We start from the raw sequence: 53,795 nt of genomic DNA, 5'->3' as shown, positions 1-53,795 counted from the left end.
GCCGGCGGTCGGTTCGTCGAGGAACAGGATGCGCGGTTCGTGGCTGAGAGCCTTGGCGATCATCACCCGGCGTTTCATGCCGCCCGAGAGCGCCATGATCTTGCTGTCCTTCTTGTCCCAGAGGGAGAGGTCGCGCAGGACCTTTTCAAGATAGGCCGGGTTTGGCGGCTTGCCGAACAGGCCGCGGCTGAATTTCACCGTGTCCCAGACGCTCTCGAAGGCGTCGGTGGACAGCTCCTGGGGGACCAATCCGATCTTGGATCGCGCGGCGCGATAGTCGGAGATGATGTCGTGACCGTCGGCCAGCACCTTCCCGGCGGTGGGATTCACGATCCCGCAGACGATGCTGATCAGGGTGGTCTTGCCCGCCCCATTGGGTCCGAGCAGGGCGAAGATCTCGCCGGGGCGGATCTCAAGGTCCACGCTCTTGAGGGCCTGGAAGCCCCCGGCATAGCTCTTGGATAGGCCGGATACCGAAATTATGGGCTGCACGCGGGCTCCTTCAGGCGTGTTCGCCAGATAGGGGCCGGCGAGGTCTCAAACTAGACCACAGGACGAATAGGCGAGCACCGATCCGACATTCGCTGGGGACGAAGTTCTGGCCTGGCCGGCGCGCCCGCATCGCGAGCGCGCCCGTTCGCGATCTAGGCCGGGACGGTGGCCGTCTTCATGGTCATCGGCTTCATGCCGAGGTCGGCCATCAGGGCTGCGTCGGTGTCCTTGTCCGGGTTTGAGGTGGTCAGCAGCTTGCCGCCGATGAACATCGAGTTGGCGCCGGCCATGAAGCACAGCGCCTGCAGCTCGCGGCTCATGTGCTCGCGGCCAGCCGAGAGGCGCACCACGGTCTTGGGGCATACGATGCGGGCGACAGCGATCATGCGAACGAACTCAAAACCGTCGACGGCCTCCGAGTCGCCCAGCGGCGTGCCGGGGATCGGCATCAGGTCGTTGATCGGCAGGCTGTCCGGATGGGCGGGCAGGGTGGCCAGGGCGTGCAGCAGGCCGGCGCGGTCGGTCCGCGTCTCGCCCATGCCGACGATGCCGCCGCAGCAGGTCGACATGCCGACTTCGCGAACCGCTTCCAGGGTGTCGAGCCGGTCCTGGTAGGTGCGGGTGGTGACCACCTTGTCGTAATAGTCCGGGCCGGTGTCGAGGTTGTGGTTGTAGTAGTCGAGGCCGGCGTCCTTGAGCGCCTGGGCCTGCGGCTTGGTCAGCATGCCCAGGGTGGCGCAGGTCTCCAGGCCCAGGGCCTTCACGCCCGAGATCATGGCGGCGACCTTGGGTACGTCGCGATCCTTCAGGTCGCGCCAGGCGGCGCCCATGCAGAAGCGCTGCGCCCCGCCGGCCTTGGCGTCCATGGCCGCTGCGATGACGGTGGTGGCGTCCATCAGCTTGCTGGCCGGCACCCCGGTCTCGAAGTGCTGGGATTGGCTGCAATAGCCGCAATTCTCCGCGCAGCCGCCGGTCTTGACCGACAGCAGTTGCGAAAGCTGCACCTCGGTCGGGTCGAACCAGGCGCGGTGGGTTTCCGCGGCCCGGAACACCAGTTCGGTGAAGGGAAGCTCGAACAAGGCTTCGACCTCAGCTAGCGTCCAGTCATGACGCGGCTGTGCGGGATCGACAGGACGGAAACCTTGGGCGATTGGAGCGTTCATGGGGAGCCTCCTCAAACAAGCGACACCAGTATGGGCGATCTGCCCTCGGGTGAGGCAAGCCGCGCGTAGCCGGGAGCGTGTAGCGCATGAGCGCGGGTGAAGACGAGATCGAGTTGAAGTTCCTGTGTGAGCCGGCGGACCTTGCTGCCGTGCTGGCCGCGGCGCCGGTGGGCGAAACCTATGAAAAGACGCTGGTTTCGACCTATTTCGACACCCCGCAGGGCGACCTGCGCCAAGCGCGAATTTCGCTGCGCATCCGCGAAGGCGGGGCCAAGCGCGTGCAGACTCTCAAGCGAGGCGACGGTTTTGCGCGCGAAGAGCACGAAAAGCCGATCGAGGGCGAGGGCCTGGATTTGACGCTGGGCGCGTTGAAGGACGCCTTGCCGGCGGCCAAGCGCGCGACGTTGTCCCCGATTTTCACGGTCCGCGTCGTCCGGCGCCAACGCACGTTCGAGTATGGCGGCGCGACCATCGAGATGGCGGTGGACGAGGGCGAGGTTCAGGCCGGCGAACGCACCCGGCGGATCAGCGAAGTCGAGCTGGAACTGAAGGCCGGCGACTGCGATCCGATGTTCGACCTGGCCCGGGAGCTTTCGAAGACCGCGCCGCTCTACCTGTCGTTCGACGGCAAGGCCTCGCAGGGGCAGGGCCTGATCGACGGCACGGACCGTTCGCCCCGCCGTAACGACAAGGCGCCGCTGGCGCGTGGCCTTACCGCGGCGGGGGCCTTCCAGGCGATCGCGCGCAACACGCTCGTGCAGATCGCCGCCAACGGGGTGGTCTTGCGTGAGGCTGACAGCGTCGAGGCGATTCATCAATTACGCGTGGCCGTCCGCCGCCTGCGCAGCACGATCTCCACCTTCAAGAACCTGGTCGACGATGATCGCACCGACGACATCACCGCCGAACTGAAGTGGCTCGCCGGCGCCTGTGACGACGCCCGCGATTTCGATGTCTTCGCGGCCGACGCCGCCGCGCTAGATGATCCCGCCCTCGATCTCGCGCCGCTGCTGACCGCGATCGAGGCGGCCCGCGCGCGGGGTCACGCCAAGGCGTGCGCCGCCGTGGCCTCGGGGCGGTTCCGCGAACTGGTGCTGGAAACCACCGCGTGGGTGGAGACCGGCGCTTGGCTCACCCAGGGCGGCAAGGCGTCGGCAAAGCGCCGCGACATGCCGGCCGAACGGTTCGCAGCCAAGGCGCTTGAGCGTCGCCGCAAGGCTCTGCTGAAGCGCGGCGCCGACCTCCAGGCTCAGGACGACGCAGGTCGACATGAGGCCCGCATCGCGGCCAAGAAACTCCGCTACGCGGCCGAGGCTTTCGCCGCCCTCTTCGACGCGGCGGCCGCCAAAGCCTTTATCAAGGGGTTGAAGCGCCTTCAGGACCAACTGGGCCTGATGAACGACGCGGCGGTGGCCGCGGCCCTGGTGGAGCGACTGAAGCTTAAGGGCAAGGCGCAGGCCGCGGCCGGGCAATTGCTGGCTCTGCGAGAGGCCGAACGCCCAAAGACCGCCAAGGCGGCGGTCAAGGCGATGGCGCAAGTGGCGGCCGCACCGGTCTTCTGGGGTGGTTAGTCATATAAAGAAATCTTTATGTGTTTGTTGCTCCGGCGTCGCTCCGACGCTATAGAGCCGTCAAACCACACTCTCCGACAGGACCGCCCGATGACCGACTATGTCGTGAAAGACATCACCCTGGCTGATTTCGGCCGCAAGGAAATCGCCATCGCCGAAACCGAGATGCCGGGCCTGATGGCCGTGCGCGCCGAGTTCGGCAAGGACCAGCCGCTGAAGGGCGCCCGCATCGCCGGCTCCCTGCACATGACCATCCAGACCGCGGTGCTGATCCAGACCCTGGAAGCCCTGGGCGCTGACGTGCGCTGGGCCTCCTGCAACATCTTCTCGACCCAGGACCACGCCGCCGCGGCCATCGCCGCCAACGGCACGCCGGTCTTCGCGATCAAGGGTGAGAACCTGGTCGAGTACTGGGAATACGCTCACAAGATCTTCGAGTGGTCCGACGGCGGCTACCCGAACCTGATCCTGGACGACGGCGGCGACGCCACCCTGCTCTGCGTGCTGGGCCCGAAGGCCGAGAAGGACCCGTCGGTCCTGAACAACCCGCAGAACGAGGAAGAAGAAGCGCTCTACGCCGTGATGAAGCGCTACCTGAAGGAAAAGCCGGGCTTCTATTCGGCCATTCGCGACGCCATCGGCGGCGTGTCGGAAGAGACCACGACGGGCGTCCACCGCCTGTACCAGATGTCCGAGCGCGGCGAGCTGCCGTTCCCGGCCATCAACGTCAATGACAGCGTCACCAAGTCGAAGTTCGACAACCTCTACGGCTGCCGTGAAAGCCTGGTCGACGCCATCCGTCGCGGCACCGATGTCATGCTCTCGGGCAAGGTCGCGGTCGTGCTTGGCTACGGCGACGTGGGCAAGGGCTCGGCCGCTTCGCTCCGCAACGGCGGCGCGCGCGTCATCGTCACCGAAATCGACCCGATCTGCGCCCTGCAAGCGGCGATGGAAGGCTATGAGGTCCAGACGATGGAAGACGTCGCCGACAAGGGCGACATCTACGTCACCGCGACCGGCAACAAGGACGTCCTCACCGTCGACCATATGCGGCGGATGAAGAACAACGCCATCGTCTGCAACATCGGCCACTTCGACTCCGAAATTCAGGTCGCCGGCCTGAAGAACTTCAAGTGGGACGAGATCAAGCCGCAGGTCCACCACGTGGAATTCCCGGACGGCAAGAAGATCATCCTGCTGTCGGAAGGCCGCCTCGTGAATCTGGGCAACGCCACGGGTCACCCGAGCTTCGTGATGAGCGCCAGCTTCACCAACCAGACGCTGGCCCAGATCGAACTGTGGACCAACAAGGCCAGCTACGAGACCAAGGTCTACACCCTGCCCAAGCACCTCGACGAGAAGGTCGCTTTCCTTCACCTCGAAAAGCTCGGCGCCAAGCTGACCACGCTGTCCAAGGACCAAGCCGACTACATCGGCGTTCCGGAAGCTGGCCCGTTCAAGCCGGACCACTACCGCTACTAGAACTAGTTTCCTCCGGTCGCTCGCGCGGCCGGAGGATGCCTGCTTGTGGCCCATGAGGCCGCTCGGTTAATCAGAGCTGGCATGCCGCTCGCGCTCATAATCTCCAGCCATGTCGCCGCCAGTCACGTGGGCGGAACGGCCCAGGCGAGCGCCCTCTCCATTTTCGAGATCGACAGCATGGTTTTGCCGACCGTGCTCTATGGCCGCCATCCTGGCTGGGGCGCGCCCGGCGGCGCGCGCGTAGCCCACGAGACGCTTGAGGGCATGCTGGGCGGGATCGAGGCCAACGGGCTGCTCGCCCAGATCGACCTCATACTGACCGGCTATTTCGCCTCGCCCGAACAGGTGAGGGTCGCGGCTATGGCCATCGATACGGCGCGCGGCGCGCGGACTGGACCGCAGCCCGTGGTGATCGTTGATCCGACCCTCGGTGACGGCGGCAGGCTCTACGTGCCGGCCGACGTGGCCAAGGCGGTGATCGAGGAACTGGTCCCGCGCGCCGATATCCTCGCCCCAAATGTCTGGGAACTGTCGTACCTGACCGGCGCCGAAATCGGCGCCCCGTCGGACGCGCTGGCCGCCGCCCGCAGCCTGGGCAGGCCGGTGCTGGCGTCCTCGATCGATCTCGGCGAGGACATCGCCGTGATCTACGCCGACGAGATTGACGCCTGGATAGCCGTCCATCCCCGCGCGCCCTCGGCGCCAAAGGGGACCGGAGATCTGCTCACCGCCCTGTTCGGCGCGGCGCTGCTCGATGGGCTCAGCGGCGCTGATGCGCTTGCCCGCGGGGTCAGCGGGGTAGCCGAGAGCGTCTTGGCTGCGCAAATCTCTTCCGCCGCCGAACTGCCGATCATCGGCATGGGCCAAAGACTGACGACCCTCTCCCCCCGTGTGCGTTTGGAGCGATTGGCATGACCACCGACATCGAGATTCACGGCTTCTGCCCCGACCGGTTCTCGGGCGTTCGCGCCGCCTTCGCAGACAACTTCGCCACCGGCCAGGAGCTGGGGGCGCGGTTCGCCCTGGTGGAGGCCGGGGAATTGGTGATCGATCTCTGGGCCGGTTTCGCCGACCGCGCCCGCACCATGCCGTTCGACGACAAGACCCTGACGCCGGTCTTTTCGACCACCAAGGCCATCGCCGCCCTGCTGATCGCCGGCTTGGTCGATCAGGGAAAGCTCGCCTACGATCAACCGGTTTCGCAGGTCTGGCCGGAATTCGGGGCTGCCGGCAAGGAAGCGATCACGGTCGAGCAGGTGATGAGCCATCAGGAAGGCCTGTCGGGTTTTCCTGATGAGATGGAGCCTGCGCTGTGGTTCGACTGGGACGCCATCTGCGCCAAACTTGCCGCCATGACCCCGCTGTGGCCCCCGGGAACCGCCAGCGGCTATCACCCGATCACCTTCGGCTACCTGGCCGGCGAGATCTTTCGCCGGGTCGATGGGCGGACCATGGGCACGGCGCTGCGCCAGGACTTGGCGGTCCCGTTCGACCTCGACCTGTGGATCGGCCTACCCGACGCCGAGCATGGCCGCGTCGCCGATCTGCAGCGACCGAACGGCCTGCCGAATTTCGGTGAGATAAACGCGGCGACCAAGGCCGCCTTCCTGACCCCCTGGTCCTCGCCGGCCGGGCGCGGTCAGGCCGAGTGGCGGCGGATGGAAATACCCTCGGCCAATGGTCACGCCACCGCGCCGGCGCTGGCGCGGCTGATCGGGGCGCTGGCTAATGACGGCTGGCTGGACGGCGGCGAAATCCTCTCGCCCTCGCTGATCGCCGAGGCCTCACGTGAGCGCATCCACGGTCAGGACCTGGTGCTGCCCTTCGTGATGAGCTGGGGCGCCGGCTTCATGCGCAATAGCGCGGTGAAGGTCTGGGGGCCGGGAGAGCAGACCTTCGGCCACTCCGGCTGGGGTGGTTCGTGCGTGTTCGCCGATCCGGAGACCAAGCTGGCCGGCGCCTATGTGATGAACAAGCAGTCCACCGACCTGATCGGCGACGCCCGCGCCAAGCGGCTGATCGAAGCGGCCTACGCGGGGCTCTAACCCCCTCAGTCGGCTTCGCCGCCAGCTCCCCCAGCGGGGGAGCATCTAAGGGAACGGAGATCCTCTCCCGCTGGGGGAGTTGGATCGGCTAGGCCGTCGCCGTCCGCAGCGCACGGCTGCGGCGCCACGCGCCGTAGGCGAAGATCGCCGCGCCGCACCAGATGAAGCCGAACGACACGCCGCGGAGCGGGGTGAAGGTCTCGCCCTGAAGCACGCCCATGACGAAGGTCATGCTTGGGGCGATGAACTGCAGGAAGCCCATGGCCGAAAATGGAATGCGGCGAGCGGCCCAGGAGAACAGCATCAGCGGGATGGCGGTCATCGGGCCGCAGGCGACCAACCAGATCGCCGATGACAGGCTGGCGGTGAAGTGTCCGGCGCCAGTGTTCTGGAGCCAGGCGATCAGGAAGATGCCCGGTATGCCCAGGATCAGGCACTCGATCAGCAGGCCGGTCTGGGCGTCGGCCGCGACCCGTTTGCGGATCACCCCATAGGCGCAGAAGGTGATGGCGAGCGTCAGGGAAATGATCGGCAGGTGGCCGAGGGCGATGGCCTGGATGGTCACGCCGACGGCGGCCAGAGCGATGGCGCCCTTGCCGATGGCGTCGAGCCGTTCGCGGAAGATCAGCGCGCCGGCGGCCATCGCCATCAGCGGGTTGATGAAGTAGCCGAGGCTGGTCTCCAGCACCCTGCCGTTGTTCACCGCCCAGATGAACACCAGCCAGTTGACCGCGATGATCGCCGCCGACAGGGCCAGCCAGGCCATCACGCGGGGCTGGCGCAGCACCTGGAGCAGTTGCGGGGTCTGGCGCGCGAGGACCACGAACAGGAAGGCGGTCGGGACCGCCCACAGCGTGCGGTGGGCCAGGATCTCCCAGGCGCCGATGCCCATCCGGCCCATGATCTGGAAGGCCAGCGGCACGATGCCCCAGATCACGTAGCAGAGCATGCCCGCGCCCAGGGCGGCGTTGTTGGCGGACGGATCTTTGGCCAAGGCGGATCCTTCGGGCACGAGCGTGGACGCCCCTAACTATGGCCCTGCGAGAAACCCGCAAGGCCTAGTCGGCGGCGCCCTGGCGGTAATCGGACGAGGAATTCTCACCCGACCGCCCGTCTGATCACCCGGCGATGGCCTTGGTCTTCAGCAAGCCGCGTTCGTGCAGCAGTTCGGCGATCTGCACCGCGTTCAGCGCCGCGCCCTTACGCAGGTTGTCGGCCACGACCCACATGTTCAGGCCGTTCTCGACAGTCGGGTCCTTGCGGATGCGGCTGACGAAGACCGGGAACTCGCCCTGGGCTTCCTTCGGGGTCATGTAGCCCTTGTCGTTGCGCTGATCGATGACCAGCAGGCCGGGGCTCTCGCGCAGCAGGTCGCGGGCTTCGTCCTCGTCGATCGGGTCGTGGAACTCGACGTTCACCGCTTCGGAGTGGCCGACCATGACCGGCACCCGCACGCAGGTGACTGTGAGCGCGATGGCCGGGTCGATCATCTTGTGGACTTCGTTCCACATCTTGGCTTCTTCATCGGTGTAGCCGTCGTCGCCAAAGGCCCCGATGAAGGGGATGACGTTGAAGGCGATCTGCTTGGGGAACTTCTTGGGCTCGGGCGCGCCCAGGACGAAGACGCCCTTGGTCTGGTCCCAAAGCTCGTCCATGCCTTCCTTGCCCGCGCCGGAAACCGACTGGTAGGTCGAGACCACGACCCGCTTGATACGCGCGCGGTCGTGCAGCGGCTTCAGCGCCACGACCAACTGGGCGGTGGAGCAGTTCGGATTGGCGATGATGTTCTTCTTGCCGGCATAGGCCACGTCGTCCGGATTCACCTCCGGCACGATCAGCGGCACGTCGGGGTCCATCCGCCAGGCCGACGAGTTGTCGATGACGATGGGACCGGCCGCGCCGATCTTCTCGGCCCAGGTCTTGGAGAACGAGCCGGACACGCTCATCAGCACGACGTCGACGGTGGAGAAGTCGAATTGCTCGACGTCTTCGCACTTGATGATCTTCTCACCGAAGGACACTTCGACGCCGATGGATTTGCGGCTGGCGATGGCGTGCATCTTGTCCACGGGGAAGTTCACTTCCTCGAGGATGTTCAGCATTTCGCGGCCCACATTACCCGTGGCGCCGACCACGGCCACACGATAGCCCATGGCGGTCTCCTTTTAAGTCTTCAAGCGGTGCGTTCCCTTACGCCGCCTAGGTCATGGGCGCAACGAGCGCCGATCTTTCAAACGCCTTGGCCGCCACGTCTCTTGACGCCCGAGGTCATGGACATCGGCTGGGCCCGGCGGCTGAATGGGCGCCAACAGGAGGAGACATCTATGGCCAACGAAACTGGCATGCCTTTCGCCAACCTGATGGGGGTGGAGATCGTCGATCGCAGCAAGGCGCGGGTGAGCGGGCGGCTAGTGGTTCGCGAGGATCTCTGTACCGCCGGCGGCATCCTGCATGGCGGGGCGTTCATGGCCTTCGCCGATGCGCTGGGGGCGGTGGGCGGTTTCCTCAACTTGCCGGTCGGCGCCCGGACAACGACCCTGGAGTCCAAGACCAACTTCCTTGGCTCGGCGAAGGTCGGCACGACGGTCGAGGGCGAGGCCATTCCGCTGCACATCGGTCGCCGCTCCAGCGTCTGGCAGACCCGCATAACCAACGCCGACGGCAAGCTGCTGGCCCTGGTGCTCCAGACCCAGATGACCGTCGAACCGTGATCTGTTCACTTTTCATTCCTCCCGTCGTTCTATGGCCCTTGGGTTGAGCGATCGGGGGGATTGCGTGCATTCGTTTAGAGCGGCGATGGCCAACAAGGCCTAGGCCTAGGCCTAGGCCCGAACGTCTCTGGCTAGCCGACGCCGATGTCGTCAGGTTTGACCAGGTTTCGCAGCGTCTCGCCACGCAGGTAGAGGCCCAGGTTCTCCAGGAACAGGGCGTCGCCACGCTCGCCGGTCAGCTCGCCGCGGTTCGAGGCATGGGGCGTCACCCGGACCTTGGGATGGTCCCAGAACCAACTGTCGGTGGGCAACGGCTCGGTCTTGAAGACGTCGAGCACGGCGTGTGCCGGCTTGTCAGCGTCCAGCGCCGCGCGCAGGGCGTCCTCATCCACCAGGCCGCCGCGACCGATATTGATCAGGATCGAGCCGGGTTTCATGGCCTCAAAGAACTTGGCGTCGGCGAGGTCGCGGGTGTCGTCGTTCAGGGCGCAGGCCAGCACCACCACATCGGCCTCCGGCAACCTTTGCGGCAGGTCGGCGATGGTCGAGACGGCGTCCGCCAGCCCCTCGGCCGAATTCGACCGCCGCACCGCCTCGACATGCGCGCCGAACGCCTTGGCGCGCGTCGCGATCTCGCGGCCGATATTGCCAAAGCCGATTATCAGCCAGCGGGTCTGGCCAACCTCGCGGAAGTTTACGCGCTTCCAGGCGTGGGCCGCCTGATGCTCGGCCTGTTCGGCGATAGGATGCAGCAGGTTGAGGGCGTGGATAGTGACGTACTCGGCGATAGCGGGAGCCTGGGCGCTGGAATTGGTGACCAGCAAACCCTCGCGGGCCAGAGGCTTGAACATCGGGTTCTCGACGCCGGCGAACACCGTCTGCACCCAGCGGGCGTAGGGGGACGCGGCCAGCCTTCCGAAGTAGTCCTTCGTCTGGGCGCCAAAGGCATCGAGCGTCAGCCACCAGATGTCCGGCGCCAGGCTCGCCGTGTCGAAAGGCCGGCCATTGAGCGTCAGGCTACCGTCCGGCTCCAACACCACGACCTCCAGGTCTGGAGCCATGGCGGCGAGGCGGCCGGAGATGCGGTCGAAGGGCGCGCGAAACAGGAAGGCTTGCATGGTCTGACCTTAGCGACGCATCGGCTTGCGGCAATGCCGCTGTTCATTGACAGCTCATTGTCAATATGACGCTATGTTGTCATGAGTAACAAGGTTGAAGCCCTGGATCGTCTTCAGCGCGCCTGCGACAAGGCGGCCGGAGCGCTGTCCGACGCGGGTGACGACTTGGTGGCCGACCTGGGCCTAAGCACGGCTCGGATGCAGCTTCTTGACGATCTGGCCGCTAATGGGCCTCGCACCGTCTCCCAGGTGGCCCGCTCACTCGGCCTCAGCCGGCAAGCGGTGCAGCGCGTCGCCGATGATCTCGTACAGCGCGGCCTGGCCGCCTACCAACCCAACCCCGATCATGCCCGCGCTCAGCTTCTCGACATGACTGCAGGGGGCCGGGCTGCGCACGCGGAGGCCGCGCGGCGTAAGGCTTTGTGGCTCGCGTCATTGGGCCAGGGCCTGACGCCGGCTTGGATCGACATGGCCAGTGAATTGATGACCTTGCTGGCGCGCCGGGCGGCCCAGAAGGCGCAGATTCCAGATGCATGACCCTGTCAACTATGTGGAAAATGGTCGCCCCGGAGGCCGCCATGCTCACCAAGGACCCAATCGCCGCAGTCCGGCGCTTCAACCGTTTCTACACGCGGCGGATTGGCGCCCTGGATGAAGCGCATCTTGGATCGCCCTACGGCCTGGCCGAGATGCGGGTGCTCTACGAGGTGGCGCAAACGCCGGATGGGATCAGCCCCAAGGCGCTGGCGGCGAACACCGGGCTGGACGCCGGATATCTCAGCCGCATCCTCAAGAGGTTCGAAACCGAGGGCCTGACGGTGCGGGCGGCGTCCCGGCATGACGGGCGCAGCGTCTCGGTATGGCTGAGTTCAGACGGTATCCACGCCTATAATGAGATGCGGCAGGTCGCTGAGGGAGCGGTCGCCGAAATGATCGCGCCGCTTACTGGTGTCGAGCGCGTGCGGCTGACAGAGGCGATGGGGCAGATCGAGACCTTACTGGCCGCGGCGGCGGGTGAAAGCGCGGCGCCCAGTGACCTGGTCCTTCGCCCTCATCGTCCCGGCGACATCGGCTGGGTCGTGCATCGGCACGGCGTGCTCTACGCCCGCGAGTTTGGTTGGGACGAGAGGTTCGAGGCACTGGTCGCGCGGATCGCCGCCGACTTCGTCGATAATCTGGACCCGGCGCGCGAGCGTTGCTGGATCGCTGAACGGGACGGCGACATCCTGGGCTCGATCTTCCTGGTCCAGGGCGAAGCTGTGGGTCAGGCCAAGCTGCGGTTGCTGCTCATCGAGCCGGCCGCTCGTGGCCTTGGGCTCGGCAAACGGCTGGTCTCCGAGTGCGTCGAGTTCGCTCGGAGCGCCGGCTACAGCGAAGTCATCCTGTGGACCCAGAGCATGCTGATCGCCGCCCGCGCGATTTATGCGGGCGCCGGTTTCGAGTTGGTCGAGAGCCATCCCGACGAAAGTCTGGCGCCGGGCCTGGTGAGCGAGACATGGCGGCTGGCGCTCTAGCCACGCTTTCTCGGGTGACACCGGCGGGGGCGATGTGGAATGTGGCCGCGTCCTGACAGCCGCCGAGTGTTTCCATGCGACAGCCCAACTTCATCATCATCCTGGCCGACGACCTGGGCTATGGCGACCTCGGTTGCGACGGGGGCAAGGTGATCCGTACCCCGAACCTCGACCGCATGGCCGAGGAAGGCGTGCGGCTGACGGACTTTTACGCCTCGGCTAATGTGTGCACGCCCTCGCGAGCCGGGTTGCTGACCGGCCAGTATGCGATCCGCAACGGCCTCGCCCATGAGGTGATCCAGCCGGCCGACACCACCGGACTGCCGGTAGAGGCCCTGACCATTCCAAAGGCGCTGGGCGAAGACTACGCCAGCGCCCTGATCGGGAAGTGGCACCTGGGTCATGTCGCGCCGCATTGGCCGCCCACGGAGTATGGCTTCGACCACTTCTACGGTCTGCCCTACAGCCACGACATGAAGCCGCTGGCGCTCTACGACACCGGCCAGACGCCGATGAGCGAGGAAAAGGCCGACTTCACCAAGCTGACCCAACAGTTCTTCGAGCGCACCGCGACCTTCGTCGAGGAGAACCGCGACAAGCCGTTCTTCGTGCTGTTGGCGCTGACCGCCCCGCACATCCCGCTCAAGCCCAACCCGGACGATCTGACGGGCTCTGCGGGCGGCGACTATGGCGAGGTGGTCGAGGAGATCGACCTCAACGTCGGGCGGCTGCTGGCGCGATTGAAGGAACTGGGCCTGGACGAAGACACCATGGTCGCCTTCACGTCCGACAACGGTCCGTGGTTCGAAGGTTCGTCAGGGCCATTCCGCGACCGCAAGGGCGGCTCGGCCTGGGACGGCGGCTTCCGCGTGCCGTTCATCGCCCGCCAGCCGGGAACCTTGCCGGCTGGTCAGGTCAATTCAGCGATCACAAGCAATCTCGATCTGTTGCCGACCCTGCTGGCCATGGCCGGCAAGCCGCAGGTCTCCGACCGCGAGCTCGACGGTCGTGATATCTCGGCTGTGCTGAAAGATGGGGCCGAGTCGCCGAACGACGAGATCGTGGTGTTCGACAACGCCAAGGTCGCGGCTGTCCGAACGTCGCGGTGGAAGTATGTGGCGCGGTCCTACTACCGGACCTACGACGTCCCGCTGGATCGCTATCCGCTGCTATTCGACATGGATATCGACCCGGGCGAGAACTACAGCGTCGCGCGCAATTTCCCGGACGCCGCCGCGGATATGCGCGCGCGGCTGGAGAAGGCGAGGGCCAAGTACGAGCCGATGGCTGCCGCATTCCCCCCGCACGTGGCGCCGGCTTCGGCGGCCGACCACCCCGACTAGGGGAAGGGGCTTATTTGCGGCGCTGCTTGCGAGCTGCGTAGCGGGCGTCGCGGGCGGCCTTTTGGGCGGCGCGCGTCTCCAACTCGCGGGTCTCGTTGTCGAACGCTTCGACCTCGGCGCGGAGCGCGTCGGCCTCGGCCGCGATGCGGCGCTTTTCAGTGCGTTCGGCCTCGCGCTTGGCGCGAAGCTCAGCGAGCTCGGCGGCCTTGATGGCGGCGCGGTCGGGAACGACAGGGGCGGTGACGGTCGGCTTGACTTTCATCTTCGCCAGGAGGGCCTTCTTGGCCTCCAGCGAGGTCGCCGCGCGGTCGTTGAAGCTATTTTTCTTAAGGTCTCTCATGCCGGCGTCCCCATGTCGCATCCGCCGGAAAAAAGCAACAGAATCTCGGTGCGCCGGTTCGCCGCGCACGCATCCCTGTGGCGCCCGTGCACGTAACCTTCTGGTCTGCGGAGATCCCCGCGCCGACTGAAAGAAGACCGATGGACGCTGTTTCTCGCCGAGCCATGATGGCGATGGGATTAGTCCTGCTCGCCCCCGCTCAAGTTCTCGCCGCGCCGACAAGCCGCAGGCTCACCTTCGCGGTGTTTCGCAATGGAGCCAGGATCGGCGAGCACCGCATGAGCATCGTCGGTCAGGCGGACGGCGTGACCGCCAGCTCAGACGTTTCGATGCTGGTGAAGGTCGGGCCTGTGCCGGTCTACCGCTATACGCACCGCGCCGTGGAGCAATGGCGGGCGGGCCGGTTCGCCAGCCTTGAGACATCTACAAACGGGGGCGGCAAGATCCAGCGGGTGTCGGCCCGCCGAACGGACGCCGGCGTCGTGATCGACACCGGCAAGAGCCGCATCACCGCGCCATCCGGCGCCGCGCCCCTGACCCATTGGAACGCCGCCGTCCTCGATGGCCCGCTGTTCAATCCTCAAGACGGAAAGATGCTGTCGATCACCGCCCGCCGCGCTGGGCGGGAGGCGGTGAAGCTTGCCGACGGCCGCAGCATCCAGTCTACGCGGTGGAGCCTGCGTGGGGATACGCAGATCGACAACTGGTACGACGGCGCCGACACCTGGGCGGCTTTGCGGGGAAAGCTGCCCGACGGTTCGATGATGGAGTACCGGCGGCTCTAGAGAGCCGCCAGGACGGCGTCGCCCATCTGGACGGTGGAAAGCGCGCCGCCCAGGTCGCGAGTGCGGGCGCCGGCTTCCAGGGCCTTTACGACGGCGGCGTAGAGCTGGTCGGCGGCCTCGGCTCGGCCGAGCGACCAGCGCAGGGCCATCTCGAACGACAGGATCGCCGCCAGCGGGTTAGCCAGGTTCTGGCCGGCGATGTCCGGGGCCGAGCCGTGGATCGGCTCATAGAGGCCAGGCTTGCCCGGCAGGCAGAGCGCGGCGGACGGCATCATGCCGAGCGAGCCGGTCAACTGGGCCGCTGCGTCCGATAGGATATCGCCGAACAGATTATCGGTGACCATCACGTCGAACTGCTTGGGGTTCTTGACGATCTGCATGGCGGCGTTGTCGGCCAGGATATGCTCGAGCTGCACGTCGCTGAACTCGCGCTTGTGCAGATCGGTCACGACCTCGCGCCACAGCAGGCCGGAATCCATCACATTGGACTTCTCGGCCGAGTGGACCTTGTTGCGGCGGCCGCGGGCCAGTTCGAAGGCCACGCGGGCGACGCGTTCGATTTCCATGGTCGTATAGACCTGGGTGTCGACGGCGCGCTTGCCGCCCTCGGGCAGCTCCTCGATGAAGCGCGGCGATCCGAAATAGATGCCGCCGGTCAGTTCCCGGACGATCATCATGTCCAGGCCTTCGACCAGTTCGCGCTTGAGCGACGAGGCGTCCGCCAGGGCGTTGAAGCAGAGGGCTGGGCGCAGGTTGGCGAACACCTCCATGCCGGCGCGTAGGTTCAGCAGACCGGCCTCTGGGCGCTTGTCGCGCGGCGCGCCGGCCCATTGCGGGCCGCCCACGGCGCCCATCAGGACCGCCTTGGAGGCCTTGGCGGTCGCCAGGGCTTCGTCGGTCAGCGGAACGCCGTGCGCATCGTAGCTGCAGCCGCCGAACAGTCGCTCTTCGATGGCGAGGTCCGGGGTGAGAGCCTCGGCCACGCGGCGGACCTGCGCGGTGACTTCCGGGCCGATACCGTCGCCGGGCAGAAGAAGCAGGTCGGTCATGTGGGAGCCCCCGTTCAGGTCACGCGCCGCGAATGGCGTTCGGAGGCGATCTCGTAGGCGAAGACCGGGCGATGGAAAACCCCCAAGGCGAAGCGTGCCGACGGTTTCGCAGGCGCCATGCCGGCCGGGTGTTGAAATAGTGGGCGATAGGGCGCGCCCTCGGGGCCGTCCCTAGGGTAAAACCCGCGCACGCCTTGGTTTTGCCCCATCGAACCGCGAGATCATCCGGCTGTAAGGTTCACTTAGCTGGAAGACGCGTGCCCGAAGGATCGTCTGGATTCGACCGGTCGGTCCTTGGGGGGCCGAACCGCCGCCATCTGATCGCTGCGCTCCCGCTCGCCCTAGTCGGCGCGGCGGCTCCGGCACACGCGGCGCGAAGCCGGGGCTTTGGCGAGGCCGATGTTCAGGCCCTGGCCGGCGCCTTGTCGCGGCGGCCGTTCAGTCCTCCGTCCCGAGATCTCCCCGCGGCCCTCTCGAAGCTGGACTACGACGCCTACCGGGACATTCGTTTTGATCCGTCCAAGGCGCTGTGGAAGCCCGAGGGCCTGCCTTTTCAGCTTCAGTTCTTCCATCGTGGCGGATTGTTTCGCGAGCAGGTCGACCTATACGAACTGCGCCAAGGCCAGCCCACGCCGATCGCCTATTCGACCGAGCAGTTCAATTTCAAGCGCGGCGCGCCGACCGGCCTGTCGCCGCAACTCGGTTTCGCCGGCTTCCGTATCCACGCCCCGATCAACAAGGCGACGTACTTCGACGAGGTCGCGGTGTTCCTGGGGGCGTCCTACTTCCGCGCCGTGGCCAAGGACATGCTCTATGGCCTGTCGGCTCGCGGCCTGGCGATCGGAACCGGCGGACAGGAAGAGTTCCCGATCTTTCGCTCGTTCTGGATCGAACGGCCCTCGCCGGGCGCGCGCAGCCTGACCATCTTCGCCTTGCTGGACAGCGCCAGTTGCGCCGGCGCGTTCAAGTTCGTCGTGACGCCAGGAGCGACGACGATTTTCGACGTCAGCGCCAAGGTGTTTCCGCGCCGCGCGATCGCTAATGTCGGGATCGCGCCGCTGACCAGCATGTTCCTGTTCGCAGGCGACTCCACGCGGCGCTTTGACGACTTCCGGCCCCGGGTGCACGACTCCGACGGCCTGTCGGTGAGCAACGGTCGCGGCGAGCAGCTTTGGCGGCCGCTGGTCAATCCGCGCATGGTCCAGACGAGCGCCTTTCAGGACAAGAACCCGCGCAGCTTCGGCCTCATCCAACGTGAGCGCAGGCTGGGCGCCTATCAGGACCTGGAGGCGCGCTATGATCTGCGGCCCAGCCTCTGGGTGGAGCCGAAGGGCGCCTGGGGACCTGGCCAGGTGCGGCTGGTCGAACTGCCGGCCGCAACCGAGTACGAAGACAACATCGCCGCCTTCTGGACGCCCACCGCGCCGCTGCGCGCCGGTCGGCCGGCCAGTTTCGCCTACCGGCTTCATTGGGGTGCGGAGCCGCCAGCGGCCGGCGTCGCCCGCGTCGTACAGACAAGATCGGGCGCTGCAGCCAATCCGTCCCGCCGGCGTTTCGTCGTCGACTTCGACATGCCGGTGGGCGTTCCGGCCGACGGGGTCAGCGTCAGCATCACCGCCTCTCGGGGCGAAATCCTGGAGAAACATCTGCTTCCTAATCCCGCGACGCGCGGCCTAAGGCTCAGCTTCGAGCTCGATCCAGGCCAGGCCCGGGAAATCGATCTGCGCGCCCAGTTGGCGCGGTCCGGAAAGCCCTGCTCGGAGGTTTGGCTATACCGATGGACCGCGTGACCGCCCGCCCCGCCGCCGCGACAGCCTGGAAGCCCAAGCTGGGACCTGCCTTGCGCAGCCTGCCGCCGCGCAGACCCTTGGCGATGCCCATCCAGAGCCTGGAAAAGGACGAGATGGGGCAGGCCTGCGTGCCCTTCCTCGACAGCCGCGCCTGGCGGCGGACCGCGGTGGTCGGCGCGACCTTAGTTTCCACCTTGGGCGCCAGCGCGGTGATGGCGCGGCTGCTCGAGCCGATGGGTTTCTCGGTTGCGGACGGGGCGATGCTGACCCTGTTTGTGCTGCTGTTCGCCTGGGTCGCCTTTGCCTTTGTCAGCGCGATCGCAGGCTTCGTCCTGATGTGGCGGGCCCGCGACCTGGAGCCGTGGCGGCCCCAACCGATCATCTTCAGCCGCACGGCGCTGCTGATGCCGACCTACAACGAAGACCCCGGCCGGATCCTGTCGGGTGTCCAGGCGATCTACGAAGAGCTGGCGGGCATGGGCGTCTCCGAGCTCTATGACATCTTTGTCCTGTCCGACACTCGTGACGGCGCCATCGCGCAGGCCGAGGCTACCGGGGTGCTGCGCCTGCGTCTCAAGCTGGAAGCGCCGGACCGGATCTTCTATCGCCGCCGCGCCGTCAATCTCGACCGGAAGGCGGGCAATGTGGCCGACTGGGTCGCTAATTTCGGCGCCGGCTACGAGTCGATGATCGTGCTGGACGCCGACAGTCTGATGACCGGCGACACCATCGTTCGACTGACGGCGGCGATGGAGCGCGATCGCAAGGTTGGCTTGATCCAGACGTTGCCGTCGATCATCGGGGCCTCGACCTTGTTCGCCCGCCTCCAGCAGTTCGCCGCTCGGGTCTACGGGCCGGTGATCGCCCAGGGCCAGGCCTGGTGGTCGGGCGCCGAAGGGAATTATTGGGGCCACAACGCCATTATCCGCACGCGCGCCTTCGCCGCCTGCGCGGGCCTGCCGCACATCAAGTCAGGCAAGCCGTTCGGTGGCCACATCATGAGCCATGACTTCGTCGAGGCCGCACTGCTGCGGCGCGGCGGCTGGGCCGTTCGGATGGCGCCGGACCTGACCGGCAGCTACGAAGAAGCCCCGCCCTCGCTGATCGATATGGCGGTGCGCGACCGCCGCTGGTGCCAGGGCAACCTGCAACACAGCGCTGTGCTGGGCGCCAAGGGGCTGCACTGGGTCAGTCGTCTGCATCTGGCCCGCGGTGTGCTGGCCTATCTCACCGCGCCGCTTTGGCTGGCCTTCCTGGTCCTTGGCGGGGTGGTCTGGTTCCAGCAACGCGGCGCGGGTCACGCCCTTGAGGCTTCGATGGCCGGCGCGCTGTTCGCCGCCACCATGGCGCTGTTGCTGATTCCCAAGCTGTTGGGCGCCGTTCTGGTCGCTCGCGACCGTGCGGCGCGGGAAGCATGCGGCGGGGTCCTGGGCCTGGCCCTTAGCGTCGTCGGCGAGGTCGCGTTGTCTGCGTTGATGGCGCCGATCTTCATGCTGATGCACAGCCGCGCGGTGGTCGATGTGCTGCGTGGACGTCACTCGGGTTGGGCGGCGCAACAACGCGACGAGGGACGGCTGAAATTCAAGCGGGCCTGGAGCCGCCACTGGTTGCACACCTTGCTCGGCCTAGGCTGGGGCGGTGCGGCGCTGGCGCTTGATCCAGTGCTGCTGGCCTGGACCAGTCCGGTGACGGTGGGCCTGGTCCTTGCCATTCCACTCTCGATGGCGACCGCGCGGGCCGACGCCGGCGCGGCAAGCCGCAGGCTTGGCCTGTTCATGACGCCGGAAGAGACCGCAGGTCCGGACGTCGCGGCGCGCGCAGCGGGTCTGCGAGCCCAGTACGACGCCGAGGCGCAGGTCAGGTTCGAGATAGACCGGCTGTTCCGCGCGCCCGCGCACGTCTATCGCCCCGAAGTGCAGGGCGTTCCGGCCTATCTGCAGGCGGCCTGAGGCTAGAGCGGCCGCTCGGCGGCGACGTCGTAGGCCGAGAGCTGGCGGTCAGAGACGCCATACGCCGGCCAATGGCTGCGCCAGGTCGCCATGTGCGGCGTTTGGAAATGGGCGTCCAAGGCCGCCTGGTCGCGCCAGGCTTCGAACACCCGGATCAGGCCCGGCTCGGCCACGTCCTCAGCGTAGGAATAGGCGATGCAGCCATCCTCGGCGCGGCTGGCCTCGAGCATGGCCAGCATGTGGGGGCGGAAGCCCGCGAGGTTCGCCGCCGGAACGCGCACCGTCCCGGCGATCAACAGGGTCACGCGCGTTCCAGCCAGGGCTGGCTGATGGCGCGCTTGCCTTCATAGACGTCGATGGACGCCGCGGCCTGCAGGGTCTCGCCAATGGCGTCCAAGCCCTTCAGCATCTTTTCCTTCCGCTGCGCGTCGATCTGGAAGGTGAACTTCTGGCCCGACGGCGAGATCACGCTCTGGCTCTCAAGATCGACGGTGACCATGTGGTTGCCGCCTTTGGCTTCGTCCATCAGCGTCTGGACTTGGTCGGGCGCCAGCACCACGGGCAGCAGGCCGTTCTGGAAGCAGTTGTTGTAGAAGATGTCGGCGAAGCTGGACGAGATCACGCAGCTGATCCCGAAATCCATCAACGCCCACGGCGCATGCTCGCGCGACGATCCGCAGCCGAAGTTGTCGCCGGCCACCAGCACGCCGACGCCCTTGTATTCCGGACGGTTGAGGATGAAGTCGGGCTTCACCTTCCCCTCTTCGTCGAAGCGGAAGTCGTAGAACAGTCCCTTGGACAACCCTTCGCGTTCCACGGTCTTCAGGAACTGCTTGGGGATGATCTGGTCGGTGTCGATGTTGGCCAGGGGCAGGGGAGCGATCTTGGCGTCGAGCTTGGTGAAGGCTTGCATCAGTTCATCTTAGCAGAGGTTTCGGGCAAGGTCTGAGTGATGATCCAGCGGTCTCTGACCTGACCAGTTTCGTCGCCGACGCCGCTGGTCATCAGGCTGGAGCATTCGACCCGGACGGCGATGCCGGTTGGGATATCTATCTCATGACGACAGGCGTCGTCACGGGTCACGGTCATCTTGGCGAAGGCGGCTCGCGCCTCATCGACCCGCTCAGGTGCAATCTTGGCCGTCAGGGCGTTCAATGCCAGGCCGATGCTCTCGCGTGTCGATCCCGGATCGAGCTGCTGGCGCCATGAGATCACGGCGCGTCCGGTCTTGGCGTCGTAGGACTCCAAGGTGAAGCTGGCTTTCGACAAGATGGGCGGACCACCCAGCGGATTGGGCAGGCGATCCTCGTATGGTGTGGCGACGCCAAGTTCGAGGTCGGCGCCTTGGGCGAGCGCGGTCCGTACGAGGTCGCCTTTGGCCAGGGCGTCCACGGTGGCGTCAACCAGGGCGGGGGACACCTTCGCCATGGCCGCCTTTTCGTCGGCGCCGATACCGGCGCCTTGGAGCATCGCGCTAACGGCCGTGCTCACCTGCGGCCGGTTGACGATTTCCTCGGGGGACAGGGTCTCATCGACCGTCATGATCACGGGGACGGACAGGGTGCGAGCGGCTGCCGCCTGCTGCGATGGGCCGGCCTCGGCCTTGATTGAAATCGGGGTGACGGTCAGCCGGTCGCCTGACAGGCTTAGCCGCTGGGTGTTGAGAAAGGTCCAGGCCTGGACCTTGTCGCCGCGCTTGGTCTCCCGCGACTGCTCAACGGTCATCGTCCACGCCGCACCGTCCTGCACCTTGACCGGCAGGCTGTGGGCGGCGACGGGCGTGGCCAAGCTGGCGAGCAAGAGCGCCAGTCTCATTCGACGACGACGCCTTGGGCGATCATCAGGGCCGGAGCGGCCGGAACGCCGGAGCGCACCGTGAAGACCTTGGTGCCTGGCTTTCGGCCGGTACGCACGTCCGAGACGTCGAAGCCGGCGGCGGCGATCCGGGCCTGGACCGCGTCAGGATCGGCGACCCGCCAAGCCAGGCCGCCGAAGCGGTCAGGCGCGTCGGAGGCGGGGGTCTTCAAACTGGCGCCCATCTCGACCACAGCGTCGCCGCAGCGGAAGAACAGTTGCCGCACGCCCCACTCGGCGTTCGACCGGTCAAGCCGCAGGTCGAGGCCGAGCTTGGCGCCGTAGACCGCCAAGGCGCGGTCGGGATTGGCGGTGTTGATCACCACGTGGTCGAGCTGGGTCACCGCGGCGGCCTCGTCGTCCAAGGGTTCGGAGAGCGGCCAGGCCACGCCGTCGCGGGGCGGCGCGGCCAGAAGAATGGTCAGGCCGCCGGTGTCGGCTGGGGTTAGAGACGAAGTCGTCCAGTAACGCTTGCGTCCGTCCTCGTGGGTCGAGCGGACGGGGCCGGGCGCCGAGCCCCGCAACCCGCGCCGGCCGAGCAGCTTGGTCGCCGCCTCGATGTCGGAGACGGTGAAGGCCAGGGCCCATATGCCCTCGCCATGTTCTGCCAGGTGCTTGCGGATGGTGTCGCCGAACGCGCCCTCGCCATGGGGGGTGATCACGTCGAGCGCCATGTTGGGCAGCTGGAACCAGGCGTGCCGCGCCCCGCCGTCGCCGCCGACCCAGTTCGGCTTGCGGCCGAGCAGGGCGGTATAGGCGGCGATCGCGGCGTCGAGGTCGTTCACCGCCAGGGCGACGTGGTCCAGCCCGGTGATCATTGGTCGCCCCACACGGTGTTCAGGGGCTGGCTCTGGTCTTCCTCCCCGGCGAACAGCAGCCGGATGGAGACGGCGGCGAAGGTGGCCGTGTAGAGGCCGAGCAGCACCAGCAGCCCGCCGCCAATCAACAGTCGCATGCGGCGTTGTTGATCGGCGTCGACATATTGTTTGCCGGCGACCTTGAGGCCGACGACCTGGCCATCGAGCAGTTCAGCCTGGATCGGTGTTCCGGGCTTGAGTTGCAGCAGCGGGACGGGGCTGCCGCAGTTGCGCTGCAGGCGGCACTGCAGGATCAGCGGGTAGCCGGTCTCGTCGAGGTCGATGGCGTAGGTCCGGCCGAACGCGCCCACGGTGTCGACGCTCTGCAGCCGGCCATCGAAGGTGCGGGTCTGGCCAAGGTCGGCGATGAACGAATTGACGAGGAACCAGATCCCGGCCGCCAGCACCGGGACGCACATGGCGACCATTGCGGCCTCGACCGGCTTGTCGAACCGGGCGCGCTCATCAAACAGCACTTGGCTTTGACGGACGCGGAAGATCACCGCCAGGAAGCCGACTACCGCGAAGTAAACAACCACCGCCAGCAGCGCTGAGCGGCTAATACCGCCGCCGCCGGTCATGTCGAGATAATTGGCGAGGAAGGCGCCAAGACCCGCACACAGGATGGGAAGCCCCCACCAGACAAGGAAACTGGTGCGGGCGCTCATCATCAGATGAAGTCTCTCACATCGGCGATGTGGCCCGCGATCGCCGCCGCGGCGGCCATGGCGGGACTCATCAAGTGGGTGCGCCCTCCACGGCCCTGTCGGCCCTCGAAGTTGCGGTTGGAGGTCGAGGCGCAGCGTTCGCCCGGCGCCAGACGGTCGGGGTTCATCCCCAGGCACATCGAGCAACCCGGCTCGCGCCAGTCGAAGCCAGCCGCCTTGAAGATGGCGTCCAGGCCTTCTTCCTCGGCCTGGGCCTTCACCAGGCCCGAACCCGGCACGACCATGGCGCGGACGTGCGGCGCCACCAGCTTGCCGTGGACGAAAGCGTGCTGGACCACTTCGGCGGCCGAGCGGAGGTCTTCGATACGGCTGTTGGTGCAGGAGCCGATGAACACCACGTCGATCTTGGCGTCTGTGATCGGTTGGCCGGCCTCCAGGCCCATATAGTCGAGCGCCCGGGCGACGGACGCACGCTTGTCGGTGCTGGCGAAGGCCTCCGGAGCCGGCACGGCGTCGCTGATGGCGATGACGTCCTCAGGGCTGGTGCCCCAGGTGACCAGCGGCGCGATCTTGGCGGCGTCCAGCCGGACTTCGCGGTCGAACACCGCATCATCATCCGAATAGAGCGTCTTCCAGTATGACTGGGCGACTTCCCAGGCGCCGGCCTTCGGCGCGGCGGGGCGGCCCATCATGTAGTCGAAGGTGGTCTGGTCCGGAGCCACCAGACCGGCGCGCGCGCCGCCCTCAATGGTCAGGTTGCAGAGCGTCATCCGGCCTTCCATCGAAAGGTCGCGGATCGCCTCGCCGGCAAACTCGATCACATAGCCGGTGCCGCCGGCGGTGCCGATTTCACCGATGACGGCCAGGGCGAAGTCCTTGGCCCCAACGCCGGGCGCGGGCTTGCCGTCGATGGTGACGCGCATGTTCTTCGACTTCTTCTGCCGAAGGGTCTGGGTCGCCAGGACGTGCTCGACCTCCGAGGTGCCGATGCCTTGGGCCAGGGCTCCGAACGCGCCGTGGGTCGAGGTGTGGCTGTCGCCGCAGACGATGGTCATGCCCGGCTGAGTGCGGCCCTGCTCGGGGCCGACCACGTGGACGATCCCGTTGCGGATATCGCCCATCGGGAAGAACTCGATGCCGTTGTCCTTGACGTTCCGTTCGAGCGTCTGAAGCTGGAGACGAGCCTCTTCATCGGCCACCGCGCCGACGCCGAGCGCCTGGCCTTCAGTGGGGATGTTGTGGTCGGCCACGGCGAGCGTCCGGTCCGGACGACGCACAGGCCGATGCGCTGCGCGAAGGCCCGCGAAGGCCTGCGGCGTCGTCACCTCATGGATGAGGTGCAGGTCAATATAGAGGATCGCCTCGCCGTCTTGTTCGTCGACGACGTGAGCGTCCCAGATCTTGTCATAAAGCGTCTTGCCAACCATGGGCGGCATCTAGTTCCGGCGCGGGGCTAAAGTCCAGTATGCGACGCAATTGCCGATGACGCGGGATCAGTTATTCATAGGTCCATGGCGAACGCCGATTGGGACCTGTTCCAGAGTTTGCACGCGGTGCTCCAGGCGGGAAGCTTGTCGGCGGCCGCGAAGTCGCGGGGGCTGACGCAGCCTACCCTGGGGCGCCATATCGAGGCGCTTGAACAGAAATTGGGCGCGCCGCTGTTCCTGCGCTCGCCGCGCGGCCTGACGCCGACCGACCTCGCCTACCAGCTTCAGCCGCACCTGGCCGAGATGTACGCCGCCGCCGCTGCGGCGATGCGGGACGCTTCGGGCGCTGCCGACTCCCTCAAGGGCGCGATCCGGATCACCGCCAGCCAGATCATCGGGACCGAGGTCCTGCCCACCATTCTGGGGGCGTTCCGGCGCGAGCATCCGGAGATCGACATCGAACTGGTGCTGTCGAACAAGGCCGAGGATCTCTCGCGCCGCGACGCCGATATCGCCGTGCGTATGATGCGCCCTACGCAAGGCGCGCTGGTGGCGCGCAAGGTCGGCGCGCTCGGGATCGGGTTCTACGCCTCGCCCGACTACATCGCCTGTTTCGGCGCGCCTGAAAGCCTCGAGGAGATGGACAACCACACCGTGGTTGGGTTCGATCGCGAGATGCCGGCTCTGGCCGCGCTCGCCGATCTGGAGCTGCCGTGGGAGGTGACCCGCGAGCGTTTCGCCTTCCGCTCCGACAACGACATGGCCCAGATCGCGGCGATCCGCGCCGGGGTCGGGGTTGGCGCCTGCCAGCACCTACTCGCGCGCCGCTATGGCCTGACCCCGGTGCTCGCCAACGCCTTCCATTTCGAGCTCGAGGTGTGGATCGCCATGCACGAGAACCTGAAGGGCCACCGCCGAATGCGCTTGATGTTCGACCACCTGGTCGCCGGCTTCCAGGCGTTCATCGCCGAGGGGCGGCAGGCCTAGAGCATGACGGCGGCCCGCATCCACATCGTCGGCGCATCGTCGTCGGGCACGACCACGCTGGGCGGGGCGCTGGCCGAGCGCCTGGCCTGCCCTCACCTGGACACTGACACCTTCTTCTGGGAGGCGACCGATCCGCCCTTCACCACGAAGCGGCCGGTGGAGGAGCGCATCGCCCTCATGGAGGCGCAGATGGCCGGGCGCAGGTCGTGGGTGATCTCAGGGTCTCTGGTCTCCTGGGGGGAGGTGTTCATCCCCCGCTTTGACCTCGTGGTCTTCCTGCGCGTCCCACCGGAGATTCGTCTGGAGCGACTGCTGCGCCGCGAGCGTGAGCGCTATGGCGCGGCGATCGAGCCCGGCGGCGACATGCACGAGGCGCATCTGGCCTTTGTCGAGTGGGCGCGCGGCTACGATCAACCCGGCTTCCCAGGCCGCAGCCTCGAGCAGCATCGCCATTGGCTCGCGACCCTGCCTTGCCCGGTGCTGGAGATCGACGGGACGCCCAGCCTGGACGATAGCCTCGAGAGGGTGCTGGCGAGCGCCGCCTGACGTCAGCCTCGGGCCACGTGCACGTTGAGGGGCCGCCGCCATGAGCCGCTTGCCTGACTTCCCGGTGGCCGGCGGCTGCGCCTGCGGAGCTATCCGCTACCGGCTGAGCGGGGCGCCATTGGGGATCTATTCCTGTCACTGCACCGCTTGCCAGACCCTGACCGGTTCGGCGTTCAGTCTGGGCATGTCGGTGCTGCGCAAGGATTTCGAGCTGACCGAGGGCGAGCCCGCGACCTGGCTGCGGACCGCTGACTCCGGGGCGGTCATTCCCCAGAGGTTCTGCGCTAAGTGCGGCGTGCGGGTCTTCACAGAGCCGCCCGGCGGTCCGCACTCCCTGACGCTGCGGCCGGGGACGCTGGACGATGCAAGCTGGGTTCATCCGGTCGCGGCCTTCTGGACCAAGAGCGCGCAGCCTTGGATGACCTCGAGGGCGACCAGTTGCTCTACGAGACAAACCCAACCGACTTCGCACCGGTCATGCGCGCCTGGACGGCGTGGGCCGAGGGATAGGCCCTCGCGACCGAAGCTTCACCTTAGTCGCCATAAAGTTGACTTGCCGACCCGCGCCACCGAACGTAGGTTTTTGGTTCCGGTTGGCGGGTGTCCGCGTCCGGTCAAACCTTAGATGAGGAGGTCGACCTTGGTCGGATCCAGAAGAGGTCGCCCGAGTCTGCTCGGACGCACGGCGCAAACCGCCGCCCGCACCGCCGTGATCGCCGGGACCGCTACGGCCGTCTCCGGCAAGGTGGCCGCCCGTCAGGCGGCGGGCGCTGCTCCCGCACCGGCCGCCGCCGAGCCTGCACCGCCGCCTGCCGCGGCCGCGCCCGCCGCCGCGCCAGGGGGATTGACCGATGAGGCGATCGGCAAGCTGCAGAAGCTGGCCGACCTGCGCGCCTCGGGCGTGCTGACCGAGGAGGAATTCGCCGTTCAGAAGGCGCGTATCCTCGGCTGACGGCGAACTCTGTCCTCATAGGACAGCACTTCGGCCAGGATGCGCTGGGCGGGCCCTTGGCGCGCACGGGGCGTCTCCGGCCGGTCAGTAACGCTCCTGATTGGAGTTGTGGCCGACCTGCCGCGTTCGAGACCCACAAACGAAAACGGCGGCCGTGTCTCCACGGCCGCCGTTTGAATATCAGGCTTTGAAGGCTTAGCCTTCGGAAGCTTCGCTCGCCGCTGCGGCGGCCTTGGCGCCGGGGGCCTGTTGACGTTCGGCGATCCGGGCCGACTTCCCGCGACGATCGCGCAGATAGTACAGCTTGGCGCGACGAACGACGCCGCGACGCTTCACTTCGATGGAGTCGATGTTCGGGGAGTGGAGCGGGAACACGCGTTCCACGCCTTCGCCGAACGAAATCTTGCGGACGGTGAAGCTCTCGTTGATGCCGCCGCCTTGACGGGCGATGCAGACGCCTTCGTAAGCCTGGACGCGCTCGCGCTCGCCTTCCTTGATCTTCACGTTGACGCGGAGCGTGTCGCCCGGCTGGAAGTCAGGGATCGCGCGGGTGGCGATCAGGCGATCGGCTTCTTCTTTTTCGAGCTGCTGAATGATGTTCATGGTCGTCTAGTCCTTGTTCACTGGGCTTTACTCGCCCCTTGCCTGTTATTTGGCGGATCGCTGCGCCCAGAGGTCTGGCCGTCGCTCCCGCGTCGCATCTTCCCGCTGCGCCTCACGCCACTTTCGCACTTGCGCGTGGTGGCCGCTCAGCAGCACTTCGGGAATCTCAAGCCCCTCGAATTCCCGCGGTCGCGTGTACTGCGGATGCTCCAGAAGCCCGTCCTCGAAACTCTCTTCACTCAAGCTCGCAGCCTGGCCGAGGACGCCGGGCACGAGCCTTACGCACGCTTCGATCGTCACCAGCGCTGCAGCTTCGCCACCGGCGAGCACCGCATCGCCAACGGCGATTTCCTCGAACCCGCGGCTGTCGAGCACCCGCTGGTCCACCCCTTCGAACCGGCCAGCCAGGACGATCAGTCCAGGCCCGTCAGCCCACTCTCGAACGCGCGCCTGGGTCAGGGGTCTGCCGCGTGCGCTCATGTACAAAAGCGGCCGTCCCCGACGGTCCACGCTATCCAGCGCAGCCGCGATGACGTCCGCTCGCATCACTTGTCCCGGGCCGCCACCCGCAGGGGTGTCGTCGAGGAAGCCGCGCTTATCCTTGGAAAAGCCCCGAATGTCCACTGTTTCCAATGTCCAAAGCCCATGCTCGCGCCAGGCGGTGCCGATCAGGGACACGCCGAGAGGCCCCGGAAAGGCCTCGGGAAACATGGTCAGGACGGTGGCGTCAAAGCTCATGAGGCGGCTTGTGGACGAAGTGACGCAGGTTTTCCATCCTCGCGCGCGGCCGAACGCCACTATGCCGCGCCTTGCCGACTGGAGAGCAAGGGATTAAGCCAAGTCCTTTCGCAGTTGCAGCATTTTTAGAGACCCCATGGAAACGCCGGAAATTCTCGTCGAAACCCTCGCCCTCGAACGCATCGAGGTGAATCTCTTCCGTGGTGTTTCCCCTGAGGACGGCCCCGGCCGGATTTTCGGCGGCCAAGTGATCGCCCAGTCGCTGCTGGCGGCCTATGAGACGGTCGAAGACCGGATCTGCCACTCCCTGCACTGCTATTTCATCCGTCCAGGCGATCCGCGCATCCCGATCCTGTTCGAGGTCGATCGCTCGCGCGATGGCGGCACCTTCACCACCCGCCGCGTGATCGCAGTCCAGAACGGCAAACAGATCTTCAATCTCGCCGCCTCGTTCCAGGTGGCCGAGGAGGGTTTCGAGCACCAGGCCCCGATGCCCGACGTTCCGGGTCCGGAGACCTACGCCGCCGAGGCCGACGCTCAGAAGGCCAAGATGCTGGAAAACGCGTCTGAAGAGATGCGGCGGATGATGAACCGTCCGCGTCCGATCGAGATGCTGGGTCGCGACAACTATGGCTTTGGCCGCAAGCCCAAGGCGGGCGAACCCAAGAGCGACACCTGGATGCGGGCCGTGGCGCCGATCGGCGACGAGGCGCGCATGCATCAAGTGATCCTGGCCTACGCGTCCGACATGAACCTGCTGTCGACCGCGATGCGGCCGCACGGCGTCGCTTGGCAGACGCCGGGCCTGCAATCGGCCAGCCTCGACCACGCCATGTGGTTCCACAAGCCGTCGAACTTCAACGACTGGCATCTCTATACCCAGGACAGCCCCAGCGCTTCGGGCGGTCGTGGGTTCGTGCGCGGCGCGATCTATGACGCCAAGGGCGAACTGGTCGCCTCGGTGGCCCAAGAGGGCCTGATGCGGCTGAAGAAGTAGGACGTGGCGCCGGCCTCGTTGAGGGGCCGGCCACCGATCGTGTGGAGCGCCGAGGGCGCGAGGGTGTAATCTGTCCTGATGGATGATCTGACCAGCGGCCAAATCGAAGCCTTGCGGGATTTGGCGCGGAAGCGGGACGGCGAGCCCGTGCCGTTTGTGAACATCGCCGACGCACGCGCCCTGACCGAACTGGGCATGGCGGAGCGCAGCCGCGAGGGCTGGAACATCACCCCGGCAGGGGCCGCTCTGCTGGCCCGGATGGCGGCCAGCTAAGTCCACACCCAATACCGCTCCTCCTGGCGAAAGCCGGGATCCAGATGGAGTAGTTCAGATGTGGGTTCTACAGGTTCCGAGCTGATCCAATCGACCGCGGACCCATGAGATCTGGGTCCCGGCTTTCGCCGGGATGAGCGGGGGTGAGTTTACTCAATCCCAATCGAGCCTTGAGCTCAGTCCGCTTCCGGCATCGTAGGTTCGTCTTCGATCATCGTGGGCGGGGCGGCGATGATCTTGCCTTCGGCGATCCGCACCTGGGGCACGGCTTCGCGGGTGAAGGGCAGCCACCAGCTGGCGCCGGCTTTCGGCTGGATTTCCAGCAGGTCGCCCGCTCCGAAGTCCTGGACGAGCTTGACCTTGCCCAGCACTTCGCCGGCCTCAGTCTCGACGGTCAGGCCGATCAGGTCGGCGAGATAATACTCGTCTTCCTCGGGCTCGGGCAGGACGTCACGAGTGATGTAGAGCTTCAGGCCGCGCATGGCTTCGGCGGCGTTGCGATCATCGACGCCCTTCAGGCGCGCCACAAGACCGCCCTTCACCGGCCGAGCCGAGGCGATGACGACAGCCGGGCTCCCATCCTGCCGCAGCAGGTTGCGATAGTTGGCCAACGCCATTGGATCGGCGGTGAAGGTGGTGATCTTCAGTTCGCCGCGGACGCCATGGGCGCCCCCGATCTGAGCGACAAGAAGGAGATTGCGCGACTCGTCGCTCATGACCGTGGTTCCAAAACTCGCTCACCCCGACCTTGGCCGGGGCCCAAACTATAGCGCCGCCTGGGTCCCGGCTTTCGCCGGGATGAGCGGTATCGGTATTAGCCTTCGGTCTTTTCGGCGTCGGCCGGAGCGGCTTCTTCAGCAGCGGCCGGAGCTTCTTCAGCGGCCGGAGCAGCTTCTTCAGCAGCCGGAGCTTCGGCGGCGGGAGCTTCTTCGACAACGGGTTCCGGTTCCGGAGCCGGCTGAGCGGCGGCTTCGGCGGCGGCCGCGGCGCGGTCGGTTTCGCGTTGAGCGCGCTCTTCAGCACGTTCCTTGGCCTTTTGACCCGGGACGGCCTTTTGCGGGTTGTTGCCGTGTTCCCACTTCACCAGGCCGGCTTGGGCCAGGAAACGCGCAACGCGGTCGGTCGGCTGGGCGCCCTTGCCGATCCACTCTTGGATGCGCTCGATCTTCAGCGTCACGCGCGTCGGATCTTCCTTCTTCAGCATCGGGTTGTAGGACCCGACCTTTTCGATGAAGCGGCCGTCGCGGGGCGAGTGGCTGTCAGCGATGACGATCGAGTAGTAGGGGCGCTTCTTGGCGCCGCCACGGGCGAGGCGAATCTTGAGCATGGTTAGTCCTTTGTAAGCTCTAGGATTTCTTGAAGGGATTGAGGCCCGGCAAGCCGCCGAGGCCGGGAAGCTTCGGCAGGCCGGACCCGAGGCCGGGCAGTCCGCCCGGTTGGCCGGCGAGCTTGCCGAGTTCTTCCAATTGCTTGGGATCGGGCGTCGGCATCTTGCCGCCGCCCATGGCTTTCAAACGGTCCATACCGCCGCCGCCCATCATGCCGGCCATGCGGGCGAAGCCCTTGCCGCCGTCACGGCTCATCATCTTGAAGGCGTCGGCCATCTGGCGATGCTGCTTGAGCAAGCGGTTGACCTCGGCGACGTCGACGCCGGCGCCCTTGGCGATCCGGCGCTTGCGCGAGGCCTGCAGGATGTCGGGCTTCTTCCGCTCCTGCTTGGTCATCGAGGAGATGATGGCCTGCTGGCGATCGAGGGTCTTGTCGGAGATGTTGGCTTCGGCGAGCTGCTTCTTGGCCTTCTGGACCCCGGGCAGCATGCCCATCAGCCCTTCCATGCCGCCCATCTTCTTCATCTGGGCGAACTGCTCGGACATCATGTCGAGGTCGAACTGGCCCTTGGCCAGCTTCTTGGCCATGGCCTCGGTCTTGGCCACGTCCAGGTCCTGGGAGGCCTTCTCGACCAGGGCGACGACGTCGCCTTGTCCGAGTATCCGGCCCGCGACCCGGCGGGCATCGAACACGTCCAGGCCGTCGATCTTTTCCGAAACGCCGAGGAACTTGATCGGCAGGCCGGTGACCGCGCGCATCGACAGAGCAGCGCCGCCGCGGCCGTCGCCGTCGGCCCGCGTCAGCACCAGGCCGGTCAGCGGCAGGCGTTCGTGGAAGGCCTTGGCGGTGCGAACTGCGTCTTGGCCGGTCAGGCTGTCGGCGACCAGCAGTGTCTCGGCCGGGTTCGCGATCTTCGCGATCTCGGCCGCTTCGCTCATCATCGCCTCATCGAGCGTCGTGCGCCCGGCGGTGTCGAGGATGAGGACGTCGTAGCCTTGCAGGCGCGCGGCCGACATGGCGCGCTTGGCGATGTCGGTAGCCGCTTGGCCGGCCACGATCGGCAGGCTCTCGACGCCGGCCTGGGTCGCCAGCAGGGCGAGCTGCTCCATGGCGGCCGGACGGCGAGTGTCGAGCGAGGCCAGCAGGACTTTCTTACGGTCCTTGACGAGCTTCAGGGCCAGCTTGCCGGCCGTGGTGGTCTTACCCGACCCTTGCAGGCCGGCCATCAGGATCACGGTCGGCGGATTGAGGGCGAGGTTCAGGCCCTCGGGCTCCTCGCCGCCCAGCATTTCGATCAGGCCGTCATAGGTGATCTTGACGACCTGGTCGGCGGGGCGGATCGAACGGATCACCTCCTCGCCGGTGGCCCGTTCCTTTGCCTTGGAGATGAATTCGCGAACGACGGGCAGGGCGACGTCGGCCTCAAGCAGGGCGACACGCACCTCGCGCAGGGCTTCGTCGATATCCTTTTCCGAAAGTACGCCACGCCCGGACAGGCGGTCGAATACCCCGGAAAGCCGATCTGTAAGTGCGTCGAACACGCGGTGAAACTCCTGTCGGCCCAAACGCAATCGACCCCCGTGGACGATCACGTCGACGGGGGGCCTCTCCGCCCTCGTCCTGCATCAGTCGCAGGGGTCGTGGCGGTGGAGGGCGCGAATGCTATGCGCCAGAAGGGCGCGCTTATGCGCCTGTGGACGGATTAGGTCAAGGATTGAGCGTTCTGGCCGCGCCCACGCTCGTCATCCTCCGGGCTCGCGTAGCGAGATCCGAGTGACCCAAGCTGAGTTTCAGAACTTGCTCGGCCGCTTGGGTTCCCCGGATCAGCCTGCGGCTGACCGGAGGATGACGGGCGTGGGCATGGCGCCTTGACGGGCAACCAAATGGTTGCCTATTGTTCGCGCCATGGATGACGTCTTCCGCGCCCTTGCCGATGAAAGCCGCCGCGCTCTGCTGGATGCGCTGTTCGCGCGCAATGGCCAGACCCTGGCCGAGCTGACCGCCGGCCTGCCGATGTCACGGCAGGCGGTGACCAAGCATCTGGCCATCCTGGAAGGCGCCAACCTGATCAGCGTCGTGCGGCGCGGTCGCGAGAAGCTGCACTATCTGAACCCCGTGCCGATCGGCGAGATCGTCCGCCGCTGGGTGGGCAAGTTCGAGGACGTCCGCCTGGACGCCCTGACCGACTTCAAAGAACAGATCGAAACCAAGCAGGAGAAGCGTCGTGCCTGAGCGCGCCCCGAACTTCGTCTATGTCGTCTATATCGCCGCCAGTCCGGAGACGGTCTGGAACGCGCTTATCGAGCGTGACCTGACCAAGGCCTATTGGGAGCACTACAATGTCTCGGATTGGAAGCAGGGCTCGCCTTGGCGGCACGTGCGGCTGGACGAGAGCGGCACGGTCGATCTGATCGGCACGGTCGTTGAGATCGATCCGCCCAGCCGCATGGTCATCAGCTGGGGGACGCCGAGCGACCCGCAGGACGAGTCGCGGCACTCGAAGGTGACCTTCGATATCTCGCCGGTGGGGCCCAACGCCAAGCTGACCGTGACCCATAGCGACTTGGAAGCCGGGTCGGGGATGGCGAGCGGGATGGCCAAGGGTTGGCCGGCGGTGCTGTCCAACCTCAAGACCCTGCTGGAAACCGGGCGGACGCTTGAGGGCAATCTCTGGGATTGAGCGGGTTGGGAAGGCGTGGAGGGGCGTCTTCGCGCCCCTCCACGCCATGCTCCCTAGCTCTGCACGACCCATTCGCCGTTGCCGCCCTTGCAGGCGGTGTGGCGCTGGGTTTCCGGCGCGCCGCCTTGGGTGCGGATCGTCTGGTCGAAGGTGCGGCAGGTCTCGGCGCCGCTGGCATAGGTCTGGCCGTTGCTGACCGGCCTGACGACGCTCTGGGCGACGTAGCCTATCGCCACGCCGTCGCGGCCCGCGAGGATCCAGTCACCGCCGCTGACGCGCGCCACGGCGTCGATGGTTTCGCCAGGGCGCAGCTTGCCGACCACCGGGGCCGAGGTCGAGGGGCCACCGCGCAGATTGACTGTGTTGGCTGACTTGTAGCGGCCGCCGGCGGCGGCGTAGTTCGACACCGGTTCAACGCCGGCGGCGAACCGCATTCCGCTCATCGAAACCGGCGGATAGTTCGAGGATTGGCTGGTGCTGGTCGAGACTACCCGCACATCGCCGGACGCGCCCGTCTGCGGGTTGCTCCAGCTTTGCGAGCCGCCGCGGTCCAGGGCGTTCTGGGCGGCGATCTGGGCCTTCTGCTGGTCGCTGCGCTGCATGCGGCAACCGACATAGGAGCCTGCGGCCGCGCCGGCCGCCGCGCCGAGCACAGTGCCGAGGCCGCGTTCATTCTTCGCGAGGTTGTTGCCGAGCACGCCGCCGACCAAGCCGCCGATCACCGCGCCGCCGGTCTGTTTGTTGCCGCCGGCGTCACAGCCGAAAATCGAGGAGAGCGGATTGCCCTGGCGCATGGTCGGCTGGGCGTAGGCCGAGGCCGGAAGGGCGAGAGTCACGGCCAACAGGGCCGCGGTAAAATTCGATGGGCGCATATGTATTCCTGAACGAGACGAGGGCGCGTCGGGACGAGCGCAACAAGCTTTGCTGGAAAATGCGCGCGGGGGTCGTTTCGTTCCAGGACCCTGGGCCTCTGGGGGCCATCACCATGTGTATCGTCCCGGCGGCAGGCGCCGGGACGAACGCTGAGGCGCCGATCAGGTAGTCGGGAAGCCCTTGTCGCGGAGATAGGCCGTCACATCGACGTCGCGGCCCATCATGTTGCGATAGGCGATCGCCGGGTCGATGGAGTTGCCGACGCTCATGACGTTGTCATGCAGCTTCTTGGCCATCGCCTTGTCGTACATCCCGCCGGGCGAGGCCTTGAAGGCGTCGACCACGTCGAGAGCCAGGGTCTCGGACCACAGGTAGCTGTAGTAGCCGGCCGAATAGCCGTCGGACGCGAAGACGTGGCCGAACTGCGGGGTGCGGTGACGCATGACCACCTGAGGCGGCATGCCGAGCTTGGTCAGTTCGTCGCGCTCGAAGGCGTCGGGATCGATGTCCGCTCCGCCGGCGAGGTGCAGCTTCATGTCGATCAGCGCCGAGGACAGGTACTCGGTGACGTCGAAGCCCTGGCGGAAGGTCTTGGCCTTTTCCAGTTTGTCGACGAGGGCCTGCGGAATCGGCTCGCCGGTCTTGTGGTGCAGGGCGAACTTGGACAGCACCTGCTTGGTCGGCAGCCAGTGCTCGTTGATCTGGCTGGGGAACTCCACATAGTCGCGGGCGACCGCGGTACCCGACACCGTCGGATAGTTCACATTCGAGTTCAGGCCGTGGATGGCATGGCCGAACTCGTGGAACATTGTCTCGGCGTCGTCCCACGAGATCAGCACCGGCTCGCCGGGCGCGCCCTTCACGAAGTTCGAGTTGTTGGAGACGATCGTGGTGATCGGCTTGTCGAACTTCTGTTGGTTCCGATAGGCGTTCATCCAGGCGCCGGAGCGCTTGCCGGTCCGCGCATAGGGGTCGAAGTACCAGAGGCCGATATGCTGGCCGTCGCGGCCCTTGACCTCCCAGATGCGGATGTCGGGGTGAGCGACCGGCAGGCCTGAGACCTGCTCGAAGCTGAAGCCGTAGACCTCGCCCGCGGCCCAGAACATGCCCTCGCGCAGCTTCTCCATCTGCATGTACGGCTTGATCTGGTTCATGTCGAGGTCGTAGCGGGCGCTGCGGACCTTCTCGGCGTAGAAGCGGTAGTCCCAGGGCTCGATCTTGACGCCGGCCTTCTCCTGATCGGCGATCGCCTGCATCTCGGCGACCTCTTCCTTCACACGCGCGATGGCCGAGGGCCAGACCCGCATCATCAGCTCCATGGCTGCGTCGGGCGTCTTGGCCATGGCGTTGTCGAGGCGCCAGTGGGCGTGGGTCGGGAAGCCCAGCAGCTGGGCGCGCTCGTAGCGCAGCTTCAGGATCTTCTGGATATTGGCGTTGTTGTCCTTGGCGTCGCCGTTGTCGCCGCGGCTGTAGTAGGTGCGCCAGACCTTCTCGCGCAGATCGCGGCGCTTCGAATAGGTCAGGAATGGATCCATCGAGGACCGGGTGTTGAGGAAGGCGTACTCGCCCTTGCGACCACGTTCCTCGGCCGCGGTCGCGGCGGCGGCGCGGACGTCGTCGGGCAGGCCGGCCAGCTCGCTCTCGGTGCGCAGATAGAGGACGTAGTCGGTCTCGTCGGCCAGCAGGTTCTGGCTAAAGTTGGTGAACAGGCCAGCCAGTTCCTGGTTGATCTGGGCGACGCGCGCCTTGTCGGCGGGCGACAGCTTGGCGCCGGCGCGCACGAAGCGGTTCCAATACACCCAGGTCAGGCGCTGCTGCTCGGGCGTCAGCTTGGCGCGGTCGTTGTAGACGGCCTCGATACGCGCGAAGAGCTTGGCGTTCTGCAGGGTCTCGTCGCTGTGCGCCGACAGCTTGGGCGACATTTCCTTCTCGATGGCGCGCATCTCCGGGGTCGAGAGCGTGCCGCTCCAGATGCCGTAGAAGGTGTCGACCCGGTCGAGCATGCCGCCAGAGCGTTCCAGGGCCGCGATGGTGTTGTCGAAGGTCGGCTTGGCGCGGTTGTTGGCGATCGCGTTGATCTCGGCCGTGTCGGCCTTCATCGCGGCGGTCAGGGCCGGAACGAAGTCGGCGGTCGCCACCTTGTCGAAGGCCGGAACGCCGCCATAGGGACCGATCCACTCCGCGGTCATGGCGCTGGCGCCGGCCTGGGCGAGTGCGCTGATGGGCAGGGTCGCGGCAGCGGCGAATGCGCCAGATGCGGCAAGGAACGTGCGCCGTTTCATAGGGTCTCCGGAGAAGCTCAAGCGAAGTTGGCCGGACCTTAGGGTCAACCATGCCGCACGTCACATGACGGGCTTGTAATGTGACGTTAGATCGCGCTCAGCGGGACCTGGTCCTGGATCTGCGCAGCCCGCAGCGCCGATTCCCGGCTGATGCGCTCGGCGTCTTCCGGCGTCAGCCCGAAGGTGACGAGCAGGAGCGCCACGACGCGCTCCTTGTGCTCAGGCGTGGCCAGGCCAAGCAGGATGTCGCGCTGAACCATGCGGCTGGTTCCGAACGTCAGGCTGCGGACCGCCAGCGGGTCGGCCGGGCGGAACTCGCCGGCGGCGACGCCCTCGCGATACATGCGGTCGAAGCTCTCTTCCATCGCCGGGGTGCGCCCCAGCCGCGTGGCGTCCAGCCGCATCACGACCCAGCCCCAGGCCGGGTCGTGGCTGACCAGGGCGAAGTGGCTGTGAAGCCGGGTGGCGAGTCGAGAGGACGCCGGGATGCTGGACGGCAGATGGGCGTCGAGGACCGCCATCAGCGCGTCGGTCAGCTTGCGGCGGACCGCGCGCAGCAGGTCCTCCATCGTCGGGAAGTAGTTGTAGAAGGTGCCGCGCGAGACATCGGCGGCGGCTACGAAATCCTCGACCGACGAGGCGTCGGGACCCTTGTCGCCGATGACGACGATGGCCGCATCCAGCAAGCGCTCTCGCGTCTGCGCCTTGCGGTTCTCGGCGGCCGCGGCCCGGGCCTCGAGATTGACCCGCATGGGGCGACGGGGGGCGGTCAGGCTGCCTCGGGGAGGTATTGCTTCACGGCGTTGGCGGCGGCCAACGACAGCGGATCACTCTGTTGTTCCAGGATCTGAATCTCGTGCTCCAGCGCCGCGGTGATTTCGCGATGCGCCAGGGGCGACAGTTCCAGCAGCGCCTTGGTGGAGGCGCGCGCCAGCGCCAGGGCGGTGGCGAGGTCAACCTCGACCCCGATCACCCAGGTCGAGGCCGGATCTTCGGGGGTCAGGTTGTCTAGCGCGCGGGCGGGGAGGGCCATAGGTCTGGGGCTCGGTTCAGGTTGGGCGACGCAGAGCGGCGCGGAGGGCCTGCGTCGAAGGCCGCCCGCGGGCGATACGCACCACACTGTAAAGCTCGGACTGACAAATATGTCAGAATGACGTATTCGTCAATCCGAAATTCCGCAGTTCGGCGAACCGGGGCTGGTTCCGGCCGCATGGACGCCGATCCGCCTGAGGGGTACATTGGAGAGCATGGCTATTGGCGTTTTCGATTCCGGCGTGGGCGGCCTGTCCGTTCACCGTGCGCTCGTGCAGGCGATGCCGAACGCGGACTTTGTCTATTTGGCCGACCAGGCCAATGCGCCCTACGGCGGCCGTGACGGTGAAGAGATCGTCGATCTGACCCGGCGCGGTTGCGAGACCCTGTTCGCCCAGGGTTGCGACTTGGTGGTGCTGGCTTGCAACACCGCCTCGGGCATCGCCTTGCGGCGGCTGCAACAAACCTGGCTACCCGCCTATCGCAAGCAGATCGGCCGCCCGGTGAACATCCTGGGCATCATTGTTCCGACCATCGAGGCGGCCACCGGCGTGCCCTGGGAGCATGAGGCCGAGCGGCGCGGGGAGAAGGTCGAGAAGCTCGACATCCTGGCGGTGTTCTGCACCCCGGCGACAGCCCGTTCACGGGTCTATGAGATCGAGGTCGATAAGCGGCGGCAGGACGTGGCGGTGTTCGTCGAGCCTTGCCCGACCCTGGCGCCGATGATCGAGGCGGGGGCTGGAGCGGTCGAGCTGGCGACCGCCATCGAGGCCCATGTCGCGGCGATCACCAGCCGTATCGGCCGTGCGCCCGACCGGGCGATCCTCGGCTGCACGCACTATGAAATCGTCGCCGACATCTTCCGGGCGGCGCTCAAGCCGGGCACGCCGTTGATCCATCAGCCGGGCGCCACCGCCGAGGCCCTGGCGGACTATCTCGCCAAGCATCCGGAATACCGAGCGGGCGAAAGCGGCTTGCGCCGGTTCCTGACCACCGGAAAGCCCGGCGCCCAGCACACCTTGGTGGAGACTTTCTGGGGCGGGCCGCTGCGCTTCGAAGCAGCCTAGGGAGGTAAGGTCATGCGGTTGCTGTTGGCGGTGATGCTCGTAGCGGCCCCGATGGCCGCCCAGGCTGAAGTGACCGATCGATCGGCCGCCGGTTTCCAGATCCGCCATGTGGTCAATATCTATGCGCCGCAGGCCAAGACGCGCGCCGCGGTCCAGGACATCGGCCGGTGGTGGAGCGACGATCACACCTATTCCGGCAAGGCCAGCAACCTGTCGATCGATGCGGCCGGCTGCTTTTGCGAGAAACTTCCCGGCGGCTTCGTGCGGCATATGAGCGTGGTCTATTCGGACCCCGGCGCGCTGAAGATGTTCGGCGGGCTTGGCCCGCTGCAGACGACAGGCGCCGCCGGCCATCTGGGCTTCGAAGTGGCGAAGGCCGCTGACCCGGCCAAGAGCGTCCTGACCCTCACCTACAATGTCGGCGGCTACGCCAAGGGCGGGCTGGCCGAGACCTGGGCCGCGCCGGTGGACTTCGTGCTCGGCGCTCAGGTCGCCCGCCTGAAGAAATACATCGAGACGGGAAAGCCCGACTAGGCGAGGGCGGTCAGCACGTCGTCGAACCGCGCGCCCTCGACATAGGGCGCCAGGCTCGCGGAGGGCTGCAAACCGGCGCTCATGTCGGCGTCGGCCATGCGGCGCCCGACCTGGGTGGTGATCGGGATCACCCCGCTCCACAGATCGGCTTGCGTCCGCTCGGCACCGTGGTTCGACCCGCCGGACCGACACTTGGCCGACGCCTCCTCGATGAGCATCTCGACCAGTCCGATCTGCTTGATCTCGTTGTCGTGGGCGGGCGGCAGTTCAGCCGAGCGGCCTGGATAGAGCCGGTCGATAAAGGCGCTCATCGCCAGGCGCTTGGCCTCCAATCCCTCGACCTCCCGCGCCCGGCCAAAGACCATCACTGAGCGATAGTTCATGGAATGCGAAATGCCGGAGCGGGCCAGCACCAGCGCGTCCACATGGCTTACGGTCAGGCAGACGGGCAGGCCGCTGGCCTGGGCCTTGATCATCCGGCTCGCCGCCGATCCGTGCCAGTAGAGCTTGCGGCCTTCCCGCCAGTAGGTGGTGGGCGTCACGAACGGCTGGCCTTCCAGCACATAGCCGACGTGGCAAAGCACGCCGGCGTCGAGGATGGCGAACACCTCGGCTTCCTCATAGCTGGCGCGGTCCGGCTTGCGGCGAGCTTTTGACCTAGGGCTGAAGGCGTCGGTCATGGCGGTTCCTTTCGCAGGCCTGCCTAGCCGCCGAGCGGTCTGCTATGTAGATCCAGTTGACGCTAAAGCGCCGAACCACTTGCTGGGGAGATTCACCGCTGAGCTGGGCCGAGATCTATCCATGGCGATCGCCGGAGGCGGGCGCTCCTGTCATCCGCCAGGTCTATGACCAGGTGCGCGACGCCATTATGAGCGGGGCGCTCAAGCCGGGCGGCCGCTTACCGTCGAGCCGGGACTTTGCTGCACGCCTCGGCGTGGCGCGGGCCTCGGTGGTGGCGGCCTATGAGCAGCTCCTGGCCGAGGGCTATGCGGCCGCCCGCGGCGGCTCGGGCACCTATGTCTCTGAGGATCTGTCCGGCGTCGCCGAGCTGCGGCCCGCCGTGGTCGAGACGAGCCGCGCCCCGCCCAGCATTCCGGCGCGCGTTCGCGACCTCGACGAAATCGCCTTGCCCGAGCCAAGGCCGGAAGCGCGACTGTTCGCCACCGGCCGCACTCTGCTGGACGCTCGGGCGTTCGACGCCTGGTCGCGCTCGACCCGCCGGGCGTTGCGGACCTTGGGGCCGGTCCATTTCGGCTATTCCGATCCACGTGGCGACGCCGAGTTACGCGCCGCGATCGCCGATTATCTGCGCGCCGCACGTGGGGTGACCTGCACGCCCGATCAGGTGATCGTCACCGCCGGCGCACAGCATGCCGTCGATATCGCCGTGCGGGTGCTGCTCAAGACCGGCGACAAGGTCTGGAACGAGGATCCGGGCTATCTGGCCACCCGTCACGCCCTGGTCTCGGCCGGCGCCGAGGTCAGCTATGTGCCCGTCGACCGGTTCGGCATGGTCGTCGCCGCAGGCGTCGCCGCCGCGCCGGACGCCAAGGTGGCCTGCGTGACGCCCTCCCATCAGTATCCGCTGGGCGTCACGCTCTCGATGGGGCGCCGGCTGGAACTGCTGGCCTGGGCGCGAGACGCCGGCGCCTGGATCATCGAGGACGACTACGCCTCGGAGTTTCGCTACGACGGCCCGCCGCTGGCCTCGCTTCAAAGCCTCGATGGCGGCGAGCGCGTGATCTATGTGGGGACGCTGAACAAGGCGCTCTTCCCCGGTTTGCGACTTGGCTACGCGGTGGTTCCGCAGGCCTTGGCCGGGGCCTTCGCCAATGCGCGTCAATTGATGGATCGTCAGCCGCCGACCCTCACCCAGGCCATCGTGCTGGACTTCATGCGCGAGGGGCAGTTCGCCGCCCACATCCGGCGGCGGCGGATCGCCTACAAGGCGCAGCGCGACGTGCTCGCGGCCGAATTGTCGGCGCGGTTGGGGGCGGTGATGGAGGTCGAGGTTCCGGACGGCGGCATGCACATGATCGCCTATCTGAAGGGCGATCGCTCGGACCTGGAGGTCGAGGCGGCGGCCGCTGAGGCGGGTCTGTCGGTGCGGGCCATCAGCCGGCTCTATCGCCAGGCTCAGCCCCGTTCAGGTCTGATGCTGGGCTTCACCGGCTTCCCCGCCCGCGCGATGGCGGGCGGGGTCGCACGATTGGAGAAGGCGCTGACCTAGGACGCCGCGGCGGCTTCGGCCGCGATCACGCGGCTGACGGCGTTGACCACGGCGCCGATGCGCAGGGCCGCCTGGATAGAGGTGTTGGGGACGCTGTGCTTCTTCAGTTCGGACTCGTGGGCGTCCAGGCACATGCCGCAGCCATTGATGGCCGAGACGGCGGTGGACCAGAGTTCGAAGTCGACCTTGTCCACGCCCGGATTGGCAAGGATGTTCATCCGCAGCTTGGCCGGCAGGGTCTTGTACTCGCTGTTCGAGAGCAGGTGCAGCGTGCGGTAATAGACGTTGTTCATGCCCATGATCGCGGCGGCGGCCTTGGCGGCGGTGGCCGCTTCCTCGGAGAGGCCAGCTTCGCGCGCGGCGGCGTCGATGGCCTTGATCACTGCGGGCGTGCCGACGGCGTAGGCCGAGGCGACAAACGTGCCCCACTTCTGCTGGTCGTTCAGGAGGGTTTCCGAGGCCAGGCTCGACAGGTTGAGGCTCAGGTCCTTGGCATAGGCGGGCAGCGACTCACGCAGGGCGTCGAGCGACATGGCAGACTCCGAATTCGTATAAAAAGGGGGTCCGGGAGGCGCGGGGAGATCGCGCGCTCCCGGACGAGGCGACGTAGGAGCAGCTCAAGCTCGTGCGAGCTGCTCCCTAAAGGGCTGGAGGACCCTTACGCCGCCAAGGTGTCGCCGCCAACCGCACGGTTGCACGGGCACAGTTCGTCGGTCTGCAGGGCGTCGAGCACCCGCAGGGTGTCGGCCGGGTTGCGGCCCACGTTCAGGTTCGTCACGTAGACGTGCTGCACGACGTTGTGCGGGTCGACCACGAAGGTGGCGCGCAGGGCGACGCCCTCGTCTTCGTTCAGGACGCCGAGCGCACGGGCGAACTTGCCGGAGTTGTCGGCGAAGTTCCAGATGGGCAGGCTGTTGAGGTCCGGGTGCTCCCGGCGCCAGCCGAGCTTGGAGTGCTCGTTGTCGGTCGAACCGCCGAGAACGACCGCGTCACGTTCGTCGAACTGGCTGTTCAGACGCGCGAATTCGGCGATCTCGGTCGGGCAAACGAAGGTGAAGTCCTTCGGATAGAAGAAGATAACCTTCCACTTGCCGGGGAAGGATTCGTTGTTGAGGGTCTCGAAGGCGCTTTCGCCGTTTTCCTCATGACGGTTGAACTTCGGCTTCACACCGACAACCTTGAACTCCGGCAGCTTTTCGCCAACGCCCAGCATGTGTTTCTCCATTTGATTTGAACTGTTCGGCCGAAGCCGTGACGCTGAGATAGGGATCCAACTGGCAAATAGCCAATCGATTGTTTCTGGAACTTGGATAGAAATTTCCTATGTGTTGTCCATGAACCTGCCGACCCTGCGACAGCTGCAATATCTCAAGCTCTTAGCCGAGCATGGCTCCTTCGGCCGCGCCGCCGAGGCCGCGCACGTAACCCAGCCTACGCTCTCGGCAGGCGTCCAGGAGCTTGAGAAAATCCTCGGCGGACCGGTGGTGGATCGCGCGCGGTCGGGCGTGATTCTGACGGCGGTCGGCGAGGTCGCGCTCTCGCGCGCCACCACCATCCTCAACGAGGCCGAGGAGATGGTGCAGTCGGCGCGCAACGCCGGCCATCCGCTGACCGGCCGCTTCCGGCTCGGGGTCATTCCCACCGTGGCGCCCTATCTGCTGCCCAAGGCCCTGCCCCTGCTGCGCGCGCGGTTTCCGAAGCTGCGGCTCTATCTGCGCGAGGATCTGACCCACCGGCTGATCGCCCTGCTCAAGGCCGGCCAGCTCGATGCGGCCTTGATCGCCCTGCCCTACGACATGGCCGGTCTGGCCCATGCTCACGTTTCCAATGATGAACTGCTGGCCGCCCTGCCCAGCACCCATCCGCTCGCCAACGCCGCCGAGGCCCCGCCCTCGGCCATGGAGACCGACGACCTGATCCTGCTGGAAGACGGGCACTGCCTGCGCGACCACGCGCTTGCGGCCTGCGGCCTGCGTCCGCCCAAGGCGACTGGGGAGGAGGAAGCTTTCGCCGCCACTTCGCTGCCGACCTTGGTGCAGATGGTGGGGTCGGGCCTGGGCGTGACCTTCCTGCCGGCCATGGCGGTGGCGGCGGGCCTGGCCGACACCGCCGACGTCTCGGTGATGCCCCTTCAAGCCGACCACCCCAGCCGCGAGATTGTCGTGGCCTGGCGGGCCGGGTCCAGCCGCGCCGCCGAAGGGCGCCTGCTGGCCGAGACCCTTCGCGGGGCCTGAGTCCCTTCTCCTCTCCCCCCTGGGAGAGGAATGGGCCTGCTCTATCCCGCCTTTCGCGCGCGTCTCCTCTCCCCGCCGGGGAGAGGTTGGGTGAGGGGGCTTTCGGCCTTACCGCTTTTGATGATCGCTTTTCAGCAGAGCGCCGCTGCGCAGCGCCCCCTCACCTGGCCTCTCCCGAGGGAGAGGAATGGGTGGTGCGCGCGGGCCCTTTCAAAAACTATCTAAGATATATCTTGAATTCCGATCTGATCGCGATATATCTCGCATATCGACATATCTAAATAGGATCTAAAATGTATCGACATCACATGAAGCGACATGAACACGAACACCGGGCCCGCGGCTCGTTTGGCGGCTTTGGCCGCGGCGGCGAGCGCCACGGACATGGTCCGCGCGGCGGCGGGGGCCGGATCGGCCGCCTGCTTGAGCACGGCGACCTGCGCTTCGTCATCCTGGCCCTGCTGAAGGACAAGCCGGGCCACGGCTATGAGCTCATCCGCGCCCTCGAAGAGCGCACCGGCGGCGCCTACCGGCCCAGCCCGGGCGTGATCTATCCGACGCTGAGCCTGCTGGAGGACGAAGGTTTCGTTCGTCAGACCGGCGCCGAGGGCGGTCGCAAGGCCTATGAGATCACCGACACCGGCTCCGAGGCGCTGGAACGGAACCGGCCTGCGGTGGATGCGGTTTTTGCTCGGTTGGACGAGGCGGCTCAATCCTCGCCCCGGTCTTCGCCGCGCGTCGAGCGCGCCATGCAGAACCTGGCCGTCGCCTTGAGACTGCGACTGCAGGGCGAGCGCCCGACCGACGAACAGATCGACGCCATCGCCGCGGCGATCGACGAGGCCGCCGCCAAGATCGAACGGGTTTGAGCATGGAGACCAAGATGAAATCCAGCGCCACCATGCCCACGGCCGAGGCCCAGCGCTACATGGTGCAACTCTGCAAGCACTTCGGCCACAAGGTCCCGGCCACCTACGAGGGCCATGAAGGCCGGATCACCTTCGAGATGGGGGAGGCGTCGATGCGCGCCTCGCCCGAAACCTTGATGATCGTCAGCCAAGCCGCCGACGTCGAGGGGCTGGACCGGCTCGAAAAGGTCATGGAAAGCCACCTCAAGCGCTTCGCGTTCCGCGAGCCTGCGATGGCCGTCGATTGGCGCCGCGGGGCCTGAGCCCCGCGGACACCTTCGGCGTCTAGTTGATCGCCAGGGCGGACTTCACGGCCCGCCAGTCGACCAGCTTGAAGTTCTGACGCGTGCGCACGGTCGAGGCCGCTTCGCCATCGGTGTCGGCGTCGTCCTGCACCACGATCAGACCCTCGGGGAACGCGCCCACCGGGCCTCCCAGGGCGGCCAGGCCGTCAGTTCCGGTCACCGGATCGGCGCCGGCCCCGCCCACTACAGAGAAGCGGCCGGCATAGTCGGCCTGCGGGCCATCGACCCGCCAGACCGCGAACGCGCTGTCGCCCTGGCTTGACGCCAGCAGATAGGTCTTGGCCCCTTCGCGCAGCAGGGTCAGGCCCTCGACGTCGGGCTTCAGGATTTCGGACGGCGCGCCGGCCAGCAAGGTGCGGGCCGAACCGCTCTTGTGGTCGAGGTTGTAGCGCCAGATCCCCTTGGCCTCTTCGGCGATGAAGAGGGTTCCGGTCGCATCATCGATCACGCAGCCCTCTGACTGCGAGCCGACCGCAAAGGTCCGCGTCAGGATGAGGTTCGGCTTGCCGTCCTGAGCGGTGACCGTGAACTGGGCGATGTCGCCATCCTTGCCGACCATCACGGCGACGGTGTCGCCGCCCAGACGGCCCATGCAGAAGCCGTAGGGCTCGCTCACCTGCACCGGGAACACGCCCCAGGGCGTGACGTTCAGGCTGTCGGGGTCGAGCAGGAAGAAGGCGATGCCCATCCGCTTGCGGTCGCTGGCGCCCACCAGCACCTGCTCGCGGCCGGTGACCGTGAAGCCGTCCCGCAGATCGACATTGTTCAGCGGCCCCTCGGGCAGGAACTGACGGTCCTTGCCGTCCAGGCCGTAGACATAGAGCCCGGCCTGCTTGTCCGTGCCGAAGATCACGCCGCGCGATGGATCGCGCGGGTCGGCCCAGATTTCCGGGTCGTCGGCGGCGTCGCGGACCTGCGTGCCGACCGCCGCCGTTTCGCCGGCGGCGGGGACGGGAACGCCCGTGCCGATGGTCATGCCGGCCGAGTCCGAGACGCTTTCCGGATCAATGGCCGCGCAGGACGCGGTGAGAACAGACATTGCGGCTACTGTCGCAAAACTGATAGAAAATTGCCGAGAAACCGTCACTGGCCCCACTCCTTGCGCAAGATATATCCCCTGCGCTGCAAATCATGCTGTGCGGGGTCGGGTCAACCGTCCCGCGGGTCGGGGAACTAGATGACGAAATTTTCCTTGCTTGCCTGCGCCGCGATCGCGCCGCTTCTGTTGGCTTCGCCGGCCGCGGCCGATGACGCGGCCACGCCGGTGTCCGAGCTGATCGTGACGGGCGAGATCGCCTTCCGCAACCGGGCTCCCGACGTCAATCCGGTGCTCTCCTACGACCTCGAATACTTCCAGCGGTTCGAGCCGGTTTCGGTCGGTGAGATGCTGAAGCGCGTTCCGGGCGTGACCTTCACCTCGGACGTGCTGGAATTCGACGGCGTCTCGATGCGGGGTCTACCGCCCGGCTACACCCAGATCCTGATCAACGGCCGCCGCGCGCCCGGCGGCGAGGGCGACCGCAGTTTCTTCGTCGATCGCATCCCGGCCGAATTGGTCGAGCGCATCGAGATCATCCGCAGCCCCCGCGCCGACCAGCCCAGCGACGGCATGGCCGGCTCGCTGAACGTGGTGCTGAAGGAAGGCGCGACCCTGACGGGCGGCTTCGTCAAGGCCGGGGCCTTGATCAACGAGGACGGCAAGGTCCGTCCCTCGGCGGCTATCGCCTATGCGGGCGCCACGGCCTCGGGCGACACCACATACTGGGCGGGCCTGAACTATCAGGGGCGTCGCAACCCCAAGCAGAAGGTCAGCCTGCGCTATGACGGCGACTTCGGCGACTTCGACAATGTCGAGTACCAGAGCGACACCCGCGACGGCGTGGACATTTCCGGCAACGGCGAGATCACCCACCGGTTTGACGGCGGCAAGCTGCGGGCCTCGGGCCTGATCGTGAACACCAAGCGTGACGAGGACGAGACCTCGCTCACCTACAACGAATTGCCGCGCGGCGATTTCGACGAATTCGAAATCCAGGCCGAACGCATCAAGCAGAAGACCTACGCCCTGGACCTGGACGGCGAGTTCGACGCCGGCCCCGGCACGCTGGGGCTCGACCTCAGCTGGTCGCGCTACAAGGAAGACACCAAGACCAGCGTCGATGTGGGCGAGGAGGCGGACTTTTCCGACCGCGAACTGGACGAGTACGTCGATCTGGACATCAAGGACACCGAGTGGGGCGCCGGCGCCTTTTACAAGTTCAAGGCCGCCGCGGCCGACCTGAAGTTCGGCGTCGATTTCCTGAAAAAGACTCGCGACGGCTCTGAGGTCGAGTTCGACATCGACGACGGCGTCGTCGGCGATCCGGATCCTGCGCCGGGCGCGGTCTACACCGTCGAGGAACGCCGGATCGATCCCTACGTGCGGCTGACGCTCGAGCCGAACGACATGTGGACCTTCGACGCGGGCCTTCGCTACGAGACCGCCAAGCGCGACGTGACCAGCGATCTGGGCAAGGTGTCCAAGGACTCCGACGAACTGAACCCCTCGCTGCACGCGACCTTCAAACCCACCGATGTCGACCAGTTCCGCGCCTCGGTCGCCCGCACCGTTCGCCGGCCGGACTTCGATCTGCTCGCGCCGTATCTGGCCGAGGAAGAGCCGATCGACGACGACGATCTGCGCGGCAACCCGGCCCTCGACAACGAGACGGCCTGGGGGCTGGACGTCGGCTACGAGCGCCGCCTGGGCGCGCGCGGCGTGGTCGGGATCAACTTCTTCTATCGCGACATCAAGGACCTGATCGAACTGGTGGCGACCAGCGAGGTGTCGTCCTCGGGCCTTGGCCGGGTCTACGAGCCGCGCAACGTGGGGTCAGGCAAGACCTGGGGCGTCGAACTCGACTTCTCGACACCGCTGGACGTGGTCGGCCTGCCCAACACCGGGCTGTTCTTCAACTACACCTGGCTCGACAGCGAGGTGAAGGATCCCTTCACCGGCAAGAACCGCCCGTTCACCAACCAGCCCAGCTACGTCTACAACATCGGCTTCGTACACACGGTCCCGACCTGGAACGCCAGCTTCGGCGCCAGCCTCTATGATCGCGACATGGGCTTTGAGACCGGCCTCGATGAGGACGTGACGGTCGACTACGATCCGGACCTGGAGGCCTTCGTAGAGAAGCGTTTCGGCGACCGCTATGTGGTGCGCCTGGCGGCGATGAACCTGCTGGATAAGGAAAAGCGCGAGACCTACCGCACCTATGACGGGGACTCGGTGGACGAAATCCTGGCCAACCGCGCGGCGGGAAAAATCAACGACAGCGAACGCGAGAGCGAACGCTCGGGGGTGCTCTACCAAGTGACCTTCCGCGCGGCGTTCTAGAGGCCGCCCCCCTCACCCGACCTCTTCCCAGCGGGGAGAGGTTAGGTGAGGGGGCCGCGCAGCGGCGCGGGCTGCTTCAGTCCATGAGCTTCTGGCTGAGATACACGTAGTGCCGGGCCCAGCGCTTGGCGTTGAGCTCCGGGTCGGCGTCGTTGGCGTGCCCGCCGAAGGTGTTCTCGTAATAGAGATACGGGTAGCCGAGCGCCTCGAGCTTGGCGGCGAACTTGCGGGCGTGGCCGGGATGGACCCGGTCGTCGCGGGTGTTCGTGGTGACATAGGGCTCGGGGTAGTTCTGGCCGGGCTTCAGGTTCAGATAGCCGTCGTACTTGGCGATGAAGGCGTGGTCTTCCGGCACGTCCGGATCGCCGTATTCGCCGACCCACGAGGCCCCGGCCGAGAGCTTGTGGTAGCGCAGCATGTCGACCAGCGGGCTCTCGACCACCACGGCGTTCCAGAGCTCTGGATGCTGGGTCATCGAGACGGTGGTCAGCACCCCGCCGTTCGAGCGGCCGTAGATGCCGAGCCGGCGCGGCGAGGTGATCCTGCGCGCCTCCAGGTCGCGGGCGACCGCGGCGAAGTCGTCGAAAGCCAGCTGGCGTTTCTCGCGCAGCACCGACTGGTGCCAGGTGGGGCCGAACTCGCCGCCGCCGCGAATATTGGCGATCACATAGGCGCCGCCGTTCTCGAGCCACAGCTTGCCCATCTCCGGGATGTAGACCGGCGGCTTGGCGACCTCGAACCCGCCATAGCCGTACATGATCGTCGGCGTCGAGCCGTCCAGCTTGGCGGTCTTGGGGCGGACCACGAAGTAAGGGATCTTGGTCCCATCGGAAGAGGTCGCCCAATACTGGTCGACCCGGTCGCGTGAGGCGTCGAAGCGGGGCGGCAGGGTCTTTACCTGCTCGGCCTTGCCCGTGGCGCCGTCGGCCAGCCACAGGCTGCTCGGCGTCAGGAAGCTCTCGGCGGCGACAAACAGTTGATCGTCCTGGCCTGAGGTCGAGCGGATGGTGAGCGTGGCGTCCTTGGGCAGGGCCAGGCGGCGCGCCGCCCACTTGCCGCCGGCGAAGTCGTAAACGTCGACCGCGCCCTTGACGTCCTCCAGCAGTTCGACCGCCAGCAGGTTCTTGGTGTCGGCGACGTTCTGAATCGCCTGGCGCGGGCCGGGCTGGAAGATCAGCACCGGCTTCGCATCCAGCGCCTTCGGATCGTAGGCGATCAGGGCGCCGGGGCTGAAGCCGTTCCAGGTTTCCTGCAAGGTGAAGACGATGCGGCCGTCGACATAGGCCTGGTACTCGGCCTTCCGGGGCAGGGCGATGGGGGTGAGCTTGCCGCCTGCATAGAGGCTGTATTCGGATTCAAAGAAGGTGACGCCCCGCTGGACCAGGATACCGTCGACCTTGCCCTCGCCCCGCAGCACCGAGGCGCGGGCCGAAACGTCGGTCTGTTGGCCGCGGAAGATTTCCTGCGGCTGCCCGGTCCGGCCCACGATCTTGATCACATAGGCGTAGCCGGAATTGGTCACCTCGCCGGGCGTCCATTCGCGCCAGGCCACGAGGCTGCCGGAGTCGATCCAGTCCGCGCCCTGCTTGCCCTCGGCCGAGCGGAAACCGCCCTCGACGAAGCGCTTGGCCACGGTGTCGAACTCACGCAGTTCGATCGCGTCGCCGCCGCCGTTGGAGAGATGGACGAGGCAGGTGGTCTCGGCGGGCTTCAGGCAGGTCGCGCCCTTCCAGAACCAGTTGCGCCCTTCGTCGGCCGCCAGCTTGTCGATATCGAGCACGACGTCCCATGCCGGCGCGGCCGTACGGAACGAGGCCTGCGACGTATGGCGCCAGATCCCGTGGGTGTGGGTGGCGTCCTGCCAGAAGTTGTCGACGCCGCCGGCCCGGAAGGTCGGCTGCGGTATCCGGTCGGTGGCGGTGAAGATGGCCCGGCCGTCCTTGAGGAACCGGTCGTAGCGGGCGTCGCCCTCCAGGCGCTTTGCGGTCTTGGCGTTCTGCGCCTCGACCCAGGCCATGGCTCGGGGGGAATCGATGTCCTCAAGCCAGATGAAAGGGTCAGCTGAGGCCTGCGCTGGAGCTGCGTTCGGAGCCTGCGCGCCGGCGCTGGAGGCGGAGAGCAGGGCGCCTGCCAGCGCCACGGAAAGTAGTTTCATGGGCCCCTGGATAAATCGACTGGGCCAGATCTGTCTCGTCAAAGGTGATCGTGCGTCAATTCTCCCCTATATAGCCCCGCACCATGAGCCGTCCGTTCCTGAAGATGAACGGGCTCGGCAACGACTTTGTCGTGGTCGAGGCCCGATCCGCGCCCTTCGCGCCGACGCCCGAAGAGGTGCGCGCGATCGCCAACCGCGAAGGCGGGATCGGCTGCGACCAGCTCGTCTCGATCGAACCCTCGCAGGCCGCCGACGCCAAGGTGCGGTTCTGGAACGCCGACGGCGACGAGGTCGGGGCCTGCGGCAACGCTTCGCGTTGCGTCGGCTGGCTGTTGATGGAGGCGTCCGGCGCCGACCAGGCGGTGATCGAAACTCGCGGCGGCCTGCTGACCGCCACCCGGGCCGGCGACAAGATCGTCAGTGTGGATATGGGCGAGCCCGGTCTCGACTGGCGCCAGATCCCGCTGGAAGAAGAGATGGACACCCGGGGCGTCGAGCTTCAGGTCGGGCCTATCGACAACCCGATCCTGCACACGCCAGGCTGTGTCTCGATGGGCAATCCGCACGTGGTGTTCTTCGTGCCCGACGTCGAAACCGCGCCGGTGCGCGAGGTCGGTCCGATGATCGAGCATCACCGGCTGTTTCCCGAGGGCGTCAATGTCGGCTTCGCGCAGATCGTCAGCCGCGAACGCATCCGACTGAAGGTCTGGGAACGCGGCGCGGGCTTGACCCAGGCCTGCGGCACCGGCGCCTGCGCGGCCCTGGTGGCGGCCTATCGGCGCGGCCTGGTTGACCGCAAGGCGACCCTCGTGCTCGACGGCGGCGAGTTGGTGATCGAATGGCGCGAGGCTGACGGCCACGTGATCATGACCGGGCCGGCCCAGGTCGATTTCACCGGAAATCTGCCGTGAGCGCCGAGCACGACATGCCCGCGAGCGACGCGGTCGAAGGTGGCTTCACCATCGTTCCGCGCGCAGCTTCGCGCGAGGCCGGCGGCGTGGACATCGTCACCTTCGGTTGTCGCCTCAACGCCTATGAGAGCGAGGTCATCCGCGCGCGGGCCGCCGAGGACGGGCTGTCCAACGCCATCGTGTTCAATACCTGCGCGGTGACAAACGAGGCCGTGCGCCAGGCGCGCCAAGCCATCCGCAAGGCGCGGCGGGAAAATCCCGACGCCAAGCTGATCGTCACCGGCTGCGCCGCCCAGATCGACCCGGCCGCCTTCGCGGCCATGACCGAGGTGGACCTGGTGCTAGGCAACGCTGAGAAGTCCCAGGCTGGGGCCTATGCCGACACCGCGCCAGACTTGCCCGACGCTGGCCGTGTGCGGGTCAACGACATCATGAGCGTGCGGGAGACCGCCGGCCACCTGATCGACGGGCTGAAGGATCGCGCCCGGGCCTATGTCGAGGTCCAGAACGGCTGCGATCACCGCTGCACCTTCTGCATTATCCCCTATGGCCGCGGAAACTCGCGGTCGGCCGCGGCCGGCGAGGTCGTCGAGCAGGTCCGCAAGCTGGCGGCTCAAGGCTATCTGGAAGTCGTCCTGACCGGCGTCGACATCACCAGTTGGGGCGCCGACCTGCCGGGCCAGCCGACGCTAGGCCAACTGGTCGCCCGGATCCTGAAGCTGGTCCCCGACCTGCCGCGGCTGCGGCTGTCGTCCATTGACGCGGCCGAGATCGATCCGGACCTGATGCGCTGCCTGGCCGAGGATTCCCGGCTGATGCCCTATCTGCATCTGTCGCTGCAGGCCGGCGACGATATGATCCTGAAGCGGATGAAGCGCCGCCATTCGCGCGGCGACGCCTTGAAGCTGATCGCCGATGTTCGCGCGGTCCGTCCCGACACCGCCTTCGGCGCCGACCTGATCGCCGGCTTCCCGACTGAGACCGAGGAGATGTTCGAGAACACCCTGCGGCTGGTCGAGGAGGGGCAGCTGTCCTTCCTGCACGTCTTTCCGTTCAGCCCGCGTCCCGGCACGCCCGCCGCGCGCATGCCCCAGCTTCAGCGTCCGGTGATCAAGGAGCGCGCCGCGCGCCTGCGCGCCGCCGGCGAGGCCGCGTTGGCGCGTCACCTTGAACGTCAGGTCGGGCGGACGATCACCGGTCTGGTGGAGCGTTCGGGCGTCGCCCGGGCCGAAGACTTCACCGAGATCGTCTTCACCGGCGAGGCGGCCATCGGCTCTATCGTTCCCCTGCGGATCACCGGCCACGATGGCCACAAGGCGGTCGCGGAAACCACCGCGTTGGAAGCGGCCGAGTAGCGATCAGGGGGTCTTGTCGCCGCCGCGCCCCGGAAAGGCCGGCAGCATCCAGCCCCAGAAGATCGCCGCAGCGCGCACCAGGAAGGCTGCGACGAAACCGCCCATGCCGGCCGAGAAGTCGGACAGGCCCAGGGCCTCCAGCGCCACGAAGACGCTCGCTCCGACCAGGGCGCAGCTCACATAGAGTTCGCGCCGCAGCAGCACTGAGGGCTCATCGGCCAGGACGTCGCGGATGATGCCGCCGAAGCAGGCGGTCAGCACGCCCATGACGATCGCCGAGATCGGCGGGACGCCCAGCGCGCTGGCCTTGGCCGCCCCGACCACGCTGTAGGCGGCCATGCCCAGCGCATCGAGCCACAGCAACACCTTCAGCCGCGCCTGGCCGGTCCCGAAGACCCAGACCGCCACCGCCGCCAGCATGCAGGCGATCAGATAATCGGGCCGGGTGACCCAGAACACCGGGGCGTCCAGCAGCAGGTCGCGCATGGTCCCGCCGCCGACGCCGGTCACGGCGGCGAAGAAGCCGAAGGTGACGATGTCATGCTTGCGTTGGGCCGCGGCCATGGCCCCGGTGGCGGCGAAGACGGCCACCGCGGCGTAGTCCAGCCAGATGAAGACCGAGGCGAGAGCGTCCATGCTTCGATCCTCTATCGCGCAACCCATTGACGAGCTAGAAGCGGCTCATGACCGAACCAAAAAAGGGCTGGTTCCAGCGCCTGACCGACGGCCTTTCGCGCTCGTCGAAGCAGATGACGGAACAGGTGGTCTCCACCTTTACCAAGCAACCGCTGGACCAAGCCAAGCTCGACGAGCTGGAAGAGATGCTGATCGAGGCCGATCTCGGCCCGCATTCGGCCGCCCGCATCACCCAGCGCTTCTCCGATGAAAAGTTCGGCAAGAGCGTCGACGAGAGCGAGATCAAGGAAGCTCTGGCCGAGGCCATCGGCGCCGAGCTCGAAAGCCGCGAAGGCCACTTCGATCCGCTGTCGGGACCCAAGCCCTATGTCGTCCTGTTCATCGGGGTGAACGGCTCAGGCAAGACCACGACGCTGGGCAAGATCGCCGCCGATCTCACCAATCGCGGCGCCAAGGTGCTGATCGTCGCCGGCGACACGTTCCGCGCCGCCGCTGTCGAGCAACTCAAGGTCTGGGCCGAGCGCGCCCGCGCCGACTTCATGTCGCGGCCGACCGGGTCGGACGCCGCGGGCCTGGCCTTCGACGCCATCGAGCGGGCCAAGGCCGAGAACTACGATGTCGTGTTGAT

56 protein-coding genes and 1 pseudogene (2 of these 57 cut by a window edge) are annotated in these 53,795 nt (G+C 66.7%); 29 read left to right on the top strand and 28 right to left on the bottom strand.

Features of this window, described 5'->3' with window-relative positions; translation table 11 throughout:
* Together Q8M13_RS17510 and bioB are read right to left on the bottom strand one after the other, a co-directional pair.
* Positions 1-519, bottom strand: the 5' portion of a protein-coding gene (locus Q8M13_RS17510; RefSeq protein WP_370870097.1) for an ABC transporter ATP-binding protein. Its footprint begins 435 nt before the window's first position; 519 of the gene's 954 nt are visible here — the first part of the coding sequence; the start codon lies at positions 517-519; its stop codon lies beyond the left edge, outside the window.
* 125 nt (positions 520-644) lie between these two features.
* Entirely contained in the window at positions 645-1,655 is a 1,011-nt protein-coding gene (gene bioB, locus Q8M13_RS17505; RefSeq protein ID WP_305301396.1) for a biotin synthase BioB, read from the bottom strand.
* A gap of 86 nt (positions 1,656-1,741) precedes the next feature.
* On the opposite strand from bioB, the gene Q8M13_RS17500 reads away from it, so the two are divergent.
* The 4 genes from Q8M13_RS17500 to Q8M13_RS17485 all read left to right on the top strand — a co-directional run bounded on the left by Q8M13_RS17500 (position 1,742) and on the right by Q8M13_RS17485 (position 6,753).
* Positions 1,742-3,226, top strand: a complete 1,485-nt coding sequence (locus Q8M13_RS17500; protein WP_305301394.1) for a CYTH and CHAD domain-containing protein — start codon at positions 1,742-1,744, stop codon at positions 3,224-3,226.
* A 90-nt stretch (positions 3,227-3,316) separates the two neighbouring features.
* On the top strand, positions 3,317-4,708 hold the full coding sequence (gene ahcY, locus Q8M13_RS17495; protein WP_305301393.1) for an adenosylhomocysteinase: 1,392 nt from the start codon (positions 3,317-3,319) through the stop codon (positions 4,706-4,708).
* An 81-nt stretch (positions 4,709-4,789) separates the two neighbouring features.
* Positions 4,790-5,623, top strand: a complete 834-nt coding sequence (locus Q8M13_RS17490; RefSeq protein ID WP_305301392.1) for a pyridoxal kinase — start codon at positions 4,790-4,792, stop codon at positions 5,621-5,623.
* On the top strand, positions 5,620-6,753 hold the full coding sequence (locus Q8M13_RS17485; protein ID WP_305301391.1) for a serine hydrolase domain-containing protein: 1,134 nt from the start codon (positions 5,620-5,622) through the stop codon (positions 6,751-6,753). Before Q8M13_RS17490 ends, Q8M13_RS17485 begins: the two co-directional genes overlap by 4 nt.
* Before the next feature lie 88 nt (positions 6,754-6,841).
* Here the strand turns inward: Q8M13_RS17485 and rarD are convergent, their stop codons facing one another.
* Positions 6,842-7,747: an EamA family transporter RarD gene (rarD, locus tag Q8M13_RS17480; RefSeq protein WP_305301390.1), complete on the bottom strand. Its 906-nt coding sequence runs from the start codon at positions 7,745-7,747 to the stop codon at positions 6,842-6,844.
* Between the two features lie 124 nt (positions 7,748-7,871).
* Positions 7,872-8,906, bottom strand: a complete 1,035-nt coding sequence (locus Q8M13_RS17475) for an aspartate-semialdehyde dehydrogenase (RefSeq protein ID WP_305301389.1) — start codon at positions 8,904-8,906, stop codon at positions 7,872-7,874.
* A 171-nt stretch (positions 8,907-9,077) separates the two neighbouring features.
* Here Q8M13_RS17475 and Q8M13_RS17470 point away from each other — a divergent pair, with 171 nt between their 5' ends.
* Positions 9,078-9,464, top strand: coding sequence for a PaaI family thioesterase (locus Q8M13_RS17470; RefSeq protein ID WP_305301388.1), 387 nt, complete (start codon positions 9,078-9,080; stop codon positions 9,462-9,464).
* Positions 9,465-9,595: 131 nt separating this feature from the next.
* On the opposite strand, the gene Q8M13_RS17465 is transcribed toward Q8M13_RS17470, so the two are convergent.
* Complete coding sequence (locus Q8M13_RS17465; RefSeq protein WP_305301386.1) at positions 9,596-10,582, bottom strand: D-2-hydroxyacid dehydrogenase; 987 nt, start codon at positions 10,580-10,582, stop codon at positions 9,596-9,598.
* Between the two features lie 81 nt (positions 10,583-10,663).
* Here Q8M13_RS17465 and Q8M13_RS17460 point away from each other — a divergent pair, with 81 nt between their 5' ends.
* The 3 genes from Q8M13_RS17460 to Q8M13_RS17450 all read left to right on the top strand — a co-directional run bounded on the left by Q8M13_RS17460 (position 10,664) and on the right by Q8M13_RS17450 (position 13,439).
* Positions 10,664-11,119 carry a MarR family winged helix-turn-helix transcriptional regulator gene (locus Q8M13_RS17460; RefSeq protein WP_305301385.1) on the top strand — a complete coding sequence of 152 codons (456 nt, stop codon included), beginning with the start codon at positions 10,664-10,666 and terminating at the stop codon, positions 11,117-11,119.
* Positions 11,116-12,096, top strand: coding sequence for a bifunctional helix-turn-helix transcriptional regulator/GNAT family N-acetyltransferase (locus Q8M13_RS17455; protein ID WP_305301384.1), 981 nt, complete (start codon positions 11,116-11,118; stop codon positions 12,094-12,096). The genes Q8M13_RS17460 and Q8M13_RS17455 overlap by 4 nt, the downstream gene beginning before the upstream one ends.
* Before the next feature lie 74 nt (positions 12,097-12,170).
* Positions 12,171-13,439 (top strand): sulfatase, encoded by a 1,269-nt coding sequence (locus tag Q8M13_RS17450; protein WP_305301383.1) that lies wholly within the window; start codon positions 12,171-12,173, stop codon positions 13,437-13,439.
* Between the two features lie 10 nt (positions 13,440-13,449).
* Here the strand turns inward: Q8M13_RS17450 and Q8M13_RS17445 are convergent, their stop codons facing one another.
* Entirely contained in the window at positions 13,450-13,779 is a 330-nt protein-coding gene (locus Q8M13_RS17445; protein ID WP_305301381.1) for a DUF6481 family protein, read from the bottom strand.
* A 140-nt stretch (positions 13,780-13,919) separates the two neighbouring features.
* Here Q8M13_RS17445 and Q8M13_RS17440 point away from each other — a divergent pair, with 140 nt between their 5' ends.
* Positions 13,920-14,564 carry a DUF6134 family protein gene (locus Q8M13_RS17440; protein ID WP_305301380.1) on the top strand — a complete coding sequence of 215 codons (645 nt, stop codon included), beginning with the start codon at positions 13,920-13,922 and terminating at the stop codon, positions 14,562-14,564.
* Here the strand turns inward: Q8M13_RS17440 and leuB are convergent.
* Positions 14,561-15,613, bottom strand: a complete 1,053-nt coding sequence (leuB, locus tag Q8M13_RS17435; RefSeq protein WP_305301379.1) for a 3-isopropylmalate dehydrogenase — start codon at positions 15,611-15,613, stop codon at positions 14,561-14,563. The genes Q8M13_RS17440 and leuB overlap by 4 nt on opposite strands.
* Before the next feature lie 257 nt (positions 15,614-15,870).
* Between leuB and Q8M13_RS17430 the strand changes: the two genes are divergently transcribed.
* Together Q8M13_RS17430 and mdoH are read left to right on the top strand one after the other, a co-directional pair.
* A complete protein-coding gene (locus Q8M13_RS17430; RefSeq protein ID WP_305301378.1) occupies positions 15,871-17,403 on the top strand; it encodes a glucan biosynthesis protein in 1,533 nt (510 codons plus the stop codon).
* Complete coding sequence (mdoH, locus tag Q8M13_RS17425; RefSeq protein WP_305301377.1) at positions 17,391-19,352, top strand: glucans biosynthesis glucosyltransferase MdoH; 1,962 nt, start codon at positions 17,391-17,393, stop codon at positions 19,350-19,352. The genes Q8M13_RS17430 and mdoH overlap by 13 nt, the downstream gene beginning before the upstream one ends.
* Before the next feature lie 2 nt (positions 19,353-19,354).
* On the opposite strand, the gene Q8M13_RS17420 is transcribed toward mdoH, so the two are convergent.
* Genes Q8M13_RS17420 through leuC form a run of 6 tightly spaced genes read right to left on the bottom strand, consistent with a single transcriptional unit; the run spans position 19,355 to position 24,158 of the window.
* Positions 19,355-19,657: a putative quinol monooxygenase gene (locus Q8M13_RS17420; protein WP_305301376.1), complete on the bottom strand. Its 303-nt coding sequence runs from the start codon at positions 19,655-19,657 to the stop codon at positions 19,355-19,357.
* Positions 19,654-20,265 (bottom strand): 3-isopropylmalate dehydratase small subunit, encoded by a 612-nt coding sequence (leuD, locus tag Q8M13_RS17415; protein WP_305301375.1) that lies wholly within the window; start codon positions 20,263-20,265, stop codon positions 19,654-19,656. Before leuD ends, Q8M13_RS17420 begins: the two co-directional genes overlap by 4 nt.
* Positions 20,265-21,167, bottom strand: coding sequence for a hypothetical protein (locus tag Q8M13_RS17410; RefSeq protein WP_305301374.1), 903 nt, complete (start codon positions 21,165-21,167; stop codon positions 20,265-20,267). Before Q8M13_RS17410 ends, leuD begins: the two co-directional genes overlap by 1 nt.
* The gene (locus tag Q8M13_RS17405) at positions 21,164-22,024 is read right to left on the bottom strand and encodes a VOC family protein (protein ID WP_305301373.1); all 861 of its coding nucleotides are present in this window, start codon (positions 22,022-22,024) and stop codon (positions 21,164-21,166) included. The genes Q8M13_RS17410 and Q8M13_RS17405 overlap by 4 nt, the downstream gene beginning before the upstream one ends.
* Positions 22,021-22,734 carry a hypothetical protein gene (locus Q8M13_RS17400; RefSeq protein WP_305301372.1) on the bottom strand — a complete coding sequence of 238 codons (714 nt, stop codon included), beginning with the start codon at positions 22,732-22,734 and terminating at the stop codon, positions 22,021-22,023. Before Q8M13_RS17400 ends, Q8M13_RS17405 begins: the two co-directional genes overlap by 4 nt.
* Complete coding sequence (gene leuC, locus Q8M13_RS17395) at positions 22,734-24,158, bottom strand: 3-isopropylmalate dehydratase large subunit (RefSeq protein WP_305301470.1); 1,425 nt, start codon at positions 24,156-24,158, stop codon at positions 22,734-22,736. The genes Q8M13_RS17400 and leuC overlap by 1 nt, the downstream gene beginning before the upstream one ends.
* Positions 24,159-24,242: 84 nt before the next feature.
* On the opposite strand from leuC, the gene Q8M13_RS17390 reads away from it, so the two are divergent.
* From Q8M13_RS17390 to Q8M13_RS17380, 4 genes and pseudogenes are all read left to right on the top strand, one after another.
* Entirely contained in the window at positions 24,243-25,145 is a 903-nt protein-coding gene (locus Q8M13_RS17390; protein ID WP_305301371.1) for a LysR family transcriptional regulator, read from the top strand.
* A 3-nt stretch (positions 25,146-25,148) separates the two neighbouring features.
* A complete protein-coding gene (locus Q8M13_RS17385) occupies positions 25,149-25,691 on the top strand; it encodes an AAA family ATPase (protein ID WP_305301369.1) in 543 nt (180 codons plus the stop codon).
* Between the two features lie 40 nt (positions 25,692-25,731).
* Positions 25,732-26,085 (top strand): annotated as a pseudogene (locus Q8M13_RS21085) (GFA family protein); the annotation flags it as partial.
* 246 nt (positions 26,086-26,331) lie between these two features.
* Positions 26,332-26,643: an SHOCT domain-containing protein gene (locus Q8M13_RS17380; protein WP_305301367.1), complete on the top strand. Its 312-nt coding sequence runs from the start codon at positions 26,332-26,334 to the stop codon at positions 26,641-26,643.
* A 195-nt stretch (positions 26,644-26,838) separates the two neighbouring features.
* On the opposite strand, the gene rplS is transcribed toward Q8M13_RS17380, so the two are convergent.
* Positions 26,839-27,246 (bottom strand): 50S ribosomal protein L19, encoded by a 408-nt coding sequence (gene rplS, locus Q8M13_RS17375; RefSeq protein WP_305301366.1) that lies wholly within the window; start codon positions 27,244-27,246, stop codon positions 26,839-26,841.
* 45 nt (positions 27,247-27,291) lie between these two features.
* Entirely contained in the window at positions 27,292-27,984 is a 693-nt protein-coding gene (trmD, locus tag Q8M13_RS17370) for a tRNA (guanosine(37)-N1)-methyltransferase TrmD (RefSeq protein ID WP_305301365.1), read from the bottom strand.
* 136 nt (positions 27,985-28,120) lie between these two features.
* Here trmD and Q8M13_RS17365 point away from each other — a divergent pair, with 136 nt between their 5' ends.
* Both Q8M13_RS17365 and Q8M13_RS17360 read left to right on the top strand, forming a co-directional pair.
* The gene (locus Q8M13_RS17365) at positions 28,121-28,981 is read left to right on the top strand and encodes an acyl-CoA thioesterase II (RefSeq protein WP_305301364.1); all 861 of its coding nucleotides are present in this window, start codon (positions 28,121-28,123) and stop codon (positions 28,979-28,981) included.
* A gap of 78 nt (positions 28,982-29,059) precedes the next feature.
* A complete protein-coding gene (locus Q8M13_RS17360) occupies positions 29,060-29,254 on the top strand; it encodes a hypothetical protein (RefSeq protein WP_305301362.1) in 195 nt (64 codons plus the stop codon).
* A 176-nt stretch (positions 29,255-29,430) separates the two neighbouring features.
* Here Q8M13_RS17360 and rimM read toward each other — a convergent pair whose 3' ends face one another.
* From rimM to ffh, 3 genes are all read right to left on the bottom strand, one after another.
* Positions 29,431-29,970 (bottom strand): ribosome maturation factor RimM, encoded by a 540-nt coding sequence (rimM, locus tag Q8M13_RS17355; RefSeq protein WP_305301361.1) that lies wholly within the window; start codon positions 29,968-29,970, stop codon positions 29,431-29,433.
* Between the two features lie 98 nt (positions 29,971-30,068).
* Positions 30,069-30,581: a 30S ribosomal protein S16 gene (gene rpsP, locus Q8M13_RS17350; RefSeq protein ID WP_305301360.1), complete on the bottom strand. Its 513-nt coding sequence runs from the start codon at positions 30,579-30,581 to the stop codon at positions 30,069-30,071.
* 19 nt (positions 30,582-30,600) lie between these two features.
* Positions 30,601-32,124 carry a signal recognition particle protein gene (ffh, locus tag Q8M13_RS17345; RefSeq protein ID WP_305301358.1) on the bottom strand — a complete coding sequence of 508 codons (1,524 nt, stop codon included), beginning with the start codon at positions 32,122-32,124 and terminating at the stop codon, positions 30,601-30,603.
* A gap of 364 nt (positions 32,125-32,488) precedes the next feature.
* Here ffh and Q8M13_RS17340 point away from each other — a divergent pair, with 364 nt between their 5' ends.
* Together Q8M13_RS17340 and Q8M13_RS17335 are read left to right on the top strand one after the other, a co-directional pair.
* Positions 32,489-32,815 (top strand): helix-turn-helix transcriptional regulator, encoded by a 327-nt coding sequence (locus Q8M13_RS17340; RefSeq protein ID WP_305301357.1) that lies wholly within the window; start codon positions 32,489-32,491, stop codon positions 32,813-32,815.
* Positions 32,808-33,263: an SRPBCC family protein gene (locus Q8M13_RS17335; protein ID WP_305301356.1), complete on the top strand. Its 456-nt coding sequence runs from the start codon at positions 32,808-32,810 to the stop codon at positions 33,261-33,263. Before Q8M13_RS17340 ends, Q8M13_RS17335 begins: the two co-directional genes overlap by 8 nt.
* Positions 33,264-33,316: 53 nt before the next feature.
* Here the strand turns inward: Q8M13_RS17335 and Q8M13_RS17330 are convergent, their stop codons facing one another.
* The 4 genes from Q8M13_RS17330 to Q8M13_RS17315 form a co-directional block, all read right to left on the bottom strand.
* Positions 33,317-34,135 carry an SH3 domain-containing protein gene (locus tag Q8M13_RS17330; RefSeq protein WP_305301355.1) on the bottom strand — a complete coding sequence of 273 codons (819 nt, stop codon included), beginning with the start codon at positions 34,133-34,135 and terminating at the stop codon, positions 33,317-33,319.
* Between the two features lie 162 nt (positions 34,136-34,297).
* On the bottom strand, positions 34,298-36,418 hold the full coding sequence (locus Q8M13_RS17325; protein WP_305301354.1) for a M3 family metallopeptidase: 2,121 nt from the start codon (positions 36,416-36,418) through the stop codon (positions 34,298-34,300).
* An 86-nt stretch (positions 36,419-36,504) separates the two neighbouring features.
* Complete coding sequence (locus tag Q8M13_RS17320; RefSeq protein WP_305301353.1) at positions 36,505-37,170, bottom strand: TetR/AcrR family transcriptional regulator; 666 nt, start codon at positions 37,168-37,170, stop codon at positions 36,505-36,507.
* Positions 37,171-37,187: 17 nt separating this feature from the next.
* A complete protein-coding gene (locus tag Q8M13_RS17315) occupies positions 37,188-37,451 on the bottom strand; it encodes a hypothetical protein (protein WP_305301352.1) in 264 nt (87 codons plus the stop codon).
* 214 nt (positions 37,452-37,665) lie between these two features.
* On the opposite strand from Q8M13_RS17315, the gene Q8M13_RS17310 reads away from it, so the two are divergent.
* Positions 37,666-38,517 carry a glutamate racemase gene (locus Q8M13_RS17310; RefSeq protein ID WP_305301351.1) on the top strand — a complete coding sequence of 284 codons (852 nt, stop codon included), beginning with the start codon at positions 37,666-37,668 and terminating at the stop codon, positions 38,515-38,517.
* Between the two features lie 12 nt (positions 38,518-38,529).
* The gene (locus tag Q8M13_RS17305) at positions 38,530-39,051 is read left to right on the top strand and encodes an ATPase (protein ID WP_305301350.1); all 522 of its coding nucleotides are present in this window, start codon (positions 38,530-38,532) and stop codon (positions 39,049-39,051) included.
* Here Q8M13_RS17305 and Q8M13_RS17300 read toward each other — a convergent pair.
* A complete protein-coding gene (locus tag Q8M13_RS17300; RefSeq protein ID WP_305301349.1) occupies positions 39,048-39,731 on the bottom strand; it encodes a pyridoxamine 5'-phosphate oxidase family protein in 684 nt (227 codons plus the stop codon). The genes Q8M13_RS17305 and Q8M13_RS17300 overlap by 4 nt on opposite strands.
* 56 nt (positions 39,732-39,787) lie before the next feature.
* On the opposite strand from Q8M13_RS17300, the gene Q8M13_RS17295 reads away from it, so the two are divergent.
* Positions 39,788-41,281, top strand: coding sequence for a PLP-dependent aminotransferase family protein (locus Q8M13_RS17295; protein ID WP_305301348.1), 1,494 nt, complete (start codon positions 39,788-39,790; stop codon positions 41,279-41,281).
* On the opposite strand, the gene Q8M13_RS17290 is transcribed toward Q8M13_RS17295, so the two are convergent.
* Both Q8M13_RS17290 and Q8M13_RS17285 read right to left on the bottom strand, forming a co-directional pair.
* Positions 41,278-41,814: a carboxymuconolactone decarboxylase family protein gene (locus Q8M13_RS17290; RefSeq protein ID WP_305301347.1), complete on the bottom strand. Its 537-nt coding sequence runs from the start codon at positions 41,812-41,814 to the stop codon at positions 41,278-41,280. The genes Q8M13_RS17295 and Q8M13_RS17290 overlap by 4 nt on opposite strands.
* Positions 41,815-41,939: 125 nt before the next feature.
* Positions 41,940-42,494: a peroxiredoxin gene (locus tag Q8M13_RS17285; RefSeq protein ID WP_305301346.1), complete on the bottom strand. Its 555-nt coding sequence runs from the start codon at positions 42,492-42,494 to the stop codon at positions 41,940-41,942.
* Positions 42,495-42,615: 121 nt separating this feature from the next.
* On the opposite strand from Q8M13_RS17285, the gene Q8M13_RS17280 reads away from it, so the two are divergent.
* The 3 genes from Q8M13_RS17280 to Q8M13_RS17270 all read left to right on the top strand — a co-directional run bounded on the left by Q8M13_RS17280 (position 42,616) and on the right by Q8M13_RS17270 (position 44,686).
* Positions 42,616-43,515: a hydrogen peroxide-inducible genes activator gene (locus Q8M13_RS17280; protein WP_305301345.1), complete on the top strand. Its 900-nt coding sequence runs from the start codon at positions 42,616-42,618 to the stop codon at positions 43,513-43,515.
* Positions 43,516-43,823: 308 nt separating this feature from the next.
* Entirely contained in the window at positions 43,824-44,384 is a 561-nt protein-coding gene (locus tag Q8M13_RS17275; RefSeq protein WP_305301344.1) for a PadR family transcriptional regulator, read from the top strand.
* 14 nt (positions 44,385-44,398) lie between these two features.
* On the top strand, positions 44,399-44,686 hold the full coding sequence (locus Q8M13_RS17270) for a DUF2218 domain-containing protein (RefSeq protein WP_305301343.1): 288 nt from the start codon (positions 44,399-44,401) through the stop codon (positions 44,684-44,686).
* Positions 44,687-44,708: 22 nt separating this feature from the next.
* Here the strand turns inward: Q8M13_RS17270 and Q8M13_RS17265 are convergent, their stop codons facing one another.
* Positions 44,709-45,767, bottom strand: coding sequence for a phytase (locus Q8M13_RS17265; RefSeq protein WP_305301341.1), 1,059 nt, complete (start codon positions 45,765-45,767; stop codon positions 44,709-44,711).
* A gap of 138 nt (positions 45,768-45,905) precedes the next feature.
* Between Q8M13_RS17265 and Q8M13_RS17260 the strand changes: the two genes are divergently transcribed.
* Positions 45,906-48,110 carry a TonB-dependent siderophore receptor gene (locus Q8M13_RS17260; RefSeq protein WP_305301339.1) on the top strand — a complete coding sequence of 735 codons (2,205 nt, stop codon included), beginning with the start codon at positions 45,906-45,908 and terminating at the stop codon, positions 48,108-48,110.
* A gap of 76 nt (positions 48,111-48,186) precedes the next feature.
* Here Q8M13_RS17260 and Q8M13_RS17255 read toward each other — a convergent pair whose 3' ends face one another.
* On the bottom strand, positions 48,187-50,265 hold the full coding sequence (locus Q8M13_RS17255; protein WP_305301338.1) for a prolyl oligopeptidase family protein: 2,079 nt from the start codon (positions 50,263-50,265) through the stop codon (positions 48,187-48,189).
* An 83-nt stretch (positions 50,266-50,348) separates the two neighbouring features.
* On the opposite strand from Q8M13_RS17255, the gene dapF reads away from it, so the two are divergent.
* On the top strand, positions 50,349-51,176 hold the full coding sequence (dapF, locus tag Q8M13_RS17250) for a diaminopimelate epimerase (RefSeq protein WP_305301336.1): 828 nt from the start codon (positions 50,349-50,351) through the stop codon (positions 51,174-51,176).
* Between the two features lie 14 nt (positions 51,177-51,190).
* Positions 51,191-52,531, top strand: a complete 1,341-nt coding sequence (gene mtaB, locus Q8M13_RS17245; protein WP_370870096.1) for a tRNA (N(6)-L-threonylcarbamoyladenosine(37)-C(2))-methylthiotransferase MtaB — start codon at positions 51,191-51,193, stop codon at positions 52,529-52,531.
* A 3-nt stretch (positions 52,532-52,534) separates the two neighbouring features.
* Here mtaB and Q8M13_RS17240 read toward each other — a convergent pair whose 3' ends face one another.
* Entirely contained in the window at positions 52,535-53,167 is a 633-nt protein-coding gene (locus tag Q8M13_RS17240; protein ID WP_305301334.1) for a trimeric intracellular cation channel family protein, read from the bottom strand.
* 47 nt (positions 53,168-53,214) lie between these two features.
* Between Q8M13_RS17240 and ftsY the strand changes: the two genes are divergently transcribed.
* Positions 53,215-53,795: the 5' portion of a signal recognition particle-docking protein FtsY gene (gene ftsY, locus Q8M13_RS17235; protein ID WP_305301333.1), read on the top strand. 355 nt of this gene lie beyond the right edge of the window; the window shows 581 of its 936 coding nt (coding positions 1-581); its start codon is at positions 53,215-53,217; its stop codon lies off the right edge, out of view.

Source organism: Phenylobacterium sp. (genome assembly GCF_030681155.1).
In the GTDB taxonomy this organism is placed as follows: domain Bacteria; phylum Pseudomonadota; class Alphaproteobacteria; order Caulobacterales; family Caulobacteraceae; genus Phenylobacterium.
The sequence above is the reverse complement of the archived record's forward strand: the minus strand, read 5'-3'. Positions and strand labels throughout refer to the sequence as shown.

What these genes read in the sequence shown, in the direction of transcription:
- bioB (WP_305301396.1), bottom strand. Translation starts at nt 1,655, where the DNA reads ATGAACGCTCCAATCGCCCAAGGTTTCCGTCCTGTCGATCCCGCACAG.
- Q8M13_RS17500 (WP_305301394.1), top strand. Translation starts at nt 1,742, where the DNA reads ATGAGCGCGGGTGAAGACGAGATCGAGTTGAAGTTCCTGTGTGAGCCG.
- ahcY (WP_305301393.1), top strand. Translation starts at nt 3,317, where the DNA reads ATGACCGACTATGTCGTGAAAGACATCACCCTGGCTGATTTCGGCCGC.
- Q8M13_RS17490 (WP_305301392.1), top strand. Translation starts at nt 4,790, where the DNA reads ATGCCGCTCGCGCTCATAATCTCCAGCCATGTCGCCGCCAGTCACGTG.
- Q8M13_RS17485 (WP_305301391.1), top strand. Translation starts at nt 5,620, where the DNA reads ATGACCACCGACATCGAGATTCACGGCTTCTGCCCCGACCGGTTCTCG.
- Q8M13_RS17475 (WP_305301389.1), bottom strand. Translation starts at nt 8,906, where the DNA reads ATGGGCTATCGTGTGGCCGTGGTCGGCGCCACGGGTAATGTGGGCCGC.
- Q8M13_RS17470 (WP_305301388.1), top strand. Translation starts at nt 9,078, where the DNA reads ATGGCCAACGAAACTGGCATGCCTTTCGCCAACCTGATGGGGGTGGAG.
- Q8M13_RS17465 (WP_305301386.1), bottom strand. Translation starts at nt 10,582, where the DNA reads ATGCAAGCCTTCCTGTTTCGCGCGCCCTTCGACCGCATCTCCGGCCGC.
- Q8M13_RS17460 (WP_305301385.1), top strand. Translation starts at nt 10,664, where the DNA reads ATGAGTAACAAGGTTGAAGCCCTGGATCGTCTTCAGCGCGCCTGCGAC.
- Q8M13_RS17455 (WP_305301384.1), top strand. Translation starts at nt 11,116, where the DNA reads ATGACCCTGTCAACTATGTGGAAAATGGTCGCCCCGGAGGCCGCCATG.
- Q8M13_RS17450 (WP_305301383.1), top strand. Translation starts at nt 12,171, where the DNA reads ATGCGACAGCCCAACTTCATCATCATCCTGGCCGACGACCTGGGCTAT.
- Q8M13_RS17445 (WP_305301381.1), bottom strand. Translation starts at nt 13,779, where the DNA reads ATGAGAGACCTTAAGAAAAATAGCTTCAACGACCGCGCGGCGACCTCG.
- Q8M13_RS17440 (WP_305301380.1), top strand. Translation starts at nt 13,920, where the DNA reads ATGGACGCTGTTTCTCGCCGAGCCATGATGGCGATGGGATTAGTCCTG.
- leuB (WP_305301379.1), bottom strand. Translation starts at nt 15,613, where the DNA reads ATGACCGACCTGCTTCTTCTGCCCGGCGACGGTATCGGCCCGGAAGTC.
- mdoH (WP_305301377.1), top strand. Translation starts at nt 17,391, where the DNA reads ATGGACCGCGTGACCGCCCGCCCCGCCGCCGCGACAGCCTGGAAGCCC.
- leuD (WP_305301375.1), bottom strand. Translation starts at nt 20,265, where the DNA reads ATGCAAGCCTTCACCAAGCTCGACGCCAAGATCGCTCCCCTGCCCCTG.
- Q8M13_RS17410 (WP_305301374.1), bottom strand. Translation starts at nt 21,167, where the DNA reads ATGAGACTGGCGCTCTTGCTCGCCAGCTTGGCCACGCCCGTCGCCGCC.
- Q8M13_RS17405 (WP_305301373.1), bottom strand. Translation starts at nt 22,024, where the DNA reads ATGATCACCGGGCTGGACCACGTCGCCCTGGCGGTGAACGACCTCGAC.
- Q8M13_RS17400 (WP_305301372.1), bottom strand. Translation starts at nt 22,734, where the DNA reads ATGATGAGCGCCCGCACCAGTTTCCTTGTCTGGTGGGGGCTTCCCATC.
- leuC (WP_305301470.1), bottom strand. Translation starts at nt 24,158, where the DNA reads ATGGTTGGCAAGACGCTTTATGACAAGATCTGGGACGCTCACGTCGTC.
- Q8M13_RS17390 (WP_305301371.1), top strand. Translation starts at nt 24,243, where the DNA reads ATGGCGAACGCCGATTGGGACCTGTTCCAGAGTTTGCACGCGGTGCTC.
- Q8M13_RS17385 (WP_305301369.1), top strand. Translation starts at nt 25,149, where the DNA reads ATGACGGCGGCCCGCATCCACATCGTCGGCGCATCGTCGTCGGGCACG.
- rplS (WP_305301366.1), bottom strand. Translation starts at nt 27,246, where the DNA reads ATGAACATCATTCAGCAGCTCGAAAAAGAAGAAGCCGATCGCCTGATC.
- trmD (WP_305301365.1), bottom strand. Translation starts at nt 27,984, where the DNA reads ATGAGCTTTGACGCCACCGTCCTGACCATGTTTCCCGAGGCCTTTCCG.
- Q8M13_RS17365 (WP_305301364.1), top strand. Translation starts at nt 28,121, where the DNA reads ATGGAAACGCCGGAAATTCTCGTCGAAACCCTCGCCCTCGAACGCATC.
- Q8M13_RS17360 (WP_305301362.1), top strand. Translation starts at nt 29,060, where the DNA reads ATGGATGATCTGACCAGCGGCCAAATCGAAGCCTTGCGGGATTTGGCG.
- rimM (WP_305301361.1), bottom strand. Translation starts at nt 29,970, where the DNA reads ATGAGCGACGAGTCGCGCAATCTCCTTCTTGTCGCTCAGATCGGGGGC.
- rpsP (WP_305301360.1), bottom strand. Translation starts at nt 30,581, where the DNA reads ATGCTCAAGATTCGCCTCGCCCGTGGCGGCGCCAAGAAGCGCCCCTAC.
- Q8M13_RS17340 (WP_305301357.1), top strand. Translation starts at nt 32,489, where the DNA reads ATGGATGACGTCTTCCGCGCCCTTGCCGATGAAAGCCGCCGCGCTCTG.
- Q8M13_RS17330 (WP_305301355.1), bottom strand. Translation starts at nt 34,135, where the DNA reads ATGCGCCCATCGAATTTTACCGCGGCCCTGTTGGCCGTGACTCTCGCC.
- Q8M13_RS17325 (WP_305301354.1), bottom strand. Translation starts at nt 36,418, where the DNA reads ATGAAACGGCGCACGTTCCTTGCCGCATCTGGCGCATTCGCCGCTGCC.
- Q8M13_RS17320 (WP_305301353.1), bottom strand. Translation starts at nt 37,170, where the DNA reads ATGCGGGTCAATCTCGAGGCCCGGGCCGCGGCCGCCGAGAACCGCAAG.
- Q8M13_RS17315 (WP_305301352.1), bottom strand. Translation starts at nt 37,451, where the DNA reads ATGGCCCTCCCCGCCCGCGCGCTAGACAACCTGACCCCCGAAGATCCG.
- Q8M13_RS17310 (WP_305301351.1), top strand. Translation starts at nt 37,666, where the DNA reads ATGGCTATTGGCGTTTTCGATTCCGGCGTGGGCGGCCTGTCCGTTCAC.
- Q8M13_RS17305 (WP_305301350.1), top strand. Translation starts at nt 38,530, where the DNA reads ATGCGGTTGCTGTTGGCGGTGATGCTCGTAGCGGCCCCGATGGCCGCC.
- Q8M13_RS17300 (WP_305301349.1), bottom strand. Translation starts at nt 39,731, where the DNA reads ATGACCGACGCCTTCAGCCCTAGGTCAAAAGCTCGCCGCAAGCCGGAC.
- Q8M13_RS17290 (WP_305301347.1), bottom strand. Translation starts at nt 41,814, where the DNA reads ATGTCGCTCGACGCCCTGCGTGAGTCGCTGCCCGCCTATGCCAAGGAC.
- Q8M13_RS17285 (WP_305301346.1), bottom strand. Translation starts at nt 42,494, where the DNA reads ATGCTGGGCGTTGGCGAAAAGCTGCCGGAGTTCAAGGTTGTCGGTGTG.
- Q8M13_RS17280 (WP_305301345.1), top strand. Translation starts at nt 42,616, where the DNA reads ATGAACCTGCCGACCCTGCGACAGCTGCAATATCTCAAGCTCTTAGCC.
- Q8M13_RS17275 (WP_305301344.1), top strand. Translation starts at nt 43,824, where the DNA reads ATGAAGCGACATGAACACGAACACCGGGCCCGCGGCTCGTTTGGCGGC.
- Q8M13_RS17270 (WP_305301343.1), top strand. Translation starts at nt 44,399, where the DNA reads ATGAAATCCAGCGCCACCATGCCCACGGCCGAGGCCCAGCGCTACATG.
- Q8M13_RS17265 (WP_305301341.1), bottom strand. Translation starts at nt 45,767, where the DNA reads ATGTCTGTTCTCACCGCGTCCTGCGCGGCCATTGATCCGGAAAGCGTC.
- Q8M13_RS17260 (WP_305301339.1), top strand. Translation starts at nt 45,906, where the DNA reads ATGACGAAATTTTCCTTGCTTGCCTGCGCCGCGATCGCGCCGCTTCTG.
- Q8M13_RS17255 (WP_305301338.1), bottom strand. Translation starts at nt 50,265, where the DNA reads ATGAAACTACTTTCCGTGGCGCTGGCAGGCGCCCTGCTCTCCGCCTCC.
- dapF (WP_305301336.1), top strand. Translation starts at nt 50,349, where the DNA reads ATGAGCCGTCCGTTCCTGAAGATGAACGGGCTCGGCAACGACTTTGTC.
- mtaB (WP_370870096.1), top strand. Translation starts at nt 51,191, where the DNA reads ATGCCCGCGAGCGACGCGGTCGAAGGTGGCTTCACCATCGTTCCGCGC.
- Q8M13_RS17240 (WP_305301334.1), bottom strand. Translation starts at nt 53,167, where the DNA reads ATGGACGCTCTCGCCTCGGTCTTCATCTGGCTGGACTACGCCGCGGTG.